Genomic DNA, 57,517 nt, shown 5'->3' on the forward strand with positions numbered 1-57,517 from the left:
CACCGATGGGTCGTCGAACGGACCATGTCCTGGCTGGCCGGCTGCCGCCGGCTCCACCGCCGCTACGAGCGCAAGCCCGAGCACTTCCTCGCCTTCACAGCCATCGCCACCAGCCTCATCAACTACCGGCGGCTCACCAAGTGAAACGAGGTCTTAGTACCCGCGTGACGGACGTCCGGGGCTCTCGCCCGCTCAACTGGCCACCGTCTGCATCCTGCAGTTCCTGCTCGGCCTGTCGGACCGGCAGGCCGCCGAGACGGTCCGCTGCCGCATCGACTTCAAATATGCGACGGCCAGGGAGCTGGACGATCCCGGCTTCCACCACAGCGTGCTCGCCGACTTCCGCGACCGTCTCGCTGAAGGCGGCCGTGCCGACCGCCTCCTCGACCTTGCGCTGGATCGCCTCAAGGAGGCCGGACTGGTGCGCGAGCGCACCACACAGCGCACCGATTCCACCCACGTCCTGGCCGCGGTGCGTGATGTGACCCGCCTGGAGCTGATCACCGAGGCCGTCCGTGCCGCGCTTGAAGAGTCGCAGGCATCTTCCCTCATCTGCTCGACGAGCTGGTAGATGAGGCCTGGGGGCGCCGCTATGGCCGGCCGGTCCGCCTGGGGAAGAATCCCACGAAGCCCATGACCAGGATCCTTGCCACCGGAAATGACGCTGTCCGGCTCCTGGAACACCTCTGCCGGCGGGGACGAGGACACCGTCCGGGCCGTCATGGTCGCGCTGGAAGAGCGCTGGGCCACATCGGGCGTTGGCCCGGTACGGCGGGAACCCGGCGAGCCTGAGTCCGGGCCCGGACTACGCCGACATCCCGCGCCCGGGACGGCTCATGAGGAAGTCTGGTCAGGGGCCTCCCCCTGAGTGGTGGACACGCTGATACTGGATCTGTTTGATCCGGCCGGAGGAAGCGAGAAGACCGCTGATGGCGCTGAAGGGCTATTCGGACGAGTTCAAGGCTGGGGGCGACGTACAAGAGCATCGCTGCTGACCTGGGTATCAGCCGGGCGGCCCTGCGGGAGTGGGTGCTGCGGGACCGCGAGCGCCGTGGCGTCACCGCTGCGGGTGCGAAGCCGGCCGCCGCCCACCGGGCGGCGGTGCCGTCCGCTGATCCGGACGAGCGGGTCCGGCGGCTGGAGGCCCGGGTGGCGGAACTCGAGACCAGTGAGCGCAAGCTCGCCACCGAGCGGGACATTCTCCGCAAGGCGGCGAAGTATTTCGCCGGAGAGACGAACTGGTGACCAGCCGCTTCCAGTTCGTCGACGACTACCGGGCCACCTACGAGGTGAAGCGGCTGTGCCAGGTCCTGGACGTGAACCGGTCGAGCTACTACAAGTGGCTCGCCGGCGCCGCCCCGGGCCGGCCGGAAGCGGGAGGACCTGGTCCTGGCCGAACAGATCCGCCGGGTCCACGGCGAGTCCGGCGGCGCCTATGGCTCCCCGCGAGTGACCGCCGAGCTCCGCGAGGAGGGACACCGGGTCAACGAGAAGCGGGTCGCACGGATCATGCGGACGTCCTCCATCACCGGTATCCGTCTGCGCAGACGCGTCCGCACGACGGTCCCCGACCCGGCATCCGGGCAGGTCGCGGACCTGTTCGGGCGGGACTTCACCGCCACCGAGCCCGGGCGCAAGCTCATGGGCGACATCACGTATCTCCCGCTCCAGGGCGGGAAGTTCCTCTATCTCGCGACGGTGCTGGACTGCTTCAGCCGCAAGGCCGTCGGCTGGTCCATCGCCGACCACATGCGCACGGACCTCGTCTCCGACGCTCTGCGGATGGCTGCCTCGACCCGCAGCTCGCTGGACGGGGCGGTTTTCCGCTCCGATCACGGAGCCCAGTACGGATCCCGCGCCTATGCCGGCCTCTGCGACCAGCTCGGGGTCACCCGGTCGATGGGCGCTGTCGGCACCAGCGCCGACAACGCCGCCTGCGAAAGCTTCCACGCCTCCCTGAAACGCGAGACCCTCCAGGGCGCCCACGACTACGGCGACGCCACCACCTGCAGAAGAACGGTTTTCGCCTGGCTGACCCGCTACAACACCCGCCGCCGGCACTCCACCAACGGCCACCTCAGCCCCGACGCCTACGAACGCCGACACCACGCCGCTAGACTCACACTCGTCGCGTGACCAATAACCGCGTGCCCACCTTCATGGGGGAAGGCCCGCCGTCGTCCTCGAGGGTGAACGTCCACAGATCCGCCGCGGTCACGCCCGCAGCGGAGTGGGATCGTCCTGCCACACCTCAAGCGGGGTCCTGCCACACAACGGCCCTGCCTCACATTCGGTGGTGACGGAGCGTGCCGCTATCCGAGGAGGATGCGGTGCCGGAGCCGGGTGAAGCCTGCACGTCCGTGCATCTGGCGTGCGATCCGCCTGGTCTTGGTGTTGACGCCCTCAGTGGGGCCGTTGCTGTATGGAAGCGTGAGCCCGGCGATCACGGCGTCGACGTCCCGGTCCGGGCCCCGGGTGAAGGCATGTAAATGAGGCAGGTCGGCTGCTCGGACTTGGGCGATCCAGCGTGTGAGCGAGTCGGCGTTGTCGGCGTGTGGCGTGAGGAGTGGGGCGAAGTCCCTGATACCGGGGTCCAGTTGGGTCATCTCGCGGCAGGCGGTGGTGAGCTTGGTCAGGAGCTCGTCCCCGAACCCGTCCAGCTGACTGCCGGTCGACACCCGGATGTACCCCGTGAGTTTGTTGGTGACGACCGTACGAGGTGGGGCCGACAGTGCGGCGGCCGCCGGAATCTATCCACGGGTGACCTCGTCCAGACTCCGGTCCATGAACACGATCACGCGCCTTGGGCGCTTCCTCGTGGGGCTCGTCCTCGCCCCGTTGGTCCTGGTCCGATCAGGAAGGTGACCGCCGTGGAGTACGTACCGCTTCCCACCGAGGTCTACGACGCGCCCCTGCCGCTGGACGCCTACCGCGAGCACCTGCGCAACGCCGAGCCGATGACCCCGGCGTCCCCCTCGAACTCCTCACGCTGCCGGTCGACCTGGCGCTGCTGGTGTTGCGCGAGCACGGTCGGAGCTGCCCGCGGCGGTCGGGCGATCCGCGCTGCAGCTGCTTCCTGTCTGCCTGGCGGGCGGTCGGCCGTGGCGTCCGCAACGGCTTGCGCGAGGCGTTCGGGTCCTGACCCGGGCGGGCCCGGTCGTCTGTGCGGCATCCCGCGAGTTCCCCTGAGCCCTGCTGAATCCATATCCCCGTGGCCAGCGCGTTCTGTCTCCTTGGGGTGCTCTTCGCGCTAGTGACGTAACTTCAGGATTCTTGAAGCGTTCTCACTTCGTCCGATCGATCTGTGATCGGGGTGAAGACGAGGAGGCTCGGGTTGGCGCTGGCGGCCGTACGCGACCTGCGCGAGTTCCGCGATCCGGTCTCGGCGGAGGAACTGGAGCAGTTCGAGACCGGCGTGCTCGCCGGGTTCGTACTCGCGCGGGCTTCGGCGGGGCTTGCGGACAGCACCATCCGTGGGGACGTCGGGCACCTGGACCAGATGCGGGCCTGGTTGGGCCGGCCGCTGTGGGATATGGAGCCGGCTGACGCCGACGGGTACTTCGGGAAGGTGCTGCGGGGCTCGCCGAGCGGCACCCGGCTGGCCCGCGCGCAGGCGCTGACTACGTACTTCTTGTTCCTGGAGCTGCGGCACAAGGTCGAGATCCATCGGATGACCGGGCGTGTCGTCGAGTGCCCGATCGACGAGATGAACCGGCCGCGGGGGTCCAAGGACGCGGCTTTGCGGATCCCGCTGACTGAGCCGGAGATCAAGACACTGTTCACCGGCTGGGGCGGCGAGCTGGCCACCTGCCGCAAGTTCGCCCCGACCGCGCGGAACTACACCGCATCGAAACTGATGTCCCAGGTCGGACTCAGGGTGAGCGAGGCATGCAAGCTCGACCTGACCGACATCAAGTGGGAGCTGGGTCGCTTCGGCAAGCTCTACGTGCGTCATGGCAAGGGCGCCCGCGGCTCGGGCCCACGCGAGCGGATGGTGCCGCTGATCAACGGTGCCGACCGCACGCTGCGCTGGTTCATCGAGGACGTCTGGGGCCAGTTCGACGACGACCACACCCGTCCCGGTGCCCCACTTTTCCCGTCCGAGCGCAAGAAATCCGACGGCTCCTCGCGCCGAGTCGGCGACGACGCCTTGCGCAACGGCCTGGCCGCCGCGGCGAAGGCCCATCTGCCCGGCTGGGCCAACACGCTGACGCCACACGTCCTGCGGCACTTCTGCGCGTCCGAGCTCTACCTCGGGGGCCTTGACCTGCTCGGGATCCAAGAGGTCCTCGGCCACTCCTGGATCGCCACCACGATGCGGTACATCCACGTCCAGCGGACCCGGGTCGAGGACGCCGGGGTGTCCGGGCAGCAGCGGGCCGCGAAGCGGCTGGAAGGACTGATGGGATGAAGTGGAACTTGCGGCTGACCGCCGCGAACAAAGGGATCTGGAAGGCGTCCGAGCTCCAGCGGAGCCTGGCCGAACACGGCTTGGTGATCTCGGCCGGGAAGATGTCCGGTCTGTGGTCCGGCCAGCCGGTCTCCCTCAAGCTGGAGGACCTGGACGTGATCTGCGTCGTACTCGGCTGTGAGATCGGCGACCTGCTGATTCCCGAGCCGGGGAAGGTCAGGCTCCCAGGTCAGCAGGCTGGCGTCCAGGAGGCCACTACCGGCTCGGTGGTGGTCCCGGCCGTCGTGCCCAAGCGCCGCGACGGCCGTTCGCTGCCGCCGATGTGACCTGGTCACCATCATGGGGAAGATCAGCGACAGCAAGCCGGCGGCCTCCTGCTCGGGCTGTTTCGCCTGGGGGCAGCTGCCCGGTCGGTTCTGCCGCGGCTGCTACACCTATGGCCAGCAACACGATGTCGGCGAATGTGTGGCTGCCGTCGGCCGGTCCCGGTTGATGGCAAATACGGCTATTGCCGTCTCTGCCGGGCTCAGGCGACCTGGGCGATCAAAGCCAGCGGCAAGGCTTCGGTGATCGAGCCGTACCTGCGGCAGGTGACCTGCCAGCAGCTCTTCTTCGCGAACCTCCAGGGGCCCAAAAACGGCGGGCCGCGGGTCGGCAAGGCCGGGCGACGCGTGCTGAAGATGCCGCGGCTTCCCGAACCGCATCGGGTGACCACGACATCGACGCAACTGACGCTGTTCACCGCCACTCGGGACTTCCGCCGGTTCGACCGGGAACTCCATGCCGACCTGGCCAATCCCTGGCTGATCCAGGCCCGGCAGGCCGCCCGGGCGCTGGGAGAGGCCCGCGGCTGGAGCCGCCGGATCACCAGCGACGTGAACCGAGCCCTGGTCATCGTGCTGTCCGGCTTCCGCGAAGGTGAGTCGATCCGGTACTCCGAGCTCTTCCCGGCCCTGCGCGTCCGTGGGCTTCCCGTCGTGCGGATCGCCGAAGTTCTCGACCGTTTCGGCCTTTTCACCGACGACCGGGCACCTGCAGTCGACCGGTGGTTGGAGCGAAATCTCGACGGGATGCCCCCGGGCATCCATCGCGCCGTCGAAGCCTGGATCCGCACTCTCCTCGACGGTGGCCCGCGGCCCGAGCCTCGATCCCGGCACACGGCATGGGCTTACCTGGGCGAGATCCAGCCGGTGCTGCTGGAGTGGTCCAGCCGCTACGACCACCTGCGAGAGGTCACCCGGGAAGACATCATCGCGGTCCGGGACGCTGTCACCGGCAAACAGCGCGAGAGCCGGATCGTCGCGCTGCGGTCGCTGTTCCGGCACGCGAAGAAGAACGGTCAGATCTTCCGCAACCCCACGATCCGCATCCGTGTCCCCCGACAGACCGGTGGCGTCCTCCAAGCCCTCGTCCAGGCGGACATCGACGAGGCCATCGCCACCGCCAGCACCCCAGACATCCGGCTCATCGTCGCCCTGGCCGCCGTCCACGCGGCACGGCCGAAGATGATCCGGGCGGTGCAGCTGGACGACGTCGACCTGGGCAACAGGCGCATCACCGTCGGCGGCCACGTCCGCCCACTCGATGACCTCACCCGCCGTGCCGTCCTGGACTGGCTCGACCACCGCCGCAGCCGCTGGCCGAACACGGCCAACCCCCACCTGCTGATCACCCAAAGACCGCCGTCTAACTCGGCCCGGCCGGCAAGCTCTGGACCACCCGAGCCACCCGCAACCTCACCGCCACCCTGGAACGGCTCCGCGTCGACCGACAGCTTGAAGAGGCCCTTACCCACGGCGCCGACCCGCTCCACCTCGCGCTCGTCTTCGGCATCGACGAGAAGACCGCCATCCGCTACGGCGACGCCGCTCGGCAGCTTCTAGCATCAGAAGCCGAGGAACACCACGGGAGGTCATAGGCATGCGCATCTCAACCGATGACGGCCGATTCGGTCTGATCTTGACCCCAGCAGGTGACCCCTGGGATGCGCGTTTCTTTCGTTTCCAACTCATCGTGGACTCGGTCATCATGGGCGATTCAGAGCCCTGCATCCTCGGCTCGATGATGCTGACACTGCAGAACATGGCCAGGCTTGAGGACCCGCGTCTGGCCCAGCCCGACGCTAACCCTGCCGCGACGCTGTCCGTGTTGCGCTCCGATGCCGCCCTAAACGATCCGTCGCTGCTGGGGGCCGCCGAGTCCCTCGACCATTGCCTGGTCCGCGGGTATGTCCACGGCACGAACGCGATCGTGATCGGCGAGCCCGCCGAACCGCCCGTGGGAATGCGCACGCCCCACGTCGCAGTCATGTCGCTGCACGACTTTCAAGCGATCGTCACAGCCGCCGCCCACTACTGGGAAGAGGTTCAGCGTGATGCACGGCTCAATACCCTTAACCGATGAGGCAGCACCTTGAATCACTCAGAACACACGGGTCGAAACCCTCCAAAAAGCCTGAACACCCGTCGGTTCCCGACGAAGAACCCTCAGTTTCGCTGAACCCGCGGGACTCAGGGCCCTGCCCTCCCGAAGCTCCGGCGAAGTGACAAGTAGCGCAGAGTCGTTTGCGAGACACTCTCTGGACTCTTCGTCCAATATGGATGTATAGTCCATATTGTGGAGGCTGCCGAAGAAAGCACAGATCACCGGGTCCGGATGTGGGCGCCCATGGGGCAGGCCGTCGCGCTGCTGCTCGGCCCGTATGCAGAGGTCGTACTGCACGACCCGGACACCGACCGGATCCTGGCGATCTGGAATCCGATGGGCTCCCGCGGTCCAGGGGATCCCTCGCTGCTGGGCGAGCTGGACGCGCTGGACCCGTCGGCGCGAGACGTGTTCGGACCGTACGAGAAGCTGCTCGCCGACGGCCGGCGGCTGTCCTCGGTCAGCGCTGTCCTGCGCGAGCCGGACGGGAAGGCCGCTGCGGTGCTGTGCGTCAACCTCGATCGCACGCCGCTGGAGCAGGCCGCGGCCGTGCTGTCCGCGTTCGGCGCCCCGACGGCGCCCCGGCCGGAGCCGCTGTTCGAGCAGGACTGGAACGAGCGCGTCCAGCACATCGTCGGCGCGTACGTGCGCGAGTGCGGCCGCCCCGTCGAGCGGCTGACCCGCGCCGACCGCCTGGCCGTCCTCGCCCGCCTGGACGAGGCCAAGGTCTTCGCCGTGCGCCGCGCCGCCCCCGTCGTCGCCGCCGCCCTGCGGGTCTCCCGGTCCACCCTCTACGGCCTGCTTGCCGAACTCCGAACCCCCAGTACCAAGGACCACACGCCATGACCCGCCTGCCCGACTTCCGCCTGGAAACCTACTTCTCCCGGTGGGAGTTCACCGCACGCCACCACCTGACCGCCTCAGACGTGCAGACCATGACGCTGAGCGAGCTGCTCGCCCTGGCCGACGACCAGGACCGCAAGGCCTTCGAGAACCTGTCCCTGGGCTACACCGAGACCTATGGCGACCCGGCGCTGCGCGAGGCGATCGCCAGGATGTACGAGCGGGCGGACGCCGGCGACGTGATCTGCTTCGCCGGTGCCGAGGAGGCCCTCTACCTGGCGATGAACGTGCTGCTGGGCGCGGGTGACCACGCAGTGGTGGTGACCCCGAACTATCAGGCGGCTGAGACCGTGCCGCTCGTCCTGTGCGAGGTCACCGGTGTCGCCCTGGACCCCGAGCGGGACTGGGCCCTGGACCTCGATGCGGTGAAGGCGGCGCTCCGGCCGAACACCCGGGTCGTCTCGGTGAACTTCCCGAACAACCCCACCGGCAAGGTCATCAGCGCCGCCGACTTCACCGAGCTGGCGCGGCTGTGCGACGAGCGCGGCATCCACCTGTTCAGCGACGAGGTCTACCGCGGCCTGGAACGCGATGCGGCCCGCACCCTGCCGCAGGCCGCCGACCTGTCCGAGCGCGCCCTGTCGCTGAACGTCACTTCCAAGTCGCTGGGTCTGCCGGGCCTGCGGATCGGCTGGATCACCTGCCGCGACCGGGGGCTGCTGGCCCGCCTGGAGCGGGCCAAGCACTACACCACGATCTGCAACTCCGCGCCCAGCGAGGTCCTGGCCCGCATCGCGCTCAAGTCCCGCGCCACGATTCTGGACCGAAACAGGGCACTCATCGCGGCCAACCTGCCGCTCTTCGACGCCTTCTTCGCCGAGCACCCCGACCTTTTCGAGTGGCGGGCCCCGGACGGCGGCTGCGTCGCCTACCCCCGCTACCTCGGCCCCGAGGGAGTGGAGGAGTTCTGCACTCGCCTGGTCGAGGAGGCCGGCGTCCTGCTGCTGCCCGCCAGCATCTACCGCTCCGAGCTCACCCCCACCCCCGCCGACCGCTTCCGCATCGGCGTCGGCCGCGCCAACCCCGAAGAGGGCCTGGCCGCCTTCGCTCAGTGGCTGCGAGCGAACCGATGACCCTGCCTGTCTTCGACACCGCCGCGATCAAGCACGCCACCACCCCGAAGCTGGTCTTCACCGCCGTCCACGACGCGCTGATTGCCCACGCCCACGGCCGCACCACGGTGCCGCCACCGCTGCACCTGCAGTTTCCCGACGCGGACGGCGACTGCCACGTCAAGGCCAGCGGGGTCGCCGACACGCCCGACTTCACCGTCAAGATCGCCACAGGCTTCTACCGCAACCCCACCGCCGGCCTGCCCACCAACCACGGCCTGGTCTGTATCGTCAGCGCCCAGACCGGTCAGATCCGCGCGATCCTCGACGACCAGGGCATGCTGACCGCCTGGCGCACCGCCGCCGGCACCCTGGCAACCCACGCCATGGCCCGGTCCGACACCGCCACCCTGGCCGTGTTCGGCACCGGAGAATAGGCCCGCCTGCAGGGCGAATGGCTGGCCGGGCTCCGCCCGATCGACACGGTGCTCGTCCACGGCCGCAGCCAGGACAAGGCCAGGTCGCTGTGCAAGGCGTTCGACGCCCTCGGGCTCCGGGGGTGGGGCGGGGCTGTCGTCGCCGTCCGGGTCGTCGAGTGGTCGATGCTGCCGCCCCTATCGGTGCTGCGCCGGGCTGCCGGTGTGGTGTGGGCCACGACGGGGCTCACGCGGGTGTCCGGCCGCCGGTACCGTTCCCCTTGTGGCGTATGAGCTGGTGGAGGAGCAGGAGGCCATCGGCCGCCGGATCAAACGGCGTCGACTCGGTCTCGGCATGGCCCAGGCCACCGCGAACGCCGCGCCCCCGCCGCGCGCGAGACCATCACCGTCGACGGCGACACCGTCAAGATCGGCCCCTGGTTCGCCAAGACCCGCACCAGGATGCGCGCCGGCCAGCTCGAAGCCGGGCTGGCGCAGCTCGTCGCCCTCTTCGACGGCGAGTGGACGGATGAGAACCCCGCTCCTGCCTTCGCCTGAAGCCGACCCCGACGGCCGTGCTTACCGGGCGAGGGTAAGAGCGGACCTTCCCGTAGCCCGGGCAGGTACCTAGTAGGTACCATCGGGGTATGCCGTCCTTGAATGTCACCTTCACCCACGAGGAGCTGGAGGAGGTCCGCGCTGCCGCGGCCGCCGAAGGCAAGTCCCTCAAGCAGTACGTCCACGACCTGCCGCTGCGCGAGCGCCAGCGGCACCAGTTCGTCCGCTACGCCGTCTCCTGGGGCGATGCCCACCGCACGGAGTTCGACGACGCCTTCCCCGACGAAGCCCCGCCCTCCACCCGCCACCAGCAGGGAGCGGACGCAGCCTGATGGTCCTCTACATCGACGTCCCCTGGCTCCTGGACGTCCAGGAGCAGGCCGTTCCCGAAGACGTCAGCGTCGCAGACTACTCCGCCCTCGTCGCCGCCGTCGCCCGTCACAAGACCCGCATCCCCCGCCCCACCACAGCCGAGCCCGACCCCGCCTGGCGCGCCGCAGCCCTCCTGCACACCCTGGTGCGCCTGCAGCCCCTGCCGTACCGCAACAGCCTGTACGCCTGCCAAGTCGCGGCCGCCTACATGCACGCCTCCGGCGAGGGCATCGACCCGCCGTACGGAGCGATGGTCGACCTGGTGCGCGACGTCCAGGGCGGCAAGACATCCGCCTACCAGGCCGCCGATCGCATCCGCACCTGGCGCGTCTGATCGCAGGCTCCTGCTTAGAGCGACCGGCAAATGGATTACTTGAGGCGGCGGACAGTGGGGCGGTCGTCCCAGCGATAGCGGCTCGTAGCTCGGCGGATCAGCATGCGGAGCGTGACGAGAGTAGCGGCGAGATAGAGGTGAGAAGTCCACGACTTCGCCGTTCCTCTCGGTGCAGCGCCGGAGCTTGCCGTAGTCGTTCATCCAGGAGTGGGTGCGTTCGACCACCCAGCGCTTGCCGGCTTGGATCGGGGCGGGGACTCCCTTGCGTGCGATCTCGGCTGTGAAACCCAACTCGGTTATCAGGGCGCGAGACTTGGTGCTGTCGTAGCCGCGGTCGAGATTGACGTTGACGGTCTCTGGCATCGCGCCGACTTGTTCCTCCGCAGCGTCCAGGGTGGGTCCGAGCAGGGGTGAGTCGTGCCGGCTGGTCCCGTCGGAGACGATCCCTAGCGGCAATACCGGTGACTTTGGTCGGGGTTGGTCGTTGGTTGTGGTGTGCCAAGGCCTGGGCAGGTGAAGTCGTCGGGTGGCCGGTTGTCGGACCGGATCGCTCTGGGTGTGCTGACGCGGGTGTTTCCGCCTGAGCTGGTGGATGAGGTGGTGGCTGGGTGCGGGCGGACCGAGCAGCGCTCGAGGCTGTTGCCGGCCCGGGTGGTGGTGTATTTCGTGCTGGCCATGTGTCTGTTCTCCGGGCAGGGCTATGAGGAGGTGGCCCGGTTGCTGACGCAGGGGCTGGAGCGGGTGCGGCGGTGGGACAAGCCGTGGCGGGTGCCGACGACCGCGGCGATCGGGCGGGCCCGCCGACGACTGGGGCCGGAGCCGTTGAAGGTGCTGTTCGACCGGGTCTGCCGTCCGGTCGCGACACCGGAAACGACGGGCGCCTGGTATCGGGGGTGGCGGCTGGTCGCGGTGGACGGCACCGTCTTCGACGTCCCGGACACCGACGCCAACGGTGTGTTCTTCGGCCGGCCCGGCTCGGGACGTGGACAGCAGCGCAGTGCGTATCCGCAAGTGCGGGTCGCCGCGCTGGTCGAATGCGGGACACATGCGGTGTTCGCCGCGGCGACCGGCCCGCTGTCGGTCCACGAACAGCAGCTCATCCCAGGTCTGCTGGACCGGCTCGAGCCGGGGATGCTGCTGATGGCAGACCGCGGCATCACCGGCTTCGGGCTGTGGCAGGCGGCGTCCGCCACGGGTGCGGATTTGCTGTGGCATGTCCGGAAGAACATCGTCCTGCCGGTCCTGGAGTCGTTCGACGACGGCTCCTACCTGTCCGAGATCGTGGCCAGCGGTGACCGTGACCGGCGTGCCCCGGCCCGGGTCCGTGTCATCGAATACCGGCTCGAAGGGCGCGGCGAGGACATCGTCTACCGTCTGATCACCACCATGTGCGATCCCGGTCAGGCGCCCGCCGCCGAACTCGCCGCGCTCTACCACCAGAGGTGGGAGATCGAGAACACCCTGGACGAGATCAAGACCCATCAGGGCGGGCGGCAGCTCGTTCTGCGCTCGCAGTATCCCGACGGCGTCGAGCAGGAAGTCTACGGATTCCTTCTCGTCCATCACGCACTGCGGGACGTCATGCACCACGCAGCATCCGAGGCCGGTCTCGATCCGGACCGGATCTCCTTCACCCGCACCCTCAACGCCGCCCGCCGCCACGTCACCGGACAGGCGGCACTTTCCCCCCTCACGACTGACCCGGGCACTCCATCACACAGCCCGTGAGCTGCTGGAAAGACTCCTGCCACCCCGCCGACGACGCTCCAACCCCCGCGTCATCAAACGCAAGATGAGCAACTGGCACCTCAAACACACCCACCACGACAACCCACCCCCACCACCGGCTCACACCATCACGCTGGTCCCACCCACCAAACCAACCAGCAGACGCCCGAAACTCACCTAAATCACCGGTATTGTCCCTAGCGGGACACCGCAGGCGTCGGAGGCGACCGAGTGTTCCAGTCCCTGCTTACCCCGGCCGACTGGTGAGCGTCCAGCCTTCTCACCGCCGGAAGGGGCCTTGGTGATGCAGCCGTCCACCGAGATCTCGCTCAGCCCGAGGCCGATCATGCTCGGCGAACGCCTCCCCGAGCCGGACGCTCACGGTGTGCGTCAGCCCCTCCAATCCGGCGACGGCATCGCGTAGGCGCTGCTGAAGTCCCTCGACGCCGGTCGGGTTAGCTGAGCAGTCCCGCGAGGAAGACGAGGATGGCGCCTGAGCCAAAGAAGGCGAAGGACTCGCACGTCCTGCCCCAGGCTGAACGCCGCCCCGGGCCCCTCAGAGATCCAGAACCTCTAATTACTGACGAATTAGAGGTGTCGTTTCCCGAAGGGGGCTTGCCCACGGTCCCTGACCTGCACAGATGGAAGATCACCAAATTCGGGGGGTCCCACCTCCGGTCACACCTGCGGTCCCCCGCCGAATGCACCCCTGCAGACACCTGTCCAGCCCCCTTCCGGTGCAGTCCTCTCCGGGGCGAGCGCGGCCTCCAAGCGGTCCAGACGTTCGTAGAGGGCGCGGACGAGACGGGCGCGGTTCTGGACGCAGCGCACGGTGCCCTCCATCGTCGCGGACAGCCGGCCTTCCGCCTCGCGCAGGACGACGTCGGCGAGTGCCCGGGGCCCGCTGCTTCTGGGCAGCTGGTCGGCGCGGCGCTGTACGTCGGAGGCGACCGTGCGGGCGTGGCCGGTCAGCTGGAGGGCGATCTGCTCGTAGTCGCGTACGGCGAGCGTGTTCTCGCCGGTCCACGCAAGGACGGTCTTGACGAGGCACTCGTACGGTTCGCGGTCGAGCGGGAGCTCCGACTCGATCAGCCCGTCGGGGCCTGCGCCAACGGGACTTCAGTTCACTCCTTCGGGCGTGGATGAGCCACGAAACGTGCTCAACAACCTCGCGCGGGACGTCGAGCATGGCAGAGTACGGGACCATCGAGGCTCCTCGGACGCTGTGTGGGTGCGTAGAGAACACCACCGCAACGACCAGGAGCCTCGTCCCGTCACGCACCATGCCCCGACTCACTCATCACCCTCACGCCGCAGGATGAGAAGAGTTCAGTTGGCACTGCCAGGAAAACCCTGAACATTTTCAGCATTGCCTCTCCCCGGTGAGAACGGCCTGGGCGATGACACACATGCGGCTGGGGCCGATACAGAATCCGCAGAAGATCTGCCAACACTCCAGCCGCGCCATGCCGCGCCCGGCCGGTACCCCCGGCCGCGGCCAGGGCCAGGGCCCGGCTGACAGTGCGCTGGACGGGAGTGAGCCCGCCGTGGCCGCACGGACCCTGAGTGACAACCTCCTCGTCGTCGCCGACTACGACGCCGGGCTCGCCACGATTTCCGTGATCGCGCTCGGCGGCATCGTCCACCGGCCGCTAGACCCCGGCACGCTTCCGCGCGTTCGCGAGGAGGACACGGCGGGTGTCGCTCAGTACGAGATGGGCCCGAGCGCATACGTACGGGTGGGGGTGGACCGGCCGTGGTCCACTGCGAGGTATGGGCCAGGGCCACGACCCTGTACGGCTCCTACACCGGACTCCCGCGGCGGCACTAAGCCCCGACGCCACGTGTCGCCGTGCGCCGGCTGCGCGAGGAGGCGGACGCCCACCAGCCGAACCGCCAGACCGACACGCCCGAATCTCAATTTCCCCCGAGGTCGTTACCGTCCACCGCCAGCCGCACAGGACGGTCACGATCCGTACCAGCGGGCCACAGCAGCGCGGCCAGGCCGTCGGGGTGCACCAGCGCGATGACCCGGCGGACGGTGTCCACCGGCGCGGCCGGCCGCACTCCCAGCGCGCCGCGGACAGGAAACCCCGAGCCGGGCCAGAGCATCTTGGGGCGCCCGCCGCATCCAGCGCCCGGCCGCCGCATACGAACCCGCCGCGACCGCGCAGGCCGCCGCCCGCACCAGCGCGTCCAGCGGATACCGGCGTCCCCTACGGGCACGCGGATCGACATCCTCCACCGGATTACCCGTCGGGAGGACGGAACGCGACAGGACGGACACAGGCATGGCAGACTCACGATTCACCGAAGCCGTTGTTTGCAGGCGAGTTGGCAGCTCACCCACATCAACGGAGCTTTGGCTCATCCGGTCACACCCCAGCCGACCAGCCCATTCACAAGATCACGACGACTTTGCAAGAGCCCTGACCTCCTGGGTCAGGTCTGGCTACCCGCGCAGTGGTAGGTGAAGTCAAAAACGTCACTCGGGAACGCGTTCAGGCGAAGCCAGAAGTGGCCGCCGTCGTCGGGCCCGTTGTCATACGGCCCGTAGACGATTCCCTTAACCCGCTCAAAGAGGTCAGGGGCATCCACCTTTACCCAGGGAAGGCTTTCCGGACAGTAGAAATCCACATCCTGCCAGCTCCCCCACGCCATGGTGTGCTTGACATTACACGTCAGCCTGTCCTCTGATTCCCTGCAGGACTGCTGAGGGTTGCTTGCAGCCTCTAGATTCCCGGCCGCTTGCGTTCCGCTAGCGTCAGCAGCGTAGGCAGTACCGGAAAATATGCCGCCAGTGGCCAGGGCAGCACCAGCTGCAAAGACTGCTGCGTGCTTTACTGCCGACTTCATGTGGAATCCCATCTGTGTCGTCCCAGGGAGACACTTCTCGCCATCCCCACGGCATCGGACATGGCTGCCCCGGGCTCCTTGACGTATGGAACCGGTACCCGCCGTCTAACGGTGTCCGCCGACCAGCGGATGCAGGGGTTGAGCCAGCCGCCCGCCCCCGGCTGTCGAACGCGGCATCCTGCACCGGACGCGAACCGGCGGCTTGGCCGGGCCGCTGGCTGTTCGGATTGCCACCGCCTATGACGGCGGGGGCGGCCTGGGCTCTGGCAGGCGAGAGGCTGACTCTGTCAGAACCCGCAAAGAATCCCGCATCTGCCCGCTACGTGACGAGCTGCACGTCAGAAGACCGTGAACGACCTGACGCCCCATGAACAAACGGCCACCGAGGCACCCGCTCGGCCTGACCACGAGCCAACCAAAGCCGCGCACCAAACTGATCAGTAGCTGGCTGTTTTTCCGTACTTGATCGCCGCGTTGTCGCTGGTCAGGCATAGCGCCAGGGTTTCCGTGGCAGGCAGAGCACGTCGTGTTGGCGTGACCGTGGAGGTGCGGGATGCCGTCGGTGATCGGGCTGCTGGAGGAGCGGGAACGAGCCGCTGCTCAGCGGGTGGAAGTGCTGCGGACTGAGGCGGACCGGGTGCTGGCCGCGCTGCGGGAAGCGGAACTCGACTGGGAGCGGTTCGTCGTTTCCAGGGGACGGTGGCTGAGGTTCTCGTCGGCCCGGTTGGTGCGGTGGAGACCGACATGCCGACGTCCGGGGATCCTGAACCGGCGACGGCGACGGGGTCGGCGGGCGGGGCGGTGCCGGCGATGGGGCCGGCGGGCGGGGTCGGTGGTGCCCGCGTGGTGCGAAGGGCTCGTGGTGCCGGTGCTGTCGCCGGAGTATCAGCGGATCATGGTGGTCCTGACCGCGGCGGAAAGGGCGCTGTCCTGCAAGGAACTCGCCTCCGGGCCCGGGGTGGAGCCGGTGGCGGCGAAGGTGGAGGGAGTGCGGTCGAAGGCGAACCGGCTGGTGCGGCGGGGCTGGCTGGCCAAGGAGCCCTCGGGCAGGTTCACGCTCGTCGCGGGCCTGCGAGGCGGTGGATCATGAGTCTGGTCATCGGCCAGCGGATCATCGCCTCGCTGGAATCGGGCCGCCGTTCGTAGTCGCGGGCCAGCCAGCGTGAGCGGAGCAGCCGGGCGAACGTGCGCTCGACCACCCAGCGGCGTGGGAGCACGACGAAGCCGGAGACGTCGTCGCTGCGTTTGATCACGGTAACGAGCAGGTGCAGCACGTTCAGGGCCCAGGTGATCAGGTTTCCGGTGTAGCAGCTGCCGGCCCGCAGTTTCGTGATCGTGGGGAAGCGGTCGCGCAGAGCGGGCGGCATGTCGGCGGCGGCCTGCCGGTCGGTGACGTCGGCGGCGGTCACGTTGATCATCAGGAGCAGGCCGGCCGTGTCGCAGACCAGGTGCCGGCGCCTGACGTTGATCTTCTTCCCGCCGTCGTAGCCCCGGCTGCCCGCGCCGACCACCGCGTCGGCCCTGACCGGCTGCGAGTCGATGACCGCGGCGGCCGGCTCCGGTTCCCGCCCGGCCGTCTCGCGGACCTTCCCGCGCAGCCGGTCGTGGAGCTCGCCGGTCAGCCCGTTGTTCCGCCAGCGGCGGCAGAAGGCGTAGACCCGGTCCCAGGCCGGGAAGCCGGCCGGCATCGCCCGCCACTCGATGCCGTTGTCGACCACGCAGAAGATGGCGTCCAGCATCACGCGGTGGCAGTAGCCCTCCGGACGTCCGACCCGGCCCTCCAGCCACCCGGGCACCGGCAGCAGCGGCCGGATCCGCTGCCACTCGACGTCCGTCATGTCCGTGCCGTAAGCCCTGACGCGGTCGGGCTGGCCGGCCGCGTTCCCGAACCGGTGAGCGAGACAATCGCACGCCGGACCCGCCGAGTTGAACTCATCCCCCTCGACCGCGTACCACAAAAGGACAACAGGGCCTCCTGGCGTGCTCGTCGTCTCAGCAACTCCGAACTGCACCAGGGGCCCTGTCCTCATGCACGGCCACGGCAGAATCACCCGACCGACAGCCATTTTCGATCACACCGCACTCAAGATCGATAGGACAACGGCTTCTCACGTGCCTTCCCCGATCGGGAGTTCGGCGTCGGCTGGGCCTGACTACACGACACGCTTCGTTTCCCGCCGACCACGCCGTGCTGAGGAGCGTGGGGTGATCTGAGGCAGCGAATGGGCCCTGCCGACATGAAGCCGGCAGGGCCCGTCCGTCGCCTCGGGTGGCGATCTCATCGAAGGTGAGCGTACCTGTATCCGGCCCATCCCCGGTGTGCTCGACATCCTGCAGACCGGCCCCCGTCGCCCTGCGTACATCCACGGCGCGTTCTCCGCCATGGACCTCGCCGCACGCCCACCTGCGCGCCATCGATCCCGTTCGGCGAAGGTGCGGCGGCCATGGTCCTGCAAAATGCTTCCGGGTCGGCATCTCATGTCGGAGCGTGGCGTTTGATCCGGCTGGCCCCGCCGCCAACCCGCTCTGTCACCTCATCAGGACAGGCCTGGCATCAGCCTGTGCTGACGATGCGCAACTGGGTGTGCTCGCCCGGTCCCGCGTTGCCGCCGAGCGGCCACAGGCCCTGGCCCATGCGCATGGTGACCTCGGAGCCTCCGTTCCAGCAGGACCGGGTGGCAAAGGTAGTTTTCCGTCCCTTTCCGTCCTCCAAGTCCAGGTAGACCTCCGGCCCGGAGCTCATCCAGAAAACGACCCCGTATGACCTGGTCTCGCCCGGCTCCAGGATGTCGCCCACGCGGGGCAGCCACAGGCCGCCCTCGTGGTAGATGGCCTGCTCGTATGAGCGGGGGTGCACGGTGGAGTCTGTCTCAATGCGCAGAGCGGTCAGGGTTAGGGGCCCGCCGGTATTGTTAGTGAGCTCGACGGTGTTGTACACGCAGAATGGGCAGGCTGCCCCGGCTCCTTCTGTCTCCGCGTAGGTGGTACCTGCGGCCGGAGCAAAGGCCGAAGCCGCTGAGGCACCGGCGGCAGTCAGGCACGTGCAGAGCACGGCAGCTAGAGCAGTCCGGACGGCGAGACGCATGTAATGCGTTCCCTCTTTCGGCAAAGAACCGTGCGGCCTTATCCTCCTGCGTGAAGAGCTCTCCGTGTAGAGGCTGTTCGGCCCTGCGGCCGGCCGATTGCAGCCGCCCGTCCGGAGGACGGCAGCTTTTAGGCGACCCTGGGCAAGCCTTGAATACGGTGGCGGCCACAGGTATGGGCAAGCCCCGCAACTTCCGACCCCGCCCAGAAGTGGGGTCTGCCTGCCTCCACACTCCTCGCGCCACGGGCCCTCCGGTAGGAATCGCCATTGGGGTGGGTGAAGCGCCAACGGGCAACGATCCGAGCGGTGTCGAACCCAGCGCATCGTCGGCGTACTCCGCGGCTTCCTGCACAGCCCGAGGGGCCCGGCCAGCCGGCCCGTCTCCCGTCATGCCGTGCACGCACCAGTTGTCTGATGCCGTCTGGCAGGGGAGGCCGGTTGACTGGGCGGATACCTGTATGCCTTCCTGGCTGGAGATGTCATGCCGCACCGTCTGCCCGTTGATTCTGCTGGCGCGGCCAGACCTGCCGGAAGCGGGCGGCGGCGTGCGGGGTGGCTGCGGCGGGTGGGGCTGGCCACCGCGGTGGTGATGGCGGTCACTACGGTTCCGGTGGTGACGGCGAGTGCGGTGCGCGGAGTGTCCGTGGCGTCTGCCGCTGGCGGGGTGTCCGGCACGGTAGCGATGGGCGGCGGAGCCAGCGGCACCATCCACGAGCAGACCGGCGCCTTCACCACCGTTCTTCCGCTGGTGTCGCTGCCCGGCCGCGGCGGGGCCGGGCTCGACCTTTCTCTGGCCTATGACCAGGGCGCGGCCGGTGCGGGAGCGGACCGGCACGGGCTCGGGCAGGGCATGGGTCTGGGCAAGGCGTTCATCGATCCGGACGGCGGCGGGATGCTGCACACCGCATCCGGCGCCGGCAGTTTCCCGCTCGCGCCGGGCGATGCCACCGGCACCGGCCTGAAGCGGTATCTGCTCAAGGACCTTGCCCTGCGCGACCAGCCCGGGACGCTGCCGGCCCGTGACGGGCTGGAAGGGGTGCCGCGGGACTACCGCTGGGTCCTGGCCTACAGCGACGGGCGGAAGAGTTTCTTCTCCGCCGGGGGTGATCTGGTTGCTGAGCAGGATGTGTTCGGCCATGAGACCGCCTACGCCTGGGAGATCCGCGGAGATCAGCACCGTCTGGAGAAGGCCGTCGACGCCTACGGCCAGGCCGTCACCTTCGACTACAGCACCGAAAACCAGGTCTCTGTCACCTCACCGGTGCGAAGCGACGGCAAGCAGCCCGAGGTGGTGCTGCACCTCGACGGGGGCCGCCTCACGTCGGTTGTCTACCCGGAAGACCAGAAGACCGCCCTGGGCTGGGACTACACTCCCGACGGGATGCCGGGACGGCTGCTGACCCGGGTGGAGTCCCCTGCGGGTGCGGTCACCCGCATCGGCTATGACCAGCCGCACGGCTTCCCCATAGCGTCCTCTCTGAAGGTCACCGACCAGGACGGCAGGGACCTCACCCCCGAGCGCACCTTCCGTCTCGGTACGGAGGGTGAGCATGGGGGGCATGACTTCACCGGACGCGGCCAGTACCCCTCCGCGGACGCTTTGTTTGACAGCGCGGATGAGGACTACCGGTATGTGACCGAGCTGTCCGACGGGCACTCCACCGTCCGTTCCGTCTACAACAGCCTGCACCTGCTGAAGGAACGCACCGCCACCCTCAGCGTGAACGGTGAGCAGAAGCCGGTGCGGACCCAGTACCTCGCCTACGAAGGCGAGCGGGAGAACGGACATGCCCCTCCCCCGGCTTCCGCCCTGCCCGCGAATTACAGCAAACCCGTGAAAGCCACGGTCGCGGTCCATGACCCCGCCACCGGCAGGACCCGCACCACCACCGAAACTGCACGCTTCGACGAGCACGGCCGCGAAACAGAACGCACGGATGTGACCGGTGCGACGACGGTCACCCAGTACGACCCCACCGCCCTCGACGCGCAGCACAGCAGCGGTGCAGACAGCGGCCCGGACGGAGACAGCAGCGAAGGCGGTGACAGAAGTCAGAGCGCGGACGGCCGGGGTCAGGACGGAAAGCCCGCTGGTTACGGGCTGCCCCTTCGCGTCACCGTTACCGGTGCCGACGGCGCCGAGGCCGTCACCGAGAACACCCTCACCGCCGACCGCAGAAGCATCGCCTCCACAAAGCAGCTGGTGAAGAACAAGGACGGAGAGAAGCTCTCCGCCCGGACCGTCACCGCCTTCCGGGTCAACGGGCACGGCGAGATCACCAGCAAGACCATCACCTGGGCCGGGGGCGGCAGACCGGAGGGGGTCCAGGGGCCGGATGAGGTCACCGAAACCTACGAGTCCGCCGTGGACACCGCCGCGCACACCCGCACCGACACCGTGAAGACCGCCGCGGGAGCCAGCAGCCAGGTCACCGACCTCGTCACCGGGCAGACCATCCGCGCCACCGACACCGAAGGCCGCACCGCCGAAACGTCTTACGACCAGGCCGCACGGCCCGTGATGCAGAAAATGCCCGGCGGGCCGGACGGCAAAGGCCTGCTCACCACCACCACCGAGTACAGCCCCGTCAGCACCACGGTCAGCACCCCGGGCCAGGACGGGAAACAGCACGTGACCGTGGAGCACCAGGACCTGCTGGGCCGGGTGGTGAAGACCACCGACAACATCCGCAACAGTGAGCTGACAGACGATCCGGCAGCCCGGACCCTGCAGAGCGTGCAGTTTGAGGACCAGGGCCGCACCGCGAAAGTCACCGACCAGGCCGGGCGCACCACCGTCACCACCAGCGACGACCTCGGGCGGCCGGTGAAAACGACCGCGCCGAACGGGATGACCCAGTACACCCTCTACGCCGACGCCGACGCCGACGCCGCCACCGGCGATACCTCCACCATCACTACGCTCATCCTGCCCGCGGGCGAAACCGACCCCGCCAGAGCCGTGGTCACCGCCACCGAAACCCGCGACAACGCCGGCCGCCCTGTCGCCGCCAGCTCGTCGTTCGCCGATGGCACCCGGCAGACCGGCACCAGCCGCACCTACGACAGTCTCGGACGGGTCGCCGAAGCCGTATCCGGTGAAGTGGCCACCCGCCCCGCATACGGGAATGCCGGCGTGGCGGAGACCACCACCCTCACCCCGCAGAACACCGAAGTCTTCCCCGGCGAGAAGATCACCGCCACCAGCCCCCGCGACATCACCGGCGCCCGTGTCGTGAAGACCCTCGCCCCCGGCCCGGACGGCGAGGGCCGCTCCGGCATGACCCTGGTCCGTGACACCGCCGGAAGGGTCACCGAGGAACGCCGCACCGACGGCACAAAGAGCACCTTCGCCTACACCCCCGCCGGGCAGGTGAAGGAGTCCGTCTCCCCCTCCGGGATCCGCACCGCCTACCGGTACGACGAGACCACCGGCCAGGTGCTGGAGGTCACCGTGACTTCCGCGGACGGGAAAACGGAAGAGAAGACCGGCTACAGCTACGACCCGCACACCGGCGCCGTCACCGAGGTGTTCAGCCCCGAGGACCGGGACGGCACCCGGATCGGCTACACCTACGACGCCGACGGCAACACCACCGAAGTCGCCTACCCCGACGGGAAAACCGTCCGGCAGGAATACGGCGACAACGGCCAGCTGCAGAAGAGCACCGACACTGCCGGACTGACCACCTTCTACACCTACAACAGTGACGGCACCCTCAAGGAAGCCGTCCAGCACGAACGCGACGACGCCCACAGCCCCGTCAAAGCCAGAGTCGCCTACACCTACGACGGCCTCGGCCGCATCACGAAAACCGACCGCGGCAACGGCGTCACCACCGAAAGCCAGTTCACCAGCGCCAGCCAGATCAAACGGGAGAAGACCACCCGCAACGGCGAGGTCATCACCGAAGCGTCCTACACGTATGACAGCCACAACAACCTCACCGTCCGCACCGACACCCGCCCCCAGGCCGGTGCGGACGGCACCCCCGGCAAGCCGGTGGCCACCACCACCCGCTACACCTACGACGCCTACAACCGCCTCACCGCATCAGACATCACCAGCGCCGACGGCAAGCCGCTGACCACCACCCGCTATACCCTCAACGTTTCCGGCGACGTCATCAGAACCGAAACCACCGCCCACACCGGCCAGCAGGCCGGACAGACGACGGTCACCGATAACAGCATCGATCCCTCCGGCCGCCTCACCACCCTCACCACCACCGCCGGAGGGGACAACGGCAGCGGTGGCGGTGGCACCGTCCGGAAACAGGTCTTCGACACCGACGGCAACCTCAACTCCAGCCACGACGGCACCGTGTGGACCTACAACGTGGCCGGCCAGCCCGCCACCACGACCACCCCCGACGGGAAGACCACCCGTTACACCTACTGGGCCGACGGCACCCGCGCCACCACCACCGAACAAACAGCCCCCGCCGCGGACAAAAGCGGAAGCGGCTCTGGCAGCCGAACCAGCGACAGCGGTGACAGCGGCACGGACAGCAGCACCCCACAGGAACAGACCACCCGGTTCTACTACAGCCCTGACGGCACCCTCCTCAACGACACCCACACCACCCGCACCGGCGGCGCGGATGCCAGTACCGGCGAAGACGCTGCCCCTGAGGCAGCTGTAACAGCGTCGTATCTCATGGCCGGCACCCGCCACGCCCGCACCCTCACCGGCCAGGGCGCAGACACCGCCTCCCAGACCGGCGCCGGCTACCTCATCCAGGACCGGCACGGAAACACCACCGCCCTCACCACCAGCGACGGCCAGGTGTCGCAGGCCTGGCAGTACACCGACTACGGCCAGCCAGCCAGCCCCGGCGGCACACCCCTGCCCCCCGGCAGCACAGCCGGCACAGCACCGGCAGGCCCGGCCGGTGCGGCCCGTAATCCCTTCACCTACGCCGGCGAATACACCAGCCCTGGCGGCACCCAGTACCTCAAAGCCCGCCTCTACGACACCGCCACCGGACGCTTCACCACTCCCGACCCCGCCCCCCAGCACAACCGCTACCAGGCCTTCGGCACCAACCCCGTCACCAACATCGACCCCGAAGGCACCACCGAAATCCCCGACTGGGGCGGCTACCTCATCATGGGCCTCACCCTCGCCGCCGCCGTCATCACCACCGTCATCACCATCGCCACCGCAGGCATCGGAGCCCCCCTCGGCTTCGCCCTCGCCGGCGCCGCCCTCGACCTCGCCGGCGCCGCCCTGGACACCGCAGCCATGGCCACCGGCCGCACCCAGATCGACGACCCCCTCAGCATCGCCTCCCTCACCCTCGGCGCCGCAGGCATCACCACCGGCATCGGCGCCGCCCTCTGGAAACCAGCAAAGGCTGCGGTCACACACCTCAAATCCCTTAATGAAGCCCGGCATGCCGCCAAACAAGCACAGATGGAAAAGGAACTTCTGGACCAAGCCTGGAGGGCTACTGGCAAAGCCTTCACGAGGGCGCGGACGGCAGCAGAGCAGCAAAGTCTCTATCTGTCCCATTTGAAGGAGGCGGCGCACGATGCAGCCTACGACTGGAATGCGCTCCAAAACGCCAGAGGACGCCACACGAAATTCCTTGCTCCGATACCAACCGCAACCGTTGTGATGCAAGACATGTACAAAACACATGGGAGTATGCACAAGTGGCGGGATGCATACAGCAAGGCCTGGAAGAAGTGGAATGAAATTTCAGAGATCATGCCAGAAAACCAGGAAGTAGCTCTCAGTGTGTGTACTGTCCTGAATAATCTCTGGGACGACCTGGAGGGCGTGCACAGCGCCACGAGCGTTGCCAGCCCGTGGAGGAATGCTGAAGCAGTCAAGGGTCTGCAGCCTCCAGGGCTGGCGAGGGCACAAACGAGCCTGGCACAACTGCCCGAGGACCCGCACAAGCTGCCAGAACACTTCTCGTCCCTGCGGGGGGACGTCACATGATCAGACGCGGCGGTCCTTTTCAGCTTGGGACCGACCCCGACCGCTGGCACGCTCTGGCCGAAGCCCTGGCGCCGAAGAGGGATTTCGATGAGACCTTCGGCGACTTCCTCGACCGCATGACCGTGCCGCCCGCATAACGGTGTGACCAGGATCGTTCAGCAATCCAGGCAGGCCGCCCGCCCATGAAAGCGGCGGGCCGCAGACGGCAGCGGGCCCGGCGCCGGCCCCAGCGGTGGAGACACCCTCTTCCCCACGGCTCTCGCGCGGGAAAGGAGTGTCCTCGCCACGGGAAGGCTTGCCCACCCGCTCTGACCAGGGACAACAAGCCGTGTCCGATTTGCCAGGCTCCCGCCTCCGGCAACACCTCCAGTCCCCCATCGCATGCAACCGTCCAGACAACGCTTCATCAGCCTCCCTCCGGTACAACCCCGAGCCAGTCCCGCCCCGCAGGCTGACCGGGCGAGAACCGCGGATTACTCCCTCGTGCGGCCGGGCGCCGCCACCATCGGCGAACCGCTCCCCGCCCTCCTGCTGTCGCAGAGGTCATGAAGCCGGTCAATGAGCAGCACATCGCGGAGCCCCGCCTGGTGGCGCTGGACATCACCGGCTGGGACGAGGACACCGCCGTCCGGGCCGCCATGACCGCGCTGGAGGAGCGCTGGGCAGCCTCGGGCATCAGCCCGGTGCGCCGGGATCCCGGCGAACCAGGTGTCCGGGCCCGGATCTACGCCGACATCCTGCGCCCGGGGCGGGACGGCCCGTAACCGAGCTGGGCAAGCCCTTGTGCTGGGCGGCTTGCCCAGCCCCCGCTCATGCTTGCCCAACAGCCGGCTCCCACAGGGGTCGGGCCCGCCCGGTTCCGTCGCAGTGGAAGCACCGGCCGCCCCCGGGCATATAGCGGGCGCCGATGCCGGCCGCGGCGTGGCGCAGGAATCGGGTACGGCCGTCGGCGTGGGCGGGTGCAGCGCGAGTTCGTGGCGCTTGCCGACCAGGACCTCCAGCGCAACCCCGGGCCCGGCGTTGCCGAGTTCCGTGGTGAGGCTGCGGGTGACCGTGTTGATCAGGTCGTGGAGGTGCCCCGTCGTCTCTGCCCCGGACAGTTCCACCCGCGCGGTCAAGAGGATGCTGTCCGGCTCGGTGAGGGACAGCATCGCGTCCGCTCGCTCGAACGGCACGAGGCGGCCGAACGGGTCGGGGTGGGAGGCGTGAAGGGGCGCGCCAGGGCGAGCCACATGTCCCCCGGATCGCTCTGCTGAGGCGCCGCGTTGTTCTGCCTGTTTCGTCTCATGACTCCGGTCTACGGCCGGCGATGTGCTCCGGCCGGCTCCCGGCTGCCGCCTCCCACGCGGTGGCACCATAACCTTGGGGAGCGCCCCGCCTCGTGGTCCGGGCGCTGGACAAGCCGTCGCGCGGCGGGGCTTGCCCTCCGGCCCGTGACCGACCCGTCTCCCGTGTTGGGTCACACCGCACGTCAGCGCCGTGACCGGCCCGTGCAACTCCCGACCGAGTCGGTCACCGGCCATCGGTCAGCCCACGCCCTGGCGGAGAAGCCCCGGGCAGGCCGTAACCGACGCCGCCGTGCGCTCCGGCCAGGGTGGGCGAGCCCAGTTCCCGAACCGGTGCGCGAGACAGTCACACGACGGGGTGAGCGGACTGGACCCCGCCTGCACGAAGGCATAGAACTGCGACAGCAGGGCCTCTGGAACACTCGTTGGCGTAGACACCTACCGAGCTACCGAGAGGCCCTGCTTCTCATGCCCGCACCCCACCGCGATCACCCGAACGGGACCCCCGTTCGGCCAACACCCCACAAGATCGGAACGACAGCAGCCACTTAGTTAGACCATGCCTGACCAGCAGAAATAGAACGATCATGCTCGGTTGAGATACGGCTTCTCACTACATATGAGCCCGTCAGTTCAAGGGGACGGCGTTCCAGGTCAGTTCGCGCTGGTATCCGTGACGCCAGCCCCTGGTGCGGACCTGGTCGGCCCGAGGGCCGCCCTGGGTGCCGGGGGACTTCGCATCCACGTTCTGGCCGCTGTCCCAGTAGGACTGGAGCGCAGAGGAACCCCAGCTCTCCCGACCGCCCCATGTCCACAGTTCTCCGTTGGGACCCGCCGGCGAGTCGCCGTTGTCCCCCATCATGGCCAGTCCCTCGTTACCGCCCGTGTAGTACATGATCTCGTCCTTGGCCGGGCTGTACAGCGTGAACTGGCCTTCGTTGCCCGATCCCAGCTGCTTCCACGAGCAGTAGGGGTCGTTGAGCCCGACCGGCTTGAGCCACACGAAATCATCGGTGGGGCTGGCGCAGAGCTTGTAGTCCGGGAAAGCGCCATTCCTGATCATGATCTTCGGGGTGGCGGCCGATGCCTGCGCCGCGGGCAGTGCGGACAGGACGGCGGCGGCGACGACCGCCGCAGCCAGGCCAGTCCGCAGGCGGCGTGCTGTGCGGGAAACAGTCGTAGAACGAGCCATACGAGGGACTCCTATTCCAGTATTGTCCGCAGGCCAGCAGGCCCAGGGAACTGCGGGTTGCCGGCTACTGGGGCGAAGTGCACTGCACCGGTTCGGCACACCCATGTTGCGCAGCAGCGAGGCGGGCCAGCCATGGCTTTCGACTGTCTTCGAAACCGGGAGGAATCGCCACACCAACCGGGACTGCATGGGCACCAATTGCATCTGCGACACCTCGACTGCATAGTTGGCTCACTCATGATATGACAGCGCTTCGCGTACATCCGGGCACGGATAGTGAGCGCCGATGATGTCCGAAGGGGCTGTGCATCGATGCTTCGCATTCACTTCACCACTGCCGACCTGCAGCGGATCCGGTGGGCTACGCATCCGGAGCCATTAATGGAGACCGTGTTCAGCCTCCAGCTCCTCCAGCAACCGCAGTCCCAGACTCAACCGTTCGCCCGCTGGTCCGCCCATGTCCGCGCCAACGTGAGCCGGCAGGAATCGCTGCTGTTCGATCTCGCGTCCCCTGAGGACGGCGTACTGCTCGAACTCCTCATAGCCCCAACAGGCACCAGGACCCTGAACGACGGACTGACAGCAGTACAGTCACTGCCCCACGACCGAGTCATCTCAGATCTGGCATCCGCACGCAGTATGCGTCCGGCCCTGCCCAGGTGGGTTGTCGATCTCCACCACCGCCAGCCTGAGGCAACCGGCCGACTGGCCCACCTGCTCCACACATACCATCGCCTGGCGATCGCGCCGATGTGGAGCCATGTAGAACAGGCTGTGCAGGCATCGCTGGATACCACGGCGGCCGGGCCCGGAGCCATGCTGGGTGGACTGCATCCGGCCATCAGCTGGGAGTTCCCCATTCTGACCCTGCCGTGCCACATCCCGCACGACGTGGACCTCAGCCTCGGCGGCCGGGGTCTGCTGCTGGTGCCCTCGTTCTTCCTGCGCAGGCCCACGGCCCGCCTCGACAACAACGACGAACAGGCTCCCGTCGAGGTCTACTTCCCGGTGCACCAGCACCGCCTCTTCCCGGAACCGGACCTGCATGTCGACCCCGGTCTGACCCGTCTGCTGGGTCGCACCAGAGCCATGATCCTGACGGCCCTCACCGCCGTCCGCAGCACGACCGAACTTGCCACCCAGGTAGACATCTCCGCCGCGACGGCGAGCCACCACCTCAATGCCCTGCGCGCAGGCGGGCTGATCTCGACCAGCCGAGAGCACGGCTCCGCCCGCCACAGCCTCACCCACCTCGGCCAGCGCCTGTTATACGCCCCCCACCCCCCGGCTGAAACGTCTGGTACACGGCCCCCGTACTGGTAGGTCGGCACGCTCCGGCGTCGCATACTTCACAGGCCGGCTCGCCCCGAACCGTGGTACTCGTAGCGGAGCTTGTCCGTGACGAACGATCGCCTGGGCACCTGCCTGGCCGACGAAAGAATCGCCTGGCCGCATCCTTCTTACGACGGTTTTGAACCCAGCGTGTCGAGCACCTTACCGTCGGGATCGACGGCCCAGGACACCACCGCCGGCTCCCGGCCGACCAGCGGGCCCGGACATGAAGGGTGGTCCCGGCACCGGGGCCGCCACGTCTGGACAGCGGGCGGACACCAGAGGTAGGGCGCGGGCGCCGGGATCACTTGGGGCCGGTCCCGGGCAGGACAGCAGGCTCCCGTCTGCGTCCGCACTGCCTGCCAGTGGGACAGGTCGAGGCAGTCGGTCAGCGTCGCCGTAGGCGTCTTCGCGTTCATGTCGAGCGCGGTCACTCCCGTCGTGACCCAGCTCGCCGGGCGCCGCCGTCCCGGCCGTCTTCATCCGGGCCAGGTCGTTGCGGAACTGCCCCAGGGCCTCGGCCATCGCGTACTTCTCCAGCTCGGTGCCCTTGGCATCCGCGCTGCCGTACGCCTTCATCGGCACCACCGACACCGCGCTGTGAGCCGCCAGCAGCGCCGTCTTCCGCGCCTGCTGCAGATCAGCCGATACTGACGCGGCCGACGGCACCTGCGACAACGCTGATGGGGCCGATGACGGGGTCGTGGACGGCTTGCTGTCCCCGCCGCCATGCCCGCACGGGCCTTCCCCCAAGAAGGTGGGCACGCGGTTATTGATCACGCGGCGAGGGTGAGTCTAGCGGCGTGGTGTCGGCGTTCGTATGCGTCGGGGCTGAGGCCGTTGGCGGAGTGCCGGGGGCGGGTGTTGTAGCGGGTCAGTCAGGCGAAGACGGTTCGCGGCAGCTGCCGGCATCGCCGTAGTCGGGGTCTCCTTGGAGGATCTCGCGTTTCAGGGAGGCGTGGAAGCTTTCGCAGGCGGCGTTGTCGGCGCTGGTGCCGACCGCGCTCATGGAACGGGTCACGCCGAGCTGGTCGCAGAGCTCGGCGTAGACCCGGGAACCGCACTTGGCTCCGTGGTCCGGGTGGAACACGGCGCAGTCCAGGCTGCCGCGGGTCGAGCCGGCCATCAGCAGTGCGTCGGCGACCAGGCTGGTGCGCATGTGGTCGGCTATCGACCAGCCCACGATCTTGCGGCTGAAGCAGTCCAGCACAGTCATGAGATAGAGCAACTTCCCTCCCGCGAGCGGAAGATAAGTGATGTCGCCCAGGTATGTCCGCCCGGGTTCAGGGGCGGTGAAGTCCCGCTGGAACAGGTCTTCAACCGGTGTGGCCGATGGGTCGGGGAGGGTGGTGCGGACGCGTCTGCGCAGGCGGATGCCGGTGACGGAGTACGTTTTTATGACCCGGGCGACCCGTTTCTCGCTGACCACATGCCCCTTCTCTCGGAGCTAGGCGGGCGGGAGCGGCAACCGCAGAGATAGTGCGCGTGGGGTATGGGGCCTCCGCCAGGGCGCCGCGTGCGGCAGCGACCCATCCGGGCGAAGCCGCGGTCCGCGCGGGCGTGCAGGGCCGTGGAGGGAACACCGTAGGCGGGCGACTGAAGGCCGCGGCCCTCCCGGGGCCGGGGCGGTGGAGTCGGTGTGTGCGCACGGGGCCCCGGCCTTTTCGGCTGGTGGTCCATCGGTGTCGTTCGACGCTCCGCAGGCTGCCGTCCGTTCCTCAACGAGATTGCCGACCCGGACCTCCACTGTGAGGGTGGGGGTTGGTCAGGGCTGATGGCCGACGACGTCCCCGCCGCCGCCGTCGGCCAGGGGGATCGCTGTGGTGATCCGTTTGCCCACAGGCTCGCGGTGGACCGCGAAGCTCTGGGCGACGGCCATGACGATCTCCAGCGCGTGCTGGCGATCCGGGTCGGATCGGGTGCCAGGATCGCCGGCGGTGGCGGCGTGAGGACAGGCCCGCGGGGCTGCATGATCGGCTGTGTGATGCTGCGGCCACGAGATCGAGAGAGTTAAACTATGCCCTCTTGTTGCCGATTTCGAGCAGCGCACGGTGCGGGTTCGTCGGCGCATTTCCGCGCTGAGGAGACGGCCAGACCGCTGCGGCGGTGATTAGGTGACCACCCGGCTTCCTTGCGGCTGGTGTCTAGGACTTCAGGGCCGTCATGGGCCGACAGGAAGCAGGAGGCCGCCGGTGAGCCGCAGGAGTTCTTCGGCGGTGGTGGGAAAAACGGTGCGGGGGGTTCCGGCAGCAGCCCAGAGCTGGGGGTATTCGGCCAGGGCTGTGTCGACGACGGTGGGCAGCGTCCGCGGGTGGCCGACGGGGGACACTCCTCCGATCGCCTGTCCGGTGGCCCGGCGTACCTGTTCCGGAGTGGCGCGCCGGAGCCAGCCTCGTCCCCAGCGTGAGGCGAGTGCTGCGGTGTCGACCTTGTGACGGCCGCTGGCCAGGACAAGGACAGGTTCGTCGCCGGAGATGAAGATGAGGCTGTTGGCGATCGCGCCCACGTCACATCCCAGGGCGGAGGCGGCCTCGGCTGCTGTCCGCGTAGATTCGCTCAGCTCTCGTACCTGGCCGCAGACGCCCGCCTCGGCAAGGGCCCGGGCGACCTCTACGCTGCGGGCAGGCAGGGGCATGCTCTGATCTGATGACATGGGTGTACTCCTTCTTCGTGCGGCGACTCTCACATACCGTTCCACATACAGAACGTTTCTCAGGAGGAGCGATCGGCCCTGCACCGGGGCGGAATCCACCTGACCGAAGAGGGGAGAAGCCATGGACCTGGCCGCCTGTGTCGGCTCGCGACTGCGGGAGCTGCGCAAGGCCCGCGGCTGGTCACTGTCGGAGCTTGCGCGCAGGGCAAAGCTTGGCAAGGGCACACTTTCCGAACTGGAAAGCGGAGGGCGCAACCCCACTCTGGAGACGCTCTACTGCCTCACGACAGCGCTGGAAGTACCCCTCAGCTCTGTGCTCCATGGGCTCACCCCTGCCGCTGAGATCTCCGGCCAGGCGGTCGACGCCGTCCTCACCGAGCGGTTCGAGGATGACGCCGCCATTACCGAGACTTACCGGATCCGGATGCGCGCCGGCACAGCCCAGGAGTCAGCCGCACACGCACCCGGCACGACAGAGCACATCATCGTGCTCGCGGGCACGGCACACGTCGGTCACACTTCCGCTCCGATGACGGTCGGTCCCGGCATGCACGGCAGCTGGACCGCCGACCTCTCGCACCTGTACCAGGCGTCCACAGACGTCGAGGCTCTTCTGCTAGTTCGTTACTCAAAGTGACACATGGTCGACGCCGGCAGATGAAGCACCTAACGCCTCCCGACCTCTTGCCATGCATCGATCGAGAACAGTTATTTGCTGCCCGGCACCACCTGCCGGGTGTCCGGGCAGGCGATTCGGCACCACCCGGACGATGATCAGGTGACCACCCGACGCACCCTCGGCACCGGCCCCCAAGCCGCGCCCACCATCCGCGCCGCTCAGACCGACCTGACCGACGTCCTGCCCGGCTTCTGCCCTGCCGGACATTGCCGAGCTGAGAGCCCGGGGCATGCTGGGGGCTCTACGCCGACAGCCCCGGCCTCGCGGTGGGCCCTTGCAGTCGACGGCGCTGACGAAGAGCCCGCCACGTGATCTGATTACAAGCCACCGGTGGTATCGGCCCCGGCCTGGGTGAGGCTACCCAGTTGTGCATATTCCGCCTGCTGGGAATTACATCAGCATCCGAACGCGGCCGGAGGACGCGACGGCTGCGGGTGTCCTATTTTCTGCCCAGTTCGAGCTCATTGGTAATGATTGCAGCGAGCTGGTCTGCAGGTAGGGCTCTGGTCCAGGGAACGTTGGGGGCTGCTTGGAGGTTGGCCAGGACGATGACTGTTGCCTTGGGGGTGGGGAGGTATTCCATGTGTGTCTGGTATCCGGGGAGTACGCCGGTGTGGCCGACGGCGCCGCTGGGAAATATGCCAATTCCGAGGCCGTAGGGCCGGTCGTCGTGCTGCAGACGCTCTGTGTGGGTGGCGGGCTTCAGGAGGCTGCCGGTGGCCAGGACTTCTGCCCAGATTCTGAGGTCTTTGGCCGTGGAGATGACCGCTCCGGCTGAGGTGGCCCAGGAGGGGTTCCAGTTGGTGGTGTCGGTGGGCTGGGCCCCCGCGGGGGCTGTGATTCCGGCGTTGGCGTCTCCCGCGACGGCCGCGTTGATGGCCTGGCCGATCTGCAGGGGGCTGGCGAAGTCGTAGCCGTGCGCGTAGGGGGCGGGCAGGCTCGCGTCGGGAGGTTCCGGGAAGCTACTGTCCCGCATCCCCAGCGGTTCGAATAGCCTCTGCTGGAAGAGTGCGGGCAGGCTTTGGCCGGTCAGTTTTTCCGCGATCATGCCGAGCAGTAGATAGTTGGTATTGGAGTAGGAATATATCTTGCCGGGGGTTTTGGCGGGGTGGCTGTAAGCAAATTTTAGTAGTTCGTCGTGCGTCCAGACTCGCTGAGGGTTCGCATTCAGGGCGCGGTTGAAATCATCGTCGTCGTTATAGCTGTAGAGTCCGCTCGTCATGTTCAGGAGTTCCCGGATTGTGATGTCCGATCCGTTGGGGACTCCTGAAATGTATTTGGATACCGGGTCGTCGAGTTTGATTTTGCCCTCGTCGACAAGCTGCAGCACGATCGTGGCCGTCATGGGTTTCGTGTTGCTGCCGATCCTCACGTGATCCGCAGTATTCATGGCTTTGCCGGTCTTGATGTCGCTCTTTCCGAGCGCACCGAGCCACGACCCTTTCCCCGGCACGTCCGCCAGCACGACAGCCCCCGGGACGCGGAGTTCTTCCATCTTCGCGATGAGGAGCGGTTTCAGCTCGCGTACGAATGACGGTTCGGCCGAAGACGGCACGGCCACCGACGACGACTTGGCAGGCTGCGGCTCAGTGGATGAACTGCAGGCCGTGCCCAGGAATGCCAGGAGCGCCAGGACCGAACCCATCGATATTCCCACACGGTTCACAATCGGCATAGCCACTCCTACGAGCTTCACACGCTCAGTGGGATGCAGGCGGCGCCGGTCCGTCAAGGCACGCATGACGGGGACGCATGACCCGGCGTCGCGACATAGGGACCAAACTGTCCCGCCTGGCCTCGCACCAGCCAGTGTCACCCCGCCAAGGCCGGCCGGCGAGTCCGGGAGCATTGTCTCGACAGGCCGACACCTAACCGACGCATAAATCCCAGCGGGCCGAACGCGCGCAACTGAGACAGCGTCGCACCAGTGGCAGACGCGCAGGACAGCGGCCCCACAGCCCCCACGCATCTGCGGCGACGCTCTCTCCCGGCGTCCCGAACTGGCCTCCGGCCAGCACTGGCACGCCGGCTTTCTCACCCGGTGCCCCCAGACGGGAAGCCCGCACACGGTAGCCATTCCTCGAGCATATGTCCTGTATTTTTGTGGCTGGAATCCGCTTCCCCGGCTCCCTGACCCTCTGAAGCCATGCCAACATCCCTGGGATCAGCAAAGGGCTGGTCCAGAGGATCTACTGGGAGGCAGAAATGAAGAAGACGGCCGCGATCGCTGTTGCAGGAGCGCTATCGGTGGCGGGACTGGCCGCTATGTCAGCACCCGCGATGGCGCAACAGTCTTCCACCGGTAGCCTCGTGCAGCTGGTACGGCATGAGACGCCTTCATACATGAGCGCCTATTACACGGTCCAGCAGGACATGCAGTGGAAGTACACCCAGCACTGGAACCGGCAGACCGGCGAGCTGCCGACTTCTCGGAAAACGCAACGGCTCCACGAACTCATCGCCGACCCCGGACTGATCGCGGAAGGCAACCTGGCCAAGCGGGCCTTCTGCCCGAGCACCACCAAGCAGTACTCGCTGACGACCGCCGGCATTAAGTTCTCTCACGCCTGCGGCAAGAGCGACCCTCACACCCCGATATTCAATGAGATCGTTGACCTTCTGGAAGGTATGATTCCCGCCCAGAGCCAGCCTTAGCCTTTAGACCATGCCGTCCTGGCTGGTACTGCAATCACAGTACCTGTGGTTGAGTCGGAGTATGACCTAGCTCGGGGTGGGGTTAGCTGAGGAGTGGGACGGGGGTGCTGGCGGGGCTGCATGCTCGGTTTGCGTCGCGTTTTGTGGGCTTGGAGGAGATACGCGGTAGCGGCCGGGGCTGCCCCAGGCGCTACCGCGCGTATCTCCTCCAAAGCCCGCAAGCCTGTTTGCTGAGCCCCTAGATGATTACTGCGCAGAGTGACGACGGTGAACTTGCTTGTGGCTGGTTCGAGGGTGCGTGTACCGTCGAAGGCGTATCTGTTGTCGCCGTTGGGAGAGGCAAATGCTCCTCTGAGGTCTGAGACACCGTGCGCCGGGACGTGGCGTGTACGAGTGTGACCTCGGAAGCGAGCTGCCTGCGGGCCCGGCTTTTCTGCCCGGCTCGACTTTTGCTCCGGCGCTTGTCTTTACGAATTCCGCAGTTCTCTGCGGGTGCGGTGTCTCCACAGGCTGGCCACTTTTACAGTTCATACGTGGGAGAAACCCCCTGATGAGCATCCGCACTACCGCACCTGTCCTGTGCACTGGCATGTCGTTCGCCTGGCCGGATGGCACTCAAGTCCTGGACGATCTTTCCTGGGCAGCCGGCGAGGGCAGCACCGGCCTGATCGGACGCAACGGCAGCGGGAAGTCCACCCTCCTGCGGTTGATCGCCGGGTGCCTCCGTCCCGCCTCGGGCACGATCCACGTCGTCGGTACGCCCGGCTACCTGCCGCAGGACCTCACCCTGGACCCGGCCATGCGTGCGGACGAGGTGCTGGGTGTGGCATCCGTCCGCGCCGCCCTGCACGCGATCGAAGCCGGCGATGCCAGCGAGGAGCACTTCACCGCCCTGGGTGACCAGTGGGACGTGGAGGAACGCACCCAGGCTGCCCTGGCCCGTCTGGGCCTCGGTCACATCGGGCTGGACCGCACCGTCGGTGAGATCTCCGGCGGCGAAGCCGTCCTGCTGCGCCTGGCCGCCCTCCTGCTGGCCCGCCCCGGTGTCCTGCTGCTGGACGAGCCGACCAACAACCTCGACCGCCATGCCCGCCACCACCTCTACGACGCGGTCACTAACCACCGGGGCACCGTGATCGTCGTGACCCACGACCGCGAGCTGCTGGAACGCGTCGGCCATATCGCCGAGCTGCGCACCGGCGCCGTGCGCACTTTCGGCGGCAACCTGACCGCGTACGAGAACACCATCGCGACCGAGCAGGAAGCTGCAGAGCGGGCTCATGCCACCGCCCGTGCCGACCTTGCCCGCCAGCGCCGTGACCTGGCTGCCGCGCAGACGCGGCAGGCCCGCAGCGCCCGCTACGGCAAGCAGATGTACGCCGACAACCGCCTGGACAAAGCCTCCGCCCAGACCATGAAGCGCGCCGCCCAGGTCTCGCGAGGCAAACAGCAGGCCGTCCACGACCAGCGCCTCGCCGACGCCAAAGAGCACCTGGACACGGCCGAGGACCGGCTCCGCGACGACGACACCATCCGCATCGACCTGCCCGACACAACCGTCCCGCCTCACCGCACCGTCCTCACCCTCGACCGCACGCGCCTGCGCACCGGCCGCACCATCGACAACCTGTGCGTCCACGGGCCCGAACGCATCGCGCTCACCGGCAGCAACGGCACCGGCAAAACCACCCTCCTGCGCACCATCGCAGGACAGCTCCCGCCCGCGGAGGGCGAGGTTACGGTCCATGTCCCACTGCGCTACCTGCCGCAGCGCCTTGACCTGCTCGACGGCCAGCGGACGATCTTCGACAACGTCGCCCGCCTCAATCCGCACGCCACCGGAAACCAGATCCGCGCCCAGCTGGCCCGGTTCCTGTTCAAGGGCCGCCGCGCCGATCAGCTCGTGGACACGCTGTCAGGGGGAGAGCGCTTCCGCGCCACGCTGGCCGCACTGCTACTGGCCGACCCCGCTCCTCAGCTGCTGCTGCTGGACGAGCCCACCAACAATCTCGACATGGACAGCGTCACCCAGCTCGCCCAGGCGCTCGCCGGCTACCGGGGCGCGCTGGTCGTCGTCAGCCACGACTTCCCGTTCCTTCAGCAGATCGGCATCACCCGCTGGCTGGACCTCGACGCCGACGCGAATGTGGAGGCCTCCGTCATCAGCTGACGGTCCACAACGGCCGCCTCCAGTCCGGGGATCTTCTTTGTGGCCCACGCGTCATGCGGAGGCATCTCGGTGCGCCGCTTCTTCTTCGGGCCCGGAGCCAGCGCCCCCGCGGTCGAGGGGCACCCGATGCTGCACCGCGGGGCGTGCGAGCTGGACCGCCGCCAGTACGGGTTCATCTCCCGGGACGAGGGGATCACCGCGTTCGGGGAGTTCCGAGACGGAGCTGTGCGATATCTGCAAACCGTGGGGAAGCCTCGGGATCGGCAAACCACCACCGCGGCGCCTCCCGGGCCGGCACCCCGTAGGACTGCTCGCCCGGGCGGCACCACGGGGTGCCTACTCGGCGGGGAGCCGGCGGGCCAAGTCGGAGGCGAGCTGCCCGGCGGCCTGGCCCCGGGGCGTGAGGTCGAGCGTCTCCAGCAGGTGCATGTACCCGACGGCGGCCCGCGCCTCGGACGCGGTGAGCAGGGGCAGGCGAAGCTCGTCGGGGTAGTCGCCGGTTACCGGCTCGCAGGTCTCCACGCCTGATCAACCGGTGATTGGTCCGCCAGGACACGACCAGCAGGCAGATTGCTGGTGCACTCCGTGGCATTCAGGAGGCGCGCTTCCGGGTGGGCTTCTTCGCCACGGTCTTTCTGGCGGGCCGTCGTCTTCTTCGCGGGTGCCTTCTTGGCCGCGGTCTTCTTCTTCGGCTTCGTCATCTCGTGCACGGTGGCGTCACCGCCGGCGGTCTCGCCGCGGGACTCTTTGGCCTTCGCCGCCGACTCTGTGAGGGCGGTCATCAGGTCGACGACCTTCCCGGCCGGCGCCGCTTCCTCGCCCACGGTCTTCGGCTGCCGGTGCTCGGCCTTCGCGTCGATCACCTCGACCAGGGCGTTGCGGTAGCGGTCGACCAGCTCCAGGTCCTCCAGGTGCTCGCTGCTCATCGTTTCCATCAGCGCGAGCGCGCCGGCGATCTCCTGCTCGCTCAGCGGGGTCTCGTCGGGGCGTAGCTTGTCGGGAGATCGGTGGCGCCGTCGGCCTCCAGCCGCGCCTTGCGGTCCTCGGCGCTCGTCTCCGCCGTAGCTGACTGCGGAGGTCTGGGGCTCGCCGCCTCCTGCTGGCGTCCACGTGATTCGGTAGTTCACCATCGCTGCTCTGCCGGGGTGTGCCCGGCGGTCGGCATCGGCTTCGAGGTGATGGGCGCCCGCCGGGCTGGTACAGACTCGCACGCGGCACTGACAACGCCGCCCGGGTCAGGGCGGTCAGGTGCCCTGGGTGCCCGGCCGGTGGGGCTCGAGTTGTTGGAGTGAGATGGCTGCGGCGGCCGTCGGGGGTGACGACTTGGTACGGGATGCGCGTGCGGCGTCCGGGGGCGGCGGCGCGCGGCGGCGAGAGCCTAAGAACGGCATACCGCGGTCAACAGGTCCGAAGCGCTGGCGGACACTACTGCTTCCCGCGCTTGGCCCATCGCGCGTATCGCGCCTGTCTCGTTGATCAGCCCGGACAGGGCCTGGAACCGGGCCCTGGAGAGGAAGTGACGTCGTGGCGGTCAGCCGTACGAGGAAAAAGAAGGAGACCAGAACCGGACCGCCCCTGCGTGGGAGGGCCGCTCCGTCTACGCCCTGAGCGCTGAGGCCACCGCAGCCGGCGGCCCGTCGTCCAAGAACATGGCGGTGGGACATCGGGCAGCGGAAGGCGACCGGGTGTGGTGCGACAGGCACCCTGGTGCCTCGGTGCGCGTACGGCAGGCGCTGCCCGATGAGTACGACCACCGGCCCTTCGGCCGTGACTCCCCCGCCCCGAACGAGAAGATCGCCGTGGTCGTGGTGCTGCGACACCGCTGGGCCTGGGCCGGGCTGATCTCAGCCCTGGCACGACACCCCGGACAGGTCGAGGAAGCCATCGCGCTCCTCCTGCCCCGGCTCTCCAGCCACGAGGTGGAGCAGGTCAGTTGGGACTGGGATCCCGACCGCTACACCCGCACCGCCACGGACGCACCGGCCCCGCCCGTGCCGCAGGACCTGTCGACGCTGTCCTGGGAGCCTGCCTGACTCCGCTCGCCGCGTACCTGCTCCACCCGGAGCTTGAAGAGGGCTGGGCGGCCCTGTCCGAGTTCTCGAAGGACTGGTCACTGGACCTGGCGGGCCTCAGCGGCTGGACGATGCTGGCCCGGTGCCCCGAGCGGTGGGCGGAGCTCGCCGCGCACCCCACGCTCGGGGCGGCCAGCCGGCGGTCGCCGCCACGGCCAGGCGGAGTCGGCGTGCCGCATGCCTGAATGGTGAAAGCGATCACGGCTGTAAACGGCGTAGTTGCGCGGTGGAGTTCCCGCACGCGGGTACGCTGCATCCCGCGATCACCTCCCATCAGGTGGATCGTGCGGACGGGCATCCCGTCCGAGAGTCCTCCAGGGCCGTGCCCGGCCCGGGAGGACTCTTTGCTGCCAGCGGTCACTTCTGTGATCACCCTAACCCCCTGTGACGACATAGGAATAAGGGGGAAACGCTGCGTGCCCGAATTGCCGCGTCCGTCGAACGGGAGACGCGGCCCGTGTGAGGTGACTCCCATGGTGTGGACACTCTGGCAATGGATCTTGCAGGTCCGAGGAGGGGTGTCCTGGTGGGACGGAAGTCTCCGTATCCGGTGGAGTTCAGGAACGACGCGGTGGCGTTGTACCGCGCGGGGGGCGGGAAGCGGACGTATGCCGCTGTCGCCGCGGACGTCGGGGTGAGCGGCGAGACGCTGCGCAGTCGGGTCAGGCAGGCCGACGAGGTCGCCGACCGTGGGCATGTCCGTGGCCGGCGAGGCGGCGGAAAACCGGGACGAGGAAATGGTGAGGCTCCAGGCCGAACTCGGCCGGTTGCGCAAGGCCGGGAAGGAGCGGGAACTCGAGCGGGAGATCCTGCGCCGGGCGGCTCAGTATTTCGCCAAGGAGATGAGGGCATGACCGGCCGCTGGAAGGCCCCCGGCCGGAATCCTCCCCGGCGAGCTCCGGCGAGCTGCAGCGGGCGACCGCACCACGAGGCCCGTCACCTCCTGCGCCGGGACGCGCCGAGCGGTGGCATCAGCGCCGGCAGCGGCACCCGGCCGGGCCGGGCCGGGTGCCGCTGTCAGAGGAGCGGCACGGCGAAGGCACTGCCGAGGATGGGCGCGCCTGAGCGCCGCTCGCAGGATCAGCGTCGAGCGGCGCTCCGGATGTGAGCCGGTCAGCACATGACGGAGTCGACCCGGGTGGAGTTGTACGAGCAGGTGTCGACCTTGGCGCCGTTGCTGCGCTTGAGGGTGGCGGTGTCGCGGTCGTTGTTCCACACGTAGGCGGCGCGCTGCTGGTAGAGGTTGGCCGCGGTGTTGGTGCCCTTGCCGGTGCGGATGGTCACGGTCTTGCCCTTGCCGAGGCTGAAGTTGCCGAGGGTGTACTTGTGGTTCGACGCGTCGGTGAGCGTCCACCCCCGCAGGTTGACCGCGGCTGTTGTGGTGTTGCGGACGACGACGTACTCCCCGTTCAGGCTTGCGTTCGTCCGGGTGTCGCTGCCCGGGCTGTCGTAGTAGATCTTGTAGAGGTGGACCGAGCCGGCCGCCTGGGCGGGTGCGGGCAGGGCGAGCAGGCCGGCGAACGCCGCCGTCGTGACGGCGGCGGCAGCGGTACGCGTACGGAGCATGGATGTCCCTTGGTGCAGGTGATGAGAGAAGCCGGGCACCTCCCCACTTCGCGGGCCCGGCAGTTGATCACCGTACAGAGCACTGGCCCCCGCATCGCACCGAGTTACCAAATCAGGACCAACCGAATTTCCGTGCGAACACCGGCGGCGGGGCGGCAGGCCCGTTACCCGGTGAACCTCGTCCCCATGCGGCTGAGCGATCGGCGAAACCGCTAGTCAACAGCGGGTTTTGACCGGTATCGAGGCGTTCGTGATCAAGAACCTTGCCCGCGGCCTCGCCGCGCTCTCCCTCGCCCTCACCCCGCTCGCCGCCCCGGCCGCCGCGCACGCCGCCCCCGCGGGCAGCGCGGTCCTCGCCCTGGCCGACGCGCTCGCCGAACTCCCCCTCGCGGACGAAGACCGCGCGAGGCGGACGCGCTGAAGGTCTACGCCGAAGGCCCCTGCGAAACCTCCGTCGTCCGCTACACCCCCGCCCCGTAAGGCCATCGCACCGGCCCGTGCCCACAGGCCGCCCGGGTCGTTGACCACGGCGAAGCGATTCGCACCGCTTCCTCCAGCGGGCCTCTTCCACCGCCAAGGCGAGAGGCCCGCCCCCGGCCCCGCCGGCCACAAGCCGGCGGGGCCGGCGCCTTGCCCCTGGCCATGACGTCCCGGTGGCGGTCAGCGGCGGTACTCATAGCGCAGCAGCCGGGAGCGTGCCTCCTCCACCGTGGTGCCCAGGGCCTCGGCGACCTGATGCCAGGACACCTCCGCCCCGCGGACCGCGAGATACGCCGCCGGCGACCCGACCGCCCCGGCCATCGCCTCCAGCCGGCCCGCCGCCTTCACCGCGGCGAGCGGGGCATCGTCAACCAGCTGCTCCAGGCGCCGCCGCAGCTCGTGCAGCAGGTCGCTCACCTCCGCCGGCAACGGGACCGACCGCCCCTCCACGTCCTCAAGGTGGGACTCCCAGTCCCGCTCGGCCTCCGACGTGTCGTACGCGTACGGATCCCGCCGCACCACGCTCTCCCAGTCGATCGGGTACGCCGCCGCCCCGCGCCATCCGCACGCACACCTGGCCCTGATCCGCTCCGCACGCGGCGCGCCCAGCGTGCCGTCGTAGACCCACCAGTCCGTGGACTCGTGAACGTGACCGCCGCTGCCCGCACCGAAGCACGCCGGCCCCGGCTCACTCCCGTCCGCCAGCAGCACACCCACCGTGCCCTCGTGCGCCGGGAACCCGTCCCTCTTCCACCCCATGACCCCTCCTCCTCCGTACGCCAGCAGCCGCCACCATGCGGCACACGACCGCTCCGCGTCAGCAGAACAGGCGAGAACTACCCGCACGTGGTGCGAATACCGGAGACATATGCCAGAACGGGTCGGCGGCGTCAGCCGCCGGCAGGCGCGGCTGCTCAGCCGGTGGTCAGCTCGAAGGCGTGGGCCTGCGTGGGGGCCCTGTTCTCGTAATAGCTACGGCCAACGGACATCAGCCGCGGGCTGGCCAAGTCCTCCAGCTGCGACCCTTACGACAAGTCCCACTGACCACTGACACGCTCGCAGTCGAAGGCGGCATCCGGTGCGCTGCACGCCGCTCGCCGATGTGCAGCGCCATCGACGGAGCGACGAACGCGCGTCGCGGCCAGTACGTCGCCCGCAACGCACGCTTAGTCATGCCCGCGGCAGCTGCGGGCCTGCGCTCAGGCGGTGGTGTGGTTGCCCTGGCGTGCGGTGAGCGCGGCCTCGGCGCTGGGGTGGGCGGGCAGGAAGGTGTCCATCCCGGTGACGCTGAGCAGGCGGCCCAGTCGGTCGGGGATCGCCGCCAGGGTCAGGGACCCGTCGGCGTCCTTGGCGCAGCGCCAGATGCCGACCAGGGCTCCCAGTCCTGAGGAGTCGCAGAAGGTGACGCCCGACAGGTCGGCGATCAGGTCGGGGTGTCCGGCTGCGATGAGTTCCAGTGCGCGGGACCGGGCGGCGGATGCGGTGGCGACGTCGAATTCGCCGGACAGTGCGATCACGGCCAGGGCGCCGTCGGTGTGCGGGACGTCGATGCGGAATGCGTCGGTCATGGGCGTCGGTTCTCCTGCCCGACGGAGACGTCGGCGGGTGCGGTCGGGGCGGCGGCGCTGTGAGCGGTGGTGGTGATGCCGGCGGGGACGGCATCAGGGGTGGGAACGGACAGGGCCAGCAAGGCCACGTCGTCGCGTTCGGTGTCGGGGAGGGTGCCCAGGAGCGCGACGGTGTCCTCGATCAGGGCGCCGGCACTGACCGCCACCGGCCGCTGGGCCAGGAAGTCGGTCAGGCCCGTGTCGGCGAGCATGTCGCCGTCGGCGGTGCGGGCCTCGGTCAGACCGTCGGTGTAGAGCAGCAGTCCCTCGCCGGGTGCCAGGTGCAGGGTGCGTGAAGCGAAGGCGGCTTCGGCGAACGCGCCGACCAGCATGCCGCCCTTGGCGCGGGCCGCCTCGACCCGCACGCCGCCGCCCTCGGCGGGGGTGAGGTGGTAGGCGGGCGGGTGGCCGCCGGTGGCCAGCGTGACAGTGAAACCGCCGTCCTGGGCGGGGTCCAGCAGGCCGAAGACGGCGGTGCAGAAGCGGGTGCCGACCGCCGCGTCCAGCAGCAGCGCCGTGTTCAGAGCCTGCAGCGCGGCTGTCGGGTCCGCGTCGACGAGGGCCGCGGCCCGCAGCGTGTAGCGGGTCAGCGAGGTGACCGAGGCGGCTTCAGCGCCCTTGCCGCACACATCGCCCAGGAAGAACGCCCACCGGCCCCCGCCGACGGGGAAGACGTCGTAGAAGTCGCCGCCCACTTCCTGCGGGGAGGCGGTCTGGTAGTGGCAGGCAAGCTCCAGGCCCGGTACCGCAGGCAGCGCGGGAGGCACCAGGGTGCGCTGCAGGGTGGAGGCGAACGCGGCGATGGCCGCCTTGTCCCGCTCCGCCCGCTGCCGGGCCTCTTCCTCCGCCCGGCGCTTGTCCTGTTCGACCCTGCGGCGCTCCTGCTCGGCGCGCACCACGTGCAGGGCGGACAGCCGCAGCTCCAGCTGGTCACGCACGACTGCGGCCAGGTCCGCAAGCGTGGCCGAATCCGCCTCGTTGATCTCGCGGGGGCGGGTGTCCAGGACGTTGACCGTGCCCAGCCGGTACCCGTCGGCGGTGATGATCGGAGCGGCGGCGTAGAACCGTACCCCCATCGGGCCGGCGACCAGCGGGTTGGAGCAGGCGACCGGATCCAGCATGGTGTCGGGGATGACGGTGGTGTCATCGGTGAGCACCGCCGAGGCGCACAGGCCGGGATCGCGGCCTATCTCGCTGACGCCTTCCAGCCCGTGCGTGGCTTTGAACCAGATCCGGTCCTCGTCCACGATCGTCACCGTCGCCACCGGCGCCCCGAACAGCCGCGCTGCCAGCGCCGCGACTCGGTCGTAGGCAGCGTCCGGAGGGGTGTCGAGAATGTCATAACGGCGCACCGCCGCCATCCGCGCCGCCTCGACCGCCGCGGCCAGAGGCCCGCTCGGTGCTATCGCAGGCGGACTCGCTTGCTCCGGCATGTTCCTCGTCTCGTCATCCCCCCAGGAAGGCACTGGCCGGACAGCCAGCAATCCGGAACCCTACCGAACGCCCCAGCGCCCTCCGACCCCGACGAGCTTGGTGGAACGGTAGCCGGGGCACCGACCGCAACTGAGCCCCCGAGGCCGGCTGGGCGCCGAAGCCGCGGACCACCAGGGCCGGGATGCCGTACCGCGCGAGCCAGCCGGTGAGGAGTTGGCGGACAGTGTCCTTCTCCGCAGCGGCATAGTGCGCCTGCGCCGGCCGTCTCGCTGCCCCGGCCTGCCTCGAGGAGCACAAGTCGCGCCTCGGAGGGCGGGACGGGAGCCGGGGTGATTCCGAGTGCCCTCTCGCGCTCCAGGCGCGCGACAGCCAACGCGTCTTCGAGGTGCAGGGCGCCGCGGCATCCCGCGTCCGGGGCGTGACCCGGACCACGCCGCCGCCATCGAGCACATCCTCGGCCACCAGTGCTGACAGCCCGGAAAACACCACGGTTACAGGAGAGTTGACGTCACTTGTGCCCCTGATCCCAGGCGGAGACGCAGCGTCACCACCGACTACGGAACAGAGCCGTCTACTGGACAGATCGGCTGACCCCCGCCGGGAAAGACAAGCTGCAGTGCCCGTCCTCATCCGGGGAGGGCACTGCAGGCTATGCCTGTGCTGATGCTGCAGGTGCAGGAATTTTCCCCTTTTCTGCTGGTGCAGGGGTGCAGGTCAGCGGTTGACGCGGGTGACGAGTGCGTCAGCGTTGTTGCCCCAGTTGGGTTCCTGGGTCTGGGATCCGGCTGCTGCTGCTGCCAGGATGCTGGTGCCGCCGGGGGCGTTGGCCTTCACGGTGGCGGTGAAGGTGGCCTGCTGGCCGGGCGCCAGGTCGGCGGTGGTCTTCCACAGGGTTCCGCTCAGGCTGCGGTATGTGCCGGACTGTGCGGCAGGAGTAGTGGACTGGACCTGGGTGTAGCGGCTGGTGCCCAGTACCGCGCTGATGTCCTGGGCCGTGCCGGGGCCGTTGTTCGTTGCCACCAGGGTGTAGGTGAACGTGCCGTTGCGGTTCACGGTCGGCGGGCCCTGCAGGTCGAGGGAGACATCGGCCGGACCGGCCGGGGCGGGCGCCTCGTAGGTGATGGTGATGCGCGGGGCTCCATCCGCCTGCGCGCGGAGTCCGTCACCAGGAGGCAGGAGGGATGCGCCGCCGCCTCCGCCGCCGCCCGCACCGAAGACAGGGAAGCCGAGGAAGCTGCCTCCGCCGCCACCGCCGTAGATGCCGCCGCCACCGCCGCCTCCCCCGTTGGCTCCGCCTGCTCCGCCGGTGCCGAGGGTGCCGGGCGCGCCGCCCGGGATTCCTCCTGCACCGCCGTCGGCGGTACTGCCGGCCTGCCCGCCGGTACCGCCGCTGCACGACCCGTCAGCCCCGGCCTGGCCCGCACGGCCACCGGGGCTGCCCTGGGCGCAGCCGCCGGTTTCAGTCTCCAGGGAGGAGCCTGCCCCGCCGCCGCCGGCGGCAACTATGAGGCGTGAGCTGAGATCGGAGGGCTCCGTGCGGATATCGGAAGCGCCGCCGCCGCCGCCGCCGAAGCCGCCGCCTGCGCCTGCTCCGCCGTTGGACCCGCCGGTGCACTCCGCACCCGGGATGCAGCTGCTGCCGCCGGATGCATCGCCGCCGACTACCGCGGTCAGCTGCTGGCCGGACGTCAGGCCCGTAAGAGTGCCATTGACGAGGTCCCCCGTGCCTCCGGGGCTTCCAGTCCGCTCGGCTCCGCCGCGGCCTCCGACCGCTTCAACCGATATCTGCGTAACACCTTCGGGTACCGTGAAGGTATGCGCCCCGGGAGCAGAGAAGGTCTGGGTCACCGGTGCCGCTGATGCCGGAGCGGCCGGAGTAAATGCCCAGGCCGAAGCCCCCGCCAGCAGAACCGCGCTCACTGCAGCCGCAGGCCGCTCATACCAGCGGGCCCGGCGCCGGGAAGTCATATCGCTTTCCACTGCATGTGCCATGGATGTCACATCCTTTAGCTGCCCCAGGGCGCTGTGAGGGCGGAAATGCTGCGTTCCCCCGGCGCCGTCTCGCGGGGCCAGTCCGGTCGTCCATCCTTTCAGCTTCAACCACCGAAAGAAAGGGATACATCGCACAAATCGCGCACACTGTGCGGATGGTTACGTGCAGTAAGAACGTCCGCCCGTAGGCCATCGGATGCGGGGTGCGGGGGGCGTGTGCTCCAGCGGTAGTGGGTCCATGCCTGGCGATCAGGTGGCGGACGGTGACGAATATGCAGGCCAGGGCGATGCAGAACCCGATGGCGTTCTTTCGTCGCCCGGTGCAGCGGCGGAGTGTGCCGAAGTTACCGGTGGCGGGCCGGCTCGGACAGGCGGGCCGGCCGGGCCCGGGCGGACGCCGGGCTCGCCGAACGCATCACCGGGATCCATCGGGAATCGGACGGCACCTACGGGGTCCCACGCGTCACCGCCGAAGGGACGCCGGCAGACCGGTCAGCCATAAGCGCGTCGAGCGCGTCATGCGCACGTTCAGCATCATCGGGCTGCACCTGCGCAAAAAGGTCCGCACCACCGTCCCCGAACCAGCGACGGCACCGGTGCAGGACCTGCTGCAGCGCGACTTCACCGCCGAACTGTTGAACACCAGGTACGTCGGCGACATTTCCTCTGTCTCGCCACGGTGCTGGACCTGTGCTCGAAACGCCTGGCGGGCTGGTCGATCCCTGACCACATGCGTAACCGACGCGCTCAGGGCCGCCGCGGCTGCCCGCGGAGACGGCGGCCTGCACGGGGCGGTCTTCCACAGCGGCAACGGGGCCCAGTACGTATCGAAGGAGTCCGCCCAGGTCTGAACGGAGCTCGGCGTGACCAGATCACGCGGCGCAGTGGGCACCAGCGCAGACAACGCTGCGGAATCTCTGAACGCGACCATGAAACGCGAGACGCTGCAAGGGCGAAACGGTGGAACGGAGCCCGTGAGGCCCGCCTCGCTGTCTTCCGATGGACGACCCGCTACAACACCCGCCGACGGCACTCCTGCCTCGGCCAGATCAGCCCGGTCACTACGAGCAGCGATCAACTACGCTGGCCACCGCCGCATAACAACCGGTGTCCACGATCACGGGGAAAGCACCGACCTCTCCGAGAGGGTCCATGCCCTCGCGCTCGGGGCCTATGACCGCATAGTTGGCCCCGGGCTGAGCGAGATCCCGGTGGACGGCTGCATCACCAAGGCCCCGTCCGGTGGCGACAAGGCCGGGCGGTCACCGGTGGACCGGGGCAAGCAGGGGCTGAAACGCTCCGTCGCGTCCGACGCCTGCGGTGTTCCGCTCGGCCTGGTCTCCGCCGGCGCGAACCGGCACGATTCGCCCCTGCCCGGCCCCGCATCGGATGCGGCGAAGGGGCAGGTCGGCGCGATACCGGAGACGGTGAACGTCAGCCTCGACCGGGGCTAGGACAGCGTCAAGTCCCGTTTGCTGATAGCCGAGTTGGGTTACACGGCCGAGATCACGCGCAAGGCAGTACCCGCCCCAATTTCAAGCAGGCAAGCGCTGGGTGGCCGAGCGCACCCACTCGTGGACGAACGACCACGGCAAACTCCGGCGCTGCACCGAAAAGAACGTCGACTCCACCCACAAACGCATCTACGGCCGGACCAGACAGGGTGCCGAGTACGGCCGGTTCAAAGGCATACGCACCCTGCTCGCCACGATCTGCACCTCGCACTCCAGGCCGGTGATCGCCGGGGTCCGGATGCGCCGCGGGAAGGCAGCCGATTCCCGCGGCGCCTCGAAATCCGTCAGTGAAGCCCTGGCCACCGCCGCCGAGGCCGGCTGCACCGGCACCCGCATCCTGCGCGCGGACTCGCAGTTCTACAACGCTGGTGTGATCGCCGCCTGCCGCCGGGCCGGAGCCCGTTTCTCGCTCTCCTGCGGCATGAAGCCCTCCATCAGGCGGGCCGTCCTGGCCATCCCCGGCCAGGCCTGGCAGCAGATCAGCTACCCCACCGCCGTGCCCGGCCCCGACACAGCGTCGCGGTCTCGCTCGAGGCCGCGGGTGAAGGCGTGCAGGCGCGGCAGGTCGGCAGTACGGATCTGGGCGATCCAGTGTCCGAGTGCGGCGGCGTTCTCGGGGTGAGGCTTCAGAAGCGGGGCGAAATTCCGGACGGCGGCGGCTAAGACCAGCATCAACACCCCCAAACACCACCACTGTCCCTCACCCCACTGTCAAAAACCGAGAGTCGCAGCGGGGGAGAAGGATGTAGGGCAGATCGATATCGCTTCGAATCCGTTCAGCCGATCAGCGGCCTCTTCAAGGTTTTCGTAGTGAGCGGAAAGTCCGGGAACGCGGTCGCATCCGCATCTAACGTGCAGGACGCGGGCGGGCGTGAGTTCGTCGTGCCCCAGGCGCACGGCTGGTACTGGGGGCAAGCCGAGGAGGTCTACCCGATTACGCGTGACGCGCGCCACGTGTTCCATGCGGAGCTTGGCGAGCTGGCTCAGAGCGCTGCGAACGGTGTCGATCTTCCTAGGGCCCGGCTCACCGAGAATCTGGCGGTGGCCATCTACATCGCGAACGGTGTACCAAGTTTCGTCTGTGACTGCACTGGGCGTGCGGAGCACGGCGTATGTGGTGTCGCTGAAGATGAGGTGGTCCGGAACTTCGGGAAATGATCCGGGTACGGTGAAGAACTCGCCCTCACAGCCGAACAACGCTTCGGCCGTGGCCATAACTGTTTCAGGGTCATGCGGCGGGAGCGCAGGCCGGGTTCGTGTCAGGAACGGCAGGTGCCCCAGACGGAAATCGCGCTCTCGCATCGGGTACAGCCTTTCACCGGGAAACGACAAGGGACTGGCCAACGAGTTGGCGGTCAGGCGTGGCAGCAGCATAAGGCGAGCTCTGGCCGTGCCGGTCGCCAACTCCGCCGCTCTTTGCCTGCCCGAGCTCATCGCTGCCGCCGGCGGCGACATGGACGCCTCCGGCAGTCCCGGCCGCCTGGCCGGCTTCGCATGCCAGATCCCCAGACCGGCCGCGTCAGCACCCTGCCCGAAGCGGCAGGCGGCAACGAACAGTTTGCACCGCGACCGGAGTTGGTACCAGCGGGCTTGACGCAGCACAACGGCATGGCAGGGCTCCTGGGGCAACGGTCTGGCTTCGCAACCGCTGCTGTTACAGGAGTCCTGTCATGCATTCACCTCTTCGCCACGAACGTGACTCTCCACTTACCGTCACCGGTTCTCAATCAGGCACTTACAGTCCCGGCTGGGGGCACTGCAGCGGGCGGGCGCCTGCTGAGCCGCGGGGCCGGCGGCCTTCCGCAGGGGGAAGTCAGGTGCGGAAAAGGGTTGGCAGAAGGCGCAGGGCGTTCCCGCGGTTGATGCTGCTGCGTTCCAGCTCACCAAGGCCGGGATCGTTGTCCAGAGCGGGGGCTGTCACCTCGGTTACGACGCGGGTGGGGGTGGGGGGCCAGTCGCTTCCGTACAGGATGCGCGAGGAGCCGGCGGCGGCCAGAAGGGTCGGGGTGGCCGTCGGGGACATGGGTGCGGCAGTGTCGTAGTAGAAGCGGTGCAGATAGTCGTAGACACGTCCCGGGTCGACCGCTGGTGTGAGCTGGCGGGCGAAGATGCTGGCTCTGTCTGCCATGTAGGGAAGGTAGCCGCCGCCGTGCGGGAGGATGAAGGTGAGCTGCGGGAATCGGTCCAGCGTGCCGTTCATGATCAGGTTGAGTGCGGCGCGCGTGGTGTCCATGAGGAAGTCGCACAGGAAGGGGGGCACGCCGGCGGGTGTGCCGGTGCTGCTGACTTCCATGGGGTGGGTGCTGATGACGGCAGAGCGCTCGTTGAGTTCTGCCATGAGCGGGTCGAGTTCGGGGTCGCCCAGGTAGGTGTGTCCCATGCTGGTGCGCGCGCTGACTCCGACTGCGCCGAGCTGGTCCATTCCGTGGGCGAAGGACCAGCGGGAGAGTTCGGTGTCGTCGAGGAAGACGGGGGCGAAGAAGGCAAAGCGCCCGGCGTGTCTTCTCGTCAGATCGCTTGCGGCTTCGAGGGCGACCCGTGTGCTTTCTCTGCGTGTTGCTGCCTCTTTGATACGCCCGAGCATGGCAACGGTAAGAATGCTGGTGCTGGTGCCAGCCTGGTTCATCAGATCCAGGGCGGCGGATTCGTCCCAGCGGGTCCAGGGCGGCAGTTTGCTGCGGTCGGCGATCCCGCGTGCTTCGGCCCACTGCACCCACTGGGGGGCGGTGTAGTGGTGGTGGACGTCGATCCGTCCGTTGCGGGGTCCGCCGTCGTCTGAGGGGGCGGGAAGAGCCGTGTCGCCGTGCGGTGGCAGTGGGGTGGTTTCGGTGTTCATGAGGGGCTCCCTGCAGTTGGTCCGCTGCGGCGGGGGATCAGCGGCTGAGAATGCTTTCCAGGACGCTGCGCAGGACGGTCCCGGGGTTTTCGGGGAGGCCTGGACAGCGCCAGGCAACCATTCCGTCAGGCCGGATGAGAACGGCTTCCTGGGAGGTGACGCCATGGGTGGTGGCCCAGTCCTCGGTACCGGCGTGCAGATCGCAGCCGGGGCGGGCGCCGATGCAGTAGGAAACCAGAGGCAGGCTGAGCTGTTGCGCAGTGTCACGTGCGGCCACGTGCCATGGTCCCTCTGGAAGCCCGGAGAGCAGGATGAAGGACTGCTCGTACAGGTCGATGGTGGACCGGGTTTTCCCTTGGTGCTCAATGGTCATGTGCGGGGCCCTGGTGCCGGGGTCGGCTGCAGGCGGAGAGTTCCGGGGATGACCGGCGCACCGGTGTCAGCTCCTGACACGGCGGTGGAGGCGTAGCGGTAGCCCAGGGCCGTCGTCATCAGGTCGGTGCTCTGGGCTGGGTTGTCGGGGGCGGTGTAGCCGGGGTGCTGTTCGTGGGCGGCCTGTTCGATGGCGCGTGCGCTCGTGGCCAGGGCGACAGGGCGCCGCTCAGCGGTGGGTGAGGATCCGCGCGAAGGCGTCGTGGTCGGCTGCGTGCAGTTCCCGCAGCCGCAGATGGTCGCCGCGGAGTTCGGGGACGCGGTTCACCGGGCGGCTCCGTGCGGTGCGGGCGTGGCGGGGATGAGGGTCTCGAGGTCGATCCGGTGGCGGCCCGAGGGCAGTGGTTCGCCGAGCAGGATGCGGCGGGCGGTGTCGGTGACGAGGGCCGCGCCGAGCATGACGCCGCTGGCCAGCTGCGGCCAGCTGGAGAGGGTGCGGCCCACCCGGGTGAGAGCGTCGCTCATCGCGGGGCTCAGCTTCTGTTCGTCGACGATCCTGAGGAGGAAGCGGATGGCCTCCTCACCCTTCAGGCCCGCCGCGTCGGCGGCGGTCGTCGCTCCGATGCGGCCGTGGAAGAGGGGACGGTCCCCTTCGAGGTCGAAGCGTTCGATGTCGAGGACGCCCCGGTCGTTGGTGTCCATGAGGACGGGGACCCGGCGGCGCCGCGCGTGCTCGCGTGCGGCGACCTTCACCCACGGGGTGTCGCACTCCTCGACGAGGAGGTCCAGGGCGTGGTCCTGGTCGCCGATGAAGTCGACGAGGTTTCCGTCGGTGACCCCGCCCCGGTGGACCTCGATGTCCAGGTAGGGATCGAGCTCGTACATGCGCCGGGCGCACAGCACGCTCTTCTCCAGGCCGAGTTCATGGACGCCGGCGCGCAGCCGGTTCAGGTTCGACAGGCCGAGCCGGTCGAAGTCCGCCAGCCGGAAGGCGCCGCCGACGCCTTCCATGGCACAGGTCAGTGCGGTGCTGCCGCCCACCGACAGCCCGATCACGCCGATCCGGCGCCGCAGCAGTCCCTCCTGCTGCCCGCGGGTGATCTTGTCGCGGTTGCGGTCGGTGCGGACCAGGCGGAACTCCGCCTCGGGCAGCACGTGCACCAGACGCCCCGACCACGGATACCAGGCCCACCGGCCGTACCTGCCGGGCCGGCCCGAGACGACCTGCGTGACCGCCCGGTCCAGGGCCTGCCCGGCGCAGGAATCGCCGGGTGCCTGGCATCGCACGAGTTCGGCGACCTGGTCCCCGATGCGGTCGTGCACCTCGCGCAGCAGGGTCGAGTCACGCAGCGCGGACAGGGCCTGGGCCCCGGCAGGCTGTGACGGGTCCAGCAGAACCGGACGGAACGATTCACCGGCCTGGCGGGGCGAAGGGAGGACGAAGGGGGCCGGTTCGGGGCCGGAAGACAGCAAGTGATCCACGGCGACGACGCTAACAATCCAAGATCGTGGATCTTGGTGTGTCACTCGCAGGGGGCGCACTCGAATTGATCTTCTAGCCGGATGCGCCCCCTCTGCGCCCCCGCTGCCCGGACGCGGGCGTGGCGCCGCCGTCGCCCGGCGGGTGCCGGACACAGGACGGCGCCGCGTGACGGAAGGCCAGGACCGGAGGGTGAAGGCCGCGGTGACGGTGGCCTTCCTGCCCGCTGTGCCGGTGACGGCCCGAGGCGGCCGCCAGGGAGGGGTCGATTGCGATCACCGCCCGGTGCCTGGCCGAGTGCTGGCGCCCGAGACCGGTGCACATGCGGGCCTTGAGGAGTTCGCGCACCTCGGGTTCGCCGGGCGGCGGTGCGTCCGCCGGCCGCGTGGGGACAGCGGGCCCAGTCCGCCGCCGCGCGGGCCCGGGATGGTGCCTCCGGGATAGGTGACGGTCCCCTCGTACGTGGATCGCGCGGCCGGCAGCATGTGTGCCGCCGGGAGCACCTGCCGTCGCCACGGCCACTGCGGAAAGGTGAACATCGCGCCGTCCGCAACCTGTTCGCGTATCCCGCAGGCGAAGCCCCCCACCTCGCCGGCCAGCCGGCTTCCTCGTGCGTGCTCGCTGCGGCCCGGCGGAAGCAGCATGGTGAAGTACTGTCCCCTGCCGTGCATGTGCAGGTCCATGTACACGTACCCGAACTGCTCGGCCGCAAGGTCCAGTCGGCTCATGCCTGTGAACGTGGTCGAGGAGAGGCGGAGTGTGACCGGCTCCCCGGTCGCCATCGACTGCAGCAGTTTCCGCACGCGTCTTCTGCGCACTTGTGCACCCCCGTGAGGTGTACTTCCTGACAGCTCCCACACAAGAACGCGGGTACGAGAAGAAGACGGGAAGGGGAGGCATGCGCTCCGGTGAGAGCGCCGGGGGCGGCACGCCATGACGAGGCCCGGGGCCGGCGGAGCTCCCCCTGCCGGCTGCTCGCCAGGTCACTGCGTCCCGCGTCAGGGTGACCGCGCCGCCACGCGGCGACAGCGCCCCGGGGGGGGCGGGGCGGGTGCTCTGGGAGCGGGCCGGGGCGGGCCGGGACGGCACTGTTCCGCGGGCGGGTGGGAGTGTCATGAATGAGGCGGGTTCCTTCCTCGAAGGAGTCATCTGATGGGTACGACAACGAGTCACACGATCGGGATGGATGGCGGCGTGTCGCTTGCCAGGGCTGATGAGACCGCTGAGGGTGCCGGTGTGAAGTCGATGCCGGTGTCCGGGAATGGTCTTTCGCCCGAGCTGCTGGAGGAACTGGCTGCGCTCGCGGCGGAGAAGACCGCGGCCGGCGGTCTGCGTCTGATGGGTGAGGGCGGCATTCTCCCCGAGCTCGCGCAGCACCTCATGCAGGCCGCGCTCGAGGCGGAGATGGACCTGCACCTGGCTGACGAATCGGGCCGGGGAGCGTGAACCTGCCACGTCTGAGCTGCGGCCGCGCGGGTAGGCGGGGAGAACCGCCGCCCTGCCGGCGTATGGAGTGCGAGGACCTACGGCCCCGTACCCCCCGCCGCACGAGGAGATGCCCGCCATGAAGCCCACCCCGGTCCTGCCCCTCCCCCGCCGGCCGGTGCGCGCAGCCGCCGGTACGTCCGCCGCTCTGCCGTCTTCGGCGCTCGACGCGATGCTGGACGCCGCCTACGAGACGCACCGCCGTTTCCGGCACGGTGCTTTCGCCGAGCCCTGCCCGACCTGCCACGTCCCGGCGGGCGAGCTCTGCCTGGCGCGCCGCAGTGTGCACGCCGCCCGCCGGATGGCGCACCGGGTGCGCATGGCGCAGGCCGGGCCGGTTCCCCGTGCGGCCGCGGCGGCCCGCTGACGGGACGGGCGGGCGGCGCCGCCGTCACGGGCCGGCCGGGCCGCGAAGGGGGAGCCGTGTTTCAGCGGACGACGTCGAAGAGGCGCGGTCGGGCGCCGGAAGGCGGGCTCCCCGGCCGGCGGCGCCCGTCGCGGCCAGCCGGGGAGGTGGCCGTGTCCCAGTCCGGCGGGGCGGTGCCCTGATGGACCGCGCGGCCCGGGACGCGGACCATACTGGTCGAGCCCTGATCACCCACTGGACGGTTCCATGGCCAAGAACAGCTCTTCATCGACCGCTGTCCCCGACACCGTGTGGCTCGGGCGGGGGCGTCACCTCGGGCCCGAGGCCGAGCGGGACGTCCGGCGCAACCTGCTCGCCCTCGAGGCGGCCGGGGTGATCGACGGCTTCCTGGATCTCGATCCGGTCGAGGCGGCCCGCTCGAGCGATCTGTTCCCCCGGGACGCCTCCGCCGACCCCGGGCCCTTGGCCCGCCGGCTCTTCGAGGCGCGCTGGCGGGTGGCCGGCGGTGTCACCGTGCGCGCTCAGCTGACCACGTACGAGGCGGAGTCCCGCCGCGGTGAGGGCGAGGGCGTCCTGTGGGTGCTGGCCGCCGAGGCGGAGCGGGCGTGGGAGGCGGAGTGGCCCTCACCCGCGACCGTGTTCTGGCCCGACAGTGAGCAGGTCGCCTGGGATCACGAGCGGGTGCCGGGCGTGCGGCTGCGCCGGACGAACCACCTGCCCAAGGACGACGGCGAGATGCGGCGCCTGCTGCGCGAGTGCGCCCGGCGCAGCTGGTCCATCCATGTCGTGGTGCACGAGGCGATGACGCCGGACGCGCGGGGGCGCCGGCCGGTCACGGCGTTCCTGCCGCCGAGCCTGCGGCACCGGGTGGTCGAGCACCGGGCCACGCCGGAGCAGGCGCTGACCGCCGGGTTCGCGCTGACGCGTGAGCTGGGCGTGGGGCTGCCGCGCGGCGGGGCCGTCGTCCTGCCCACGGCGCCGGGGATGCCGGGCTACGACGCGGAGCGCTTCACCGTGCGCGATGTCTTCCTGGACGGCACGCAGCCGGCCGAACTCCTTGGGAAGATCACGGAGTTCGCGGCCCTGCCGCGGCCGCTGCCGGCCGGCGCCGAAGAGGTCCTGACACGACTGCGCCAGGGCTGGCACCTGCTCACCCCCGACGAGGAGCTCCTCCACGCACGGGCCATGGTCACCAGCTACGCCAGGGCGCTGGAGGCCATGACGGCCTCCTGTGACCTGTACCGGGAAGCGGCCGAGTCGGCGCTTGCCGCGCTCGCCGAGGCGACCGGCGGCAACGGCGCGGCCCGGGTGCCCGCGCCGGCCGCGGCCGGGCAGGACACCTCGGCGCTGAAATCCCTCACGAAGACGCTCGCCCTCTTCCGCCGGCCGAACCGGTAGAGGGCCGAGAGGGAAAGACCCGCGATCCGGTGCCCGGTGCGCGCGGCCGGTGCACGCGGGTTCCGCCCCGACGCGGCCGGGTTCCGGCGGCGGGCTTGCCCAGGGCGGCACGGTGCTTGTGGGGCTTGCGGGGCCGCATTCGCGTGCAGGTCGCTCGCCGTACGGGCCCTGGGGCTGGGGAACGCGGCAGGCGGCGGGGCTGCGAGGGACCGGCCGGCGACAGGCCCGTGGCGGGCCGGCCAGGGGCCGGCCGGCGGAGGCGAAGCCCGCGGCGCCCGCCCGGGGGCTGCCCGCGCGGCCGGGGCCGCGCTTGACCGCGCACGGCGGGTCGTGCGCCGCGCCCTGGGGGACGGCCGGGACAATGCCGGTCATGGCACCCGAAACAGGCACTGCCGAAGGGGCGGCGGGGGCGCGTGTGGTCCTGCTGGCCCTGGCGGCCGGGCAGTTCCTGATGGCGCTCGACAGCTCTGTCATGAACGTCTCCATCGCCACGGTGGCCGAGGACGTCGGCACGACGGTCGCGGGGATCCAGGGGGCCATCACGGCCTACACCCTGGTGATGGCGATGCTCATGATCCCCGGCGGCAAGGCCGGGGCGCTGATCGGCCGCAAGCGCGCGTTCATGACCGGCTGTGTCGTCTACGGGTGCGGTTCCCTGACCACCGCTGTGGCCCCGAACCTTCCCGTGCTGCTGATCGGCTGGGCGTTGCTGGAGGGGATCGGGGCCGCGCTGATCCTGCCGGCGATCGTGGCGCTGGTGGCGGGCAACTTCCCCGCGGAGCGCCGTCCCGCCGCCTACGGGCTGGTCGCCGCGGCCGGGGCGGTGGCGATCGCGGCCGGCCCGCTCATCGGCGGTGTCGCGACCACGTACTTCTCCTGGCGGTGGGTGTTCGCGGGAGAGGTCCTGGTCGTCCTGGGCATCCTTCTCCTCGCCCGTCCGGTCGCCGACGCGGCGGGCGGGGAACGGCCGCGCCTCGACCTGGCCGGTACGGTGCTGTCCGCCCTGGGGCTGGGGAGCTTCGTCTACGGTGTGCTCCGCTCGGGCGAGTGGGGCTGGTTCCAGCCCAAGCCCGGCGCGCCCGCGCTGCTCGGGGTCTGCCTGACCGTGTGGCTGATGCTGCTGGGCATCGGGCTCAGCTGGCTTTTCCTGCGCTGGGAGGCCCGCCTCGTCCGGCAGCGCAGGGAGCCCCTCCTGGACCCCGCGATGCTGCGGAACAGGCAGCTGACCGGTGGCCTGACGATGTTCTTCTTCCAGTACCTCGTCCAGATGGGCGTGTTCTTCGTCGTCCCCCTCTACCTCTCCGTCGCCCTGGGCCTGTCCGCGCTCGCCACCGGTGCCCGCCTGCTGCCGCTCTCGGTGACCCTGCTCGCCGCCGCCGTCCTCATCCCGCGTTTGTTCCCCCGCGTCTCGCCCCGGCGCGTGGTACGGATCGGGATCACCGCGCTGCTCGTCGGTGCGGTGAGCCTGATGGCCGCTCTCGACGCGGGCGCCGGCGCGGAAGTGGTCACGGTTCCCCTGCTCCTGATCGGGCTCGGGATGGGCGCGCTCGCCTCCCAGCTGGGTTCGGTCACCGTCTCGGCGGTGCCGCAGGACAAGAGCGCGGAAGTCGGCGGCGTCCAGAACGCCGTCACCAACCTCGGCGCCTCGATCGGTACCGCACTGGCCGGATCGATCCTGATCGCCTCGCTCACGTCGTCCTTCCTGGCGAGCGTGGAGCGCAATCCGGCGGTTCCGGCCAGTGTGAAGAGCCGGGCGGCCGTGGAACTCCAAAGCGGCGTGCCCTTCCTCTCCGACGCCCAGCTGCGCAGTGCCCTGGCCGAAGCGGGCACCGGGGAACAGCTGACGCAGGACGCGCTGGAGGCGAACGCCGCCGCCCGGCTCGACGGGCTGCGCGCCGCACTCGCCATCCTCGCTCTCGCCGCGCTCCTCGCCCTGTTCTTCACCCACCGCATCCCCACGGCCCAGCCCGGCTCGGCCGGGCCGTGACCCGCCGCGGGAACCCCGGGGGCGCCTGAGGGCCAGGCGCCGCCCGGCCGGGAGCCCGCGGCGCGAAGACGGAAGCGGGCGGCGGGGCCGGACAACGGCAGGCCCGCCCCAGGGGCGGCGACCCGGCCCGGAGGGTGACCCGCCCCGGAGGCGCGGTGACCGGGCCCGGTGGTGCGGCGACACGGCCCGGGGGTGCGGCGACCCGGCCCGGAGGGGCGGCGACCCGCTCCCAGGGTGGTGACCCGGCCCGGGGGGTGGCCCGCCCCGGAGGCGCGGTAACCCGCCCCGGGAGCGCGGTGACCGGGCCCGGTCAGGGTCGTTGTCCCGGCATGAACAAGATCCTTTCCCTCGCGGCCCTCACCCTGCTCGCCGCGAGCACGGCCGGCCTCGCCCACGCCGCCCCCGGGCCCGGCACCGCGGAACTCGTCCTGAGCGTCAGCGCAGCCGACGCAGGCCGGACCGAGGCAGTACTCCTCTCCTGCCCGGCCGGGCCGGGCGCCGGCCACGTCGAGCGGGCGAGGGCGTGCGCCGACCTCGCGGAGGCCGGCGGGGACTTCGACGCGCTCCACGCCCTGCCCCGGCCCGCCGGCACCCCTGCCTGCGTCGCGGGCAACGACCCCGTCGTCGCCACCGCGACGGGCACCTACCAGGGGCGGCCCGTCGACTGGACGCGGTCCTACGCCCACACCTGCGCCCTGCAGGCCGACACCGCGAGCCTGTTCCTCTTCTGACCGGCCCGGCCCGGACCGGGCCAGGGCGGTCACCGCATCACCGCAGGCCGCTGCGGGGCCTTCCGCGGCCGGCGACGTACGGCGTGCACGGGGGGCGGGCGGCCGCACGGCCGGTGCGGCAGACCCCGCCCTGTCCC

At 69.2% G+C, this 57,517-nt stretch carries 45 protein-coding genes and 9 pseudogenes; 31 read left to right on the forward strand and 23 right to left on the reverse strand.

Annotated features, from left to right (window positions below; translation table 11 throughout):
• The 4 genes and pseudogenes from ACFZBD_RS31935 to ACFZBD_RS31950 form a co-directional block, all read left to right on the forward strand.
• Positions 1-144: transposase (locus tag ACFZBD_RS31935; RefSeq protein WP_391146643.1), on the forward strand; the 144-nt coding region annotated here is incomplete at its 5' end.
• A 79-nt stretch (positions 145-223) separates the two neighbouring features.
• A pseudogene (locus ACFZBD_RS31940) lies at positions 224-328 on the forward strand (transposase); the annotation flags it as partial.
• Positions 329-571, forward strand: coding sequence for a hypothetical protein (locus tag ACFZBD_RS31945; protein ID WP_391146506.1), 243 nt, complete (start codon positions 329-331; stop codon positions 569-571).
• Between the two features lie 358 nt (positions 572-929).
• A pseudogene (locus tag ACFZBD_RS31950) lies at positions 930-2,136 on the forward strand (IS3 family transposase).
• A 176-nt stretch (positions 2,137-2,312) separates the two neighbouring features.
• Here the strand turns inward: ACFZBD_RS31950 and ACFZBD_RS31955 are convergent.
• Positions 2,313-2,642 (reverse strand): annotated as a pseudogene (locus tag ACFZBD_RS31955) (transposase); the annotation flags it as partial.
• Positions 2,643-3,334: 692 nt separating this feature from the next.
• Between ACFZBD_RS31955 and ACFZBD_RS31960 the strand changes: the two are divergent.
• The 9 genes from ACFZBD_RS31960 (at position 3,335) to ACFZBD_RS32000 (ending at position 10,470) form a co-directional block, all read left to right on the forward strand.
• A complete protein-coding gene (locus ACFZBD_RS31960; protein WP_391146508.1) occupies positions 3,335-4,411 on the forward strand; it encodes a tyrosine-type recombinase/integrase in 1,077 nt (358 codons plus the stop codon).
• Positions 4,408-4,737 carry a helix-turn-helix domain-containing protein gene (locus ACFZBD_RS31965; RefSeq protein WP_391146511.1) on the forward strand — a complete coding sequence of 110 codons (330 nt, stop codon included), beginning with the start codon at positions 4,408-4,410 and terminating at the stop codon, positions 4,735-4,737. The genes ACFZBD_RS31960 and ACFZBD_RS31965 overlap by 4 nt, the downstream gene beginning before the upstream one ends.
• 240 nt (positions 4,738-4,977) lie before the next feature.
• Positions 4,978-6,294, forward strand: a complete 1,317-nt coding sequence (locus tag ACFZBD_RS31970; RefSeq protein WP_391146513.1) for a tyrosine-type recombinase/integrase — start codon at positions 4,978-4,980, stop codon at positions 6,292-6,294.
• A 37-nt stretch (positions 6,295-6,331) separates the two neighbouring features.
• Entirely contained in the window at positions 6,332-6,814 is a 483-nt protein-coding gene (locus tag ACFZBD_RS31975; protein WP_391146515.1) for a hypothetical protein, read from the forward strand.
• A gap of 213 nt (positions 6,815-7,027) precedes the next feature.
• Positions 7,028-7,681 carry a PAS domain-containing protein gene (locus ACFZBD_RS31980; protein ID WP_391146517.1) on the forward strand — a complete coding sequence of 218 codons (654 nt, stop codon included), beginning with the start codon at positions 7,028-7,030 and terminating at the stop codon, positions 7,679-7,681.
• Positions 7,678-8,811, forward strand: a complete 1,134-nt coding sequence (locus ACFZBD_RS31985; protein ID WP_391146520.1) for an aminotransferase class I/II-fold pyridoxal phosphate-dependent enzyme — start codon at positions 7,678-7,680, stop codon at positions 8,809-8,811. The genes ACFZBD_RS31980 and ACFZBD_RS31985 overlap by 4 nt, the downstream gene beginning before the upstream one ends.
• Positions 8,808-9,227 carry a hypothetical protein gene (locus tag ACFZBD_RS31990; RefSeq protein ID WP_391146522.1) on the forward strand — a complete coding sequence of 140 codons (420 nt, stop codon included), beginning with the start codon at positions 8,808-8,810 and terminating at the stop codon, positions 9,225-9,227. Before ACFZBD_RS31985 ends, ACFZBD_RS31990 begins: the two co-directional genes overlap by 4 nt.
• A 626-nt stretch (positions 9,228-9,853) precedes the next feature.
• Positions 9,854-10,096 carry a hypothetical protein gene (locus ACFZBD_RS31995; protein WP_391146524.1) on the forward strand — a complete coding sequence of 81 codons (243 nt, stop codon included), beginning with the start codon at positions 9,854-9,856 and terminating at the stop codon, positions 10,094-10,096.
• A complete protein-coding gene (locus ACFZBD_RS32000) occupies positions 10,096-10,470 on the forward strand; it encodes a toxin Doc (protein ID WP_391146527.1) in 375 nt (124 codons plus the stop codon). The genes ACFZBD_RS31995 and ACFZBD_RS32000 overlap by 1 nt, the downstream gene beginning before the upstream one ends.
• 35 nt (positions 10,471-10,505) lie before the next feature.
• Here the strand turns inward: ACFZBD_RS32000 and ACFZBD_RS32005 are convergent.
• A pseudogene (locus ACFZBD_RS32005) lies at positions 10,506-10,926 on the reverse strand (transposase); the annotation flags it as partial.
• Between the two features lie 39 nt (positions 10,927-10,965).
• On the opposite strand from ACFZBD_RS32005, the gene ACFZBD_RS32010 reads away from it, so the two are divergent.
• Positions 10,966-12,198 (forward strand): IS4 family transposase, encoded by a 1,233-nt coding sequence (locus ACFZBD_RS32010; RefSeq protein ID WP_391146530.1) that lies wholly within the window; start codon positions 10,966-10,968, stop codon positions 12,196-12,198.
• Positions 12,199-12,387: 189 nt separating this feature from the next.
• Here the strand turns inward: ACFZBD_RS32010 and ACFZBD_RS32015 are convergent.
• The 3 genes and pseudogenes from ACFZBD_RS32015 to ACFZBD_RS32025 form a co-directional block, all read right to left on the reverse strand.
• Positions 12,388-12,546, reverse strand: a pseudogene (locus ACFZBD_RS32015) (IS5/IS1182 family transposase); the annotation flags it as partial.
• A gap of 330 nt (positions 12,547-12,876) precedes the next feature.
• Positions 12,877-13,290, reverse strand: coding sequence for a DUF6415 family natural product biosynthesis protein (locus ACFZBD_RS32020; protein ID WP_391146645.1), 414 nt, complete (start codon positions 13,288-13,290; stop codon positions 12,877-12,879).
• 1,350 nt (positions 13,291-14,640) lie between these two features.
• Positions 14,641-15,054: a hypothetical protein gene (locus ACFZBD_RS32025; protein ID WP_391146532.1), complete on the reverse strand. Its 414-nt coding sequence runs from the start codon at positions 15,052-15,054 to the stop codon at positions 14,641-14,643.
• 895 nt (positions 15,055-15,949) lie between these two features.
• Here ACFZBD_RS32025 and ACFZBD_RS32030 point away from each other — a divergent pair.
• Positions 15,950-16,144: a hypothetical protein gene (locus tag ACFZBD_RS32030; protein WP_391146535.1), complete on the forward strand. Its 195-nt coding sequence runs from the start codon at positions 15,950-15,952 to the stop codon at positions 16,142-16,144.
• On the opposite strand, the gene ACFZBD_RS32035 is transcribed toward ACFZBD_RS32030, so the two are convergent.
• Both ACFZBD_RS32035 and ACFZBD_RS32040 read right to left on the reverse strand, forming a co-directional pair.
• Positions 16,107-16,892, reverse strand: coding sequence for an IS5 family transposase (locus ACFZBD_RS32035; RefSeq protein WP_391146538.1), 786 nt, complete (start codon positions 16,890-16,892; stop codon positions 16,107-16,109). The genes ACFZBD_RS32030 and ACFZBD_RS32035 overlap by 38 nt on opposite strands.
• Before the next feature lie 716 nt (positions 16,893-17,608).
• A complete protein-coding gene (locus tag ACFZBD_RS32040; protein ID WP_391146541.1) occupies positions 17,609-17,911 on the reverse strand; it encodes a hypothetical protein in 303 nt (100 codons plus the stop codon).
• 892 nt (positions 17,912-18,803) lie between these two features.
• On the opposite strand from ACFZBD_RS32040, the gene ACFZBD_RS32045 reads away from it, so the two are divergent.
• Both ACFZBD_RS32045 and ACFZBD_RS32050 read left to right on the forward strand, forming a co-directional pair.
• A complete protein-coding gene (locus ACFZBD_RS32045; RefSeq protein ID WP_391146543.1) occupies positions 18,804-24,092 on the forward strand; it encodes an RHS repeat-associated core domain-containing protein in 5,289 nt (1,762 codons plus the stop codon).
• Positions 24,093-24,637: 545 nt separating this feature from the next.
• Positions 24,638-24,856: a DUF6207 family protein gene (locus ACFZBD_RS32050; RefSeq protein WP_391146545.1), complete on the forward strand. Its 219-nt coding sequence runs from the start codon at positions 24,638-24,640 to the stop codon at positions 24,854-24,856.
• A 1,150-nt stretch (positions 24,857-26,006) separates the two neighbouring features.
• Here the strand turns inward: ACFZBD_RS32050 and ACFZBD_RS32055 are convergent.
• On the reverse strand, positions 26,007-26,570 hold the full coding sequence (locus ACFZBD_RS32055) for a hypothetical protein (protein WP_391146548.1): 564 nt from the start codon (positions 26,568-26,570) through the stop codon (positions 26,007-26,009).
• A 312-nt stretch (positions 26,571-26,882) separates the two neighbouring features.
• On the opposite strand from ACFZBD_RS32055, the gene ACFZBD_RS32060 reads away from it, so the two are divergent.
• Positions 26,883-27,893: a helix-turn-helix domain-containing protein gene (locus tag ACFZBD_RS32060; RefSeq protein WP_391146551.1), complete on the forward strand. Its 1,011-nt coding sequence runs from the start codon at positions 26,883-26,885 to the stop codon at positions 27,891-27,893.
• Positions 27,894-28,776: 883 nt separating this feature from the next.
• Here the strand turns inward: ACFZBD_RS32060 and ACFZBD_RS32065 are convergent.
• A pseudogene (locus ACFZBD_RS32065) lies at positions 28,777-29,337 on the reverse strand (IS3 family transposase); the annotation flags it as partial.
• Positions 29,338-30,063: 726 nt separating this feature from the next.
• Positions 30,064-30,555 carry a YbaK/EbsC family protein gene (locus tag ACFZBD_RS32070; RefSeq protein WP_391146554.1) on the reverse strand — a complete coding sequence of 164 codons (492 nt, stop codon included), beginning with the start codon at positions 30,553-30,555 and terminating at the stop codon, positions 30,064-30,066.
• A 121-nt stretch (positions 30,556-30,676) separates the two neighbouring features.
• Here ACFZBD_RS32070 and ACFZBD_RS32075 point away from each other — a divergent pair, with 121 nt between their 5' ends.
• A complete protein-coding gene (locus tag ACFZBD_RS32075) occupies positions 30,677-31,192 on the forward strand; it encodes a helix-turn-helix domain-containing protein (RefSeq protein ID WP_391146557.1) in 516 nt (171 codons plus the stop codon).
• Between the two features lie 481 nt (positions 31,193-31,673).
• On the opposite strand, the gene ACFZBD_RS32080 is transcribed toward ACFZBD_RS32075, so the two are convergent.
• Positions 31,674-32,909, reverse strand: coding sequence for a serine hydrolase (locus ACFZBD_RS32080; RefSeq protein ID WP_391146560.1), 1,236 nt, complete (start codon positions 32,907-32,909; stop codon positions 31,674-31,676).
• Positions 32,910-33,439: 530 nt separating this feature from the next.
• Between ACFZBD_RS32080 and ACFZBD_RS32085 the strand changes: the two genes are divergently transcribed.
• Positions 33,440-33,889, forward strand: coding sequence for a hypothetical protein (locus ACFZBD_RS32085; RefSeq protein ID WP_391146563.1), 450 nt, complete (start codon positions 33,440-33,442; stop codon positions 33,887-33,889).
• Positions 33,890-34,439: 550 nt separating this feature from the next.
• Positions 34,440-36,059: an ATP-binding cassette domain-containing protein gene (locus tag ACFZBD_RS32090; RefSeq protein ID WP_391146566.1), complete on the forward strand. Its 1,620-nt coding sequence runs from the start codon at positions 34,440-34,442 to the stop codon at positions 36,057-36,059.
• A gap of 336 nt (positions 36,060-36,395) precedes the next feature.
• Here the strand turns inward: ACFZBD_RS32090 and ACFZBD_RS32095 are convergent, their stop codons facing one another.
• On the reverse strand, positions 36,396-36,581 hold the full coding sequence (locus tag ACFZBD_RS32095; RefSeq protein WP_391146568.1) for a hypothetical protein: 186 nt from the start codon (positions 36,579-36,581) through the stop codon (positions 36,396-36,398).
• Complete coding sequence (locus ACFZBD_RS32100) at positions 36,560-37,189, reverse strand: hypothetical protein (protein ID WP_391146572.1); 630 nt, start codon at positions 37,187-37,189, stop codon at positions 36,560-36,562. Before ACFZBD_RS32100 ends, ACFZBD_RS32095 begins: the two co-directional genes overlap by 22 nt.
• Positions 37,190-37,774: 585 nt before the next feature.
• Here ACFZBD_RS32100 and ACFZBD_RS32105 point away from each other — a divergent pair.
• Together ACFZBD_RS32105 and ACFZBD_RS32110 are read left to right on the forward strand one after the other, a co-directional pair.
• Entirely contained in the window at positions 37,775-38,092 is a 318-nt protein-coding gene (locus ACFZBD_RS32105) for a hypothetical protein (RefSeq protein ID WP_391146575.1), read from the forward strand.
• Between the two features lie 728 nt (positions 38,093-38,820).
• Positions 38,821-38,985, forward strand: coding sequence for a hypothetical protein (locus tag ACFZBD_RS32110; protein WP_391146578.1), 165 nt, complete (start codon positions 38,821-38,823; stop codon positions 38,983-38,985).
• Between the two features lie 259 nt (positions 38,986-39,244).
• Here ACFZBD_RS32110 and ACFZBD_RS32115 read toward each other — a convergent pair whose 3' ends face one another.
• The gene (locus ACFZBD_RS32115; RefSeq protein ID WP_391146580.1) at positions 39,245-39,697 is read right to left on the reverse strand and encodes a lamin tail domain-containing protein; all 453 of its coding nucleotides are present in this window, start codon (positions 39,695-39,697) and stop codon (positions 39,245-39,247) included.
• A gap of 250 nt (positions 39,698-39,947) precedes the next feature.
• Between ACFZBD_RS32115 and ACFZBD_RS32120 the strand changes: the two genes are divergently transcribed.
• Positions 39,948-40,118 (forward strand): hypothetical protein, encoded by a 171-nt coding sequence (locus ACFZBD_RS32120; protein ID WP_391146583.1) that lies wholly within the window; start codon positions 39,948-39,950, stop codon positions 40,116-40,118.
• Between the two features lie 239 nt (positions 40,119-40,357).
• On the opposite strand, the gene ACFZBD_RS32125 is transcribed toward ACFZBD_RS32120, so the two are convergent.
• The 4 genes from ACFZBD_RS32125 to ACFZBD_RS32140 form a co-directional block, all read right to left on the reverse strand.
• Entirely contained in the window at positions 40,358-40,936 is a 579-nt protein-coding gene (locus ACFZBD_RS32125; RefSeq protein WP_391146586.1) for a hypothetical protein, read from the reverse strand.
• Positions 40,937-41,376: 440 nt separating this feature from the next.
• Positions 41,377-41,745, reverse strand: coding sequence for an anti-sigma factor antagonist (locus tag ACFZBD_RS32130; protein ID WP_391146589.1), 369 nt, complete (start codon positions 41,743-41,745; stop codon positions 41,377-41,379).
• Positions 41,742-43,145, reverse strand: a complete 1,404-nt coding sequence (locus ACFZBD_RS32135) for a SpoIIE family protein phosphatase (RefSeq protein ID WP_391146591.1) — start codon at positions 43,143-43,145, stop codon at positions 41,742-41,744. Before ACFZBD_RS32135 ends, ACFZBD_RS32130 begins: the two co-directional genes overlap by 4 nt.
• A 787-nt stretch (positions 43,146-43,932) precedes the next feature.
• Complete coding sequence (locus tag ACFZBD_RS32140; RefSeq protein WP_391146592.1) at positions 43,933-45,210, reverse strand: hypothetical protein; 1,278 nt, start codon at positions 45,208-45,210, stop codon at positions 43,933-43,935.
• Positions 45,211-45,555: 345 nt separating this feature from the next.
• Between ACFZBD_RS32140 and ACFZBD_RS32145 the strand changes: the two are divergent.
• Together ACFZBD_RS32145 and ACFZBD_RS32150 are read left to right on the forward strand one after the other, a co-directional pair.
• Positions 45,556-46,311, forward strand: a pseudogene (locus ACFZBD_RS32145) (IS3 family transposase); the annotation flags it as partial.
• Positions 46,272-46,827: pseudogene (locus ACFZBD_RS32150) on the forward strand (IS5/IS1182 family transposase); the annotation flags it as partial. The pseudogenes ACFZBD_RS32145 and ACFZBD_RS32150, both read left to right, overlap by 40 nt.
• A 407-nt stretch (positions 46,828-47,234) precedes the next feature.
• Here ACFZBD_RS32150 and ACFZBD_RS32155 read toward each other — a convergent pair.
• The 5 genes and pseudogenes from ACFZBD_RS32155 to ACFZBD_RS32175 form a co-directional block, all read right to left on the reverse strand.
• A pseudogene (locus tag ACFZBD_RS32155) lies at positions 47,235-47,396 on the reverse strand (ISL3 family transposase); the annotation flags it as partial.
• Positions 47,397-47,435: 39 nt separating this feature from the next.
• Positions 47,436-48,128, reverse strand: a complete 693-nt coding sequence (locus tag ACFZBD_RS32160) for a hypothetical protein (protein WP_391146594.1) — start codon at positions 48,126-48,128, stop codon at positions 47,436-47,438.
• A gap of 409 nt (positions 48,129-48,537) precedes the next feature.
• On the reverse strand, positions 48,538-49,560 hold the full coding sequence (locus ACFZBD_RS32165; RefSeq protein ID WP_391146596.1) for an amidohydrolase family protein: 1,023 nt from the start codon (positions 49,558-49,560) through the stop codon (positions 48,538-48,540).
• 37 nt (positions 49,561-49,597) lie between these two features.
• On the reverse strand, positions 49,598-49,933 hold the full coding sequence (locus ACFZBD_RS32170) for a hypothetical protein (RefSeq protein WP_391146598.1): 336 nt from the start codon (positions 49,931-49,933) through the stop codon (positions 49,598-49,600).
• Positions 49,934-50,256: 323 nt separating this feature from the next.
• Positions 50,257-51,414, reverse strand: a complete 1,158-nt coding sequence (locus ACFZBD_RS32175) for a ThiF family adenylyltransferase (protein ID WP_391146602.1) — start codon at positions 51,412-51,414, stop codon at positions 50,257-50,259.
• A 1,150-nt stretch (positions 51,415-52,564) separates the two neighbouring features.
• Between ACFZBD_RS32175 and ACFZBD_RS32180 the strand changes: the two genes are divergently transcribed.
• The 5 genes from ACFZBD_RS32180 (at position 52,565) to ACFZBD_RS32200 (ending at position 57,380) form a co-directional block, all read left to right on the forward strand.
• Positions 52,565-52,858, forward strand: coding sequence for a hypothetical protein (locus tag ACFZBD_RS32180; protein WP_391146604.1), 294 nt, complete (start codon positions 52,565-52,567; stop codon positions 52,856-52,858).
• Positions 52,859-52,976: 118 nt separating this feature from the next.
• Positions 52,977-53,264: a hypothetical protein gene (locus ACFZBD_RS32185; RefSeq protein ID WP_391146607.1), complete on the forward strand. Its 288-nt coding sequence runs from the start codon at positions 52,977-52,979 to the stop codon at positions 53,262-53,264.
• Positions 53,265-53,510: 246 nt separating this feature from the next.
• The gene (locus ACFZBD_RS32190) at positions 53,511-54,662 is read left to right on the forward strand and encodes a hypothetical protein (RefSeq protein ID WP_391146609.1); all 1,152 of its coding nucleotides are present in this window, start codon (positions 53,511-53,513) and stop codon (positions 54,660-54,662) included.
• Positions 54,663-55,032: 370 nt separating this feature from the next.
• Entirely contained in the window at positions 55,033-56,649 is a 1,617-nt protein-coding gene (locus tag ACFZBD_RS32195) for an MFS transporter (protein ID WP_391146611.1), read from the forward strand.
• A 329-nt stretch (positions 56,650-56,978) separates the two neighbouring features.
• Positions 56,979-57,380: an SSI family serine proteinase inhibitor gene (locus ACFZBD_RS32200; RefSeq protein WP_391146613.1), complete on the forward strand. Its 402-nt coding sequence runs from the start codon at positions 56,979-56,981 to the stop codon at positions 57,378-57,380.
• Positions 57,381-57,517: the final 137 nt, after the last annotated feature.

The sequence above is a fragment of the Streptomyces sp. NPDC008121 genome (genome assembly GCF_042957155.1).
Taxonomy (GTDB): domain Bacteria; phylum Actinomycetota; class Actinomycetes; order Streptomycetales; family Streptomycetaceae; genus Streptomyces.

What these genes read in the sequence shown, in the direction of transcription:
- ACFZBD_RS31965 (WP_391146511.1), top strand. Translation starts at nt 4,408, where the DNA reads ATGAAGTGGAACTTGCGGCTGACCGCCGCGAACAAAGGGATCTGGAAG.
- ACFZBD_RS31975 (WP_391146515.1), top strand. Translation starts at nt 6,332, where the DNA reads ATGCGCATCTCAACCGATGACGGCCGATTCGGTCTGATCTTGACCCCA.
- ACFZBD_RS31985 (WP_391146520.1), top strand. Translation starts at nt 7,678, where the DNA reads ATGACCCGCCTGCCCGACTTCCGCCTGGAAACCTACTTCTCCCGGTGG.
- ACFZBD_RS31990 (WP_391146522.1), top strand. Translation starts at nt 8,808, where the DNA reads ATGACCCTGCCTGTCTTCGACACCGCCGCGATCAAGCACGCCACCACC.
- ACFZBD_RS31995 (WP_391146524.1), top strand. Translation starts at nt 9,854, where the DNA reads ATGCCGTCCTTGAATGTCACCTTCACCCACGAGGAGCTGGAGGAGGTC.
- ACFZBD_RS32000 (WP_391146527.1), top strand. Translation starts at nt 10,096, where the DNA reads ATGGTCCTCTACATCGACGTCCCCTGGCTCCTGGACGTCCAGGAGCAG.
- ACFZBD_RS32025 (WP_391146532.1), bottom strand. Translation starts at nt 15,054, where the DNA reads ATGAAGTCGGCAGTAAAGCACGCAGCAGTCTTTGCAGCTGGTGCTGCC.
- ACFZBD_RS32030 (WP_391146535.1), top strand. Translation starts at nt 15,950, where the DNA reads ATGGTGGTCCTGACCGCGGCGGAAAGGGCGCTGTCCTGCAAGGAACTC.
- ACFZBD_RS32035 (WP_391146538.1), bottom strand. Translation starts at nt 16,892, where the DNA reads ATGACGGACGTCGAGTGGCAGCGGATCCGGCCGCTGCTGCCGGTGCCC.
- ACFZBD_RS32050 (WP_391146545.1), top strand. Translation starts at nt 24,638, where the DNA reads ATGAAGCCGGTCAATGAGCAGCACATCGCGGAGCCCCGCCTGGTGGCG.
- ACFZBD_RS32055 (WP_391146548.1), bottom strand. Translation starts at nt 26,570, where the DNA reads ATGGCTCGTTCTACGACTGTTTCCCGCACAGCACGCCGCCTGCGGACT.
- ACFZBD_RS32060 (WP_391146551.1), top strand. Translation starts at nt 26,883, where the DNA reads ATGCTTCGCATTCACTTCACCACTGCCGACCTGCAGCGGATCCGGTGG.
- ACFZBD_RS32070 (WP_391146554.1), bottom strand. Translation starts at nt 30,555, where the DNA reads ATGTCATCAGATCAGAGCATGCCCCTGCCTGCCCGCAGCGTAGAGGTC.
- ACFZBD_RS32075 (WP_391146557.1), top strand. Translation starts at nt 30,677, where the DNA reads ATGGACCTGGCCGCCTGTGTCGGCTCGCGACTGCGGGAGCTGCGCAAG.
- ACFZBD_RS32080 (WP_391146560.1), bottom strand. Translation starts at nt 32,909, where the DNA reads ATGCCGATTGTGAACCGTGTGGGAATATCGATGGGTTCGGTCCTGGCG.
- ACFZBD_RS32085 (WP_391146563.1), top strand. Translation starts at nt 33,440, where the DNA reads ATGAAGAAGACGGCCGCGATCGCTGTTGCAGGAGCGCTATCGGTGGCG.
- ACFZBD_RS32090 (WP_391146566.1), top strand. Translation starts at nt 34,440, where the DNA reads ATGAGCATCCGCACTACCGCACCTGTCCTGTGCACTGGCATGTCGTTC.
- ACFZBD_RS32100 (WP_391146572.1), bottom strand. Translation starts at nt 37,189, where the DNA reads ATGGTGAACTACCGAATCACGTGGACGCCAGCAGGAGGCGGCGAGCCC.
- ACFZBD_RS32115 (WP_391146580.1), bottom strand. Translation starts at nt 39,697, where the DNA reads ATGCTCCGTACGCGTACCGCTGCCGCCGCCGTCACGACGGCGGCGTTC.
- ACFZBD_RS32125 (WP_391146586.1), bottom strand. Translation starts at nt 40,936, where the DNA reads ATGGGGTGGAAGAGGGACGGGTTCCCGGCGCACGAGGGCACGGTGGGT.
- ACFZBD_RS32130 (WP_391146589.1), bottom strand. Translation starts at nt 41,745, where the DNA reads ATGACCGACGCATTCCGCATCGACGTCCCGCACACCGACGGCGCCCTG.
- ACFZBD_RS32135 (WP_391146591.1), bottom strand. Translation starts at nt 43,145, where the DNA reads ATGGCGGCGGTGCGCCGTTATGACATTCTCGACACCCCTCCGGACGCT.
- ACFZBD_RS32140 (WP_391146592.1), bottom strand. Translation starts at nt 45,210, where the DNA reads ATGGCACATGCAGTGGAAAGCGATATGACTTCCCGGCGCCGGGCCCGC.
- ACFZBD_RS32165 (WP_391146596.1), bottom strand. Translation starts at nt 49,560, where the DNA reads ATGAACACCGAAACCACCCCACTGCCACCGCACGGCGACACGGCTCTT.
- ACFZBD_RS32170 (WP_391146598.1), bottom strand. Translation starts at nt 49,933, where the DNA reads ATGACCATTGAGCACCAAGGGAAAACCCGGTCCACCATCGACCTGTAC.
- ACFZBD_RS32180 (WP_391146604.1), top strand. Translation starts at nt 52,565, where the DNA reads ATGGGTACGACAACGAGTCACACGATCGGGATGGATGGCGGCGTGTCG.
- ACFZBD_RS32185 (WP_391146607.1), top strand. Translation starts at nt 52,977, where the DNA reads ATGAAGCCCACCCCGGTCCTGCCCCTCCCCCGCCGGCCGGTGCGCGCA.
- ACFZBD_RS32190 (WP_391146609.1), top strand. Translation starts at nt 53,511, where the DNA reads ATGGCCAAGAACAGCTCTTCATCGACCGCTGTCCCCGACACCGTGTGG.
- ACFZBD_RS32195 (WP_391146611.1), top strand. Translation starts at nt 55,033, where the DNA reads ATGGCACCCGAAACAGGCACTGCCGAAGGGGCGGCGGGGGCGCGTGTG.
- ACFZBD_RS32200 (WP_391146613.1), top strand. Translation starts at nt 56,979, where the DNA reads ATGAACAAGATCCTTTCCCTCGCGGCCCTCACCCTGCTCGCCGCGAGC.